The sequence below is a fragment of the Desulfosporosinus sp. HMP52 genome, assembly GCF_000765145.1.
GTDB lineage: Bacteria > Bacillota > Desulfitobacteriia > Desulfitobacteriales > Desulfitobacteriaceae > Desulfosporosinus.
In genome coordinates this window covers 1-57,671 of sequence record NZ_JMGA01000012.1, presented here as the reverse complement: position 1 = coordinate 57,671, position 57,671 = coordinate 1, and the positions used below count along the sequence as shown (strand labels likewise).

Genomic DNA, 57,671 nt, shown 5'->3' with positions numbered 1-57,671 from the left:
TAATTTCGGATAGGACCTGGGGAATACTCGGGTTTATTCGGTTTAAAGGGCGGGCTTCTTTTGCTAAATGACTATGAATCAGTTCCATAGGATCTTCAGTGTTAAAGGGAGGTTCCCCACTAAGCATGAAATAGAAGACTGCTCCCAAGGAATACAAATCCGTCCTGGTGTCGACCTGACGATTAAATCTACCCGTCTGTTCCGGGGATATGTAATTCAGATCCGGAGGAGGCGAGCCCTCTAGACTTTGGTCTTTTAGCTCAACTCTTTCTCGGTCTGAACTGACCATAATGCTGCCAGGGTGGAGGTATTTGTAAACAATCTTCTGATCATGGAGGAGGGCAAGGGAGTCAACAATCTTAAGTCCGATCCTCAGAACACTCTGGATGTCCAAAGAGGTTTTTACTAATAGTTGCTTTAATTCCTCAAACTCTAATAGTGTTGTATCCAAAGCTCTCCCCCTTTCTTCTCCACTTAAATTCTTTAATCCATATTGAGCGCCTTTCAAAAAGAATTAGAAATTCTTCCAGGAACTTTATTGATAGTAATTCGTTATTTGCCTTAAATTTCCTGTCAAATCATTGAGAAATATTGCAAAAACTATAATTAATAGTTTTTTCTTGAATAATACGGAAAAACGAGGTGCTCTTAACCCCTTGTCGGGTAAGAGCACCTCGTTTTAATCTGTATTAATTTCTATGTTGCATGTTCCTCGCAATGAATGTCTATTCTAGCGATTGTTATGACCTTTTCTTTTTCTTATGATCGTCAGATCCATGATAGTAATAGTAGTAATAGTATTCGCTGGTTTTCATGTCTGCTTTATTGATTACTGCTCCAAGAATCTTAGCCCCTACTTTATCTAATTGATCCTTGGCCCGCTGGGCATATTCCTTGTTCACTTCACCGGAAGCCAGTACCAAGATGACTCCATCGACTTCCTGAGCCAGAACAGCGGCATCGGTCACGGCAATGATGGGTGGGGTATCGATGAGCACCATATCAAATTGTTCACTGACTTCCTCGATCAGACGCTTCATCCGCTGTGAGCCCACTAGCTCAGCAGGATTCGGGGGAATGGGGCCTCCGGTGAGAACTTTGACACCGGGCACTTCAGTTTCCTTAATAAAGTCTTTATTCTGCTCATCTTGTACCAGAAAGGTTGAAAGACCCTCGAAATTCCCTAATTCAAATAATTTGTGCTGGGTAGGATTGCGCAAATCTGCGTCTATCACCAGAACAGTTTTGCCTGACTGGGCTATACTTACTGCCAGGTTAGCAACTGTGGTGGATTTCCCTTCCCGAGGGCCTGAACTTGTGATCATGATTTTTTTAGTCTTAGTGTCCACACCGGTAAACTGTACGTTCGTCCGGAGCGTCCGGTAGGCTTCTGAGATGGGCGATTTTGTTTGTTCGTGGGTTATTAGTGAAAATGCCAAATAAACCTTCTCCTCTTACCCTTGTTTTCCTGCTTCATAATTTGGAATAACACCTAGTACAGGGATCCCTAAAACATTCTCAACATCGTTGGAGGTTTTTATCGTATTGTCTAAGTACTCCACCATAAAGACCAGACCTACTGAGGCCATTAAGCCGACTACAAAAGCTATTAAGATGTTTAACATTTTATTCGGTTTGACTGGCTTATCCGGGATTACTGCGGTATCTACGATGCTCACACTATCCACTTTCTTGATTGCAATGACTGATTTAGAAAACTCTGAAGCCATTGAATTAGCGATGGCTGTGGCCAATTCGGGGTTGTTATTCGTCACTTTAATTTCCAGGATTTCCGTGGTCTTTACTGGGGTAATGGTAATTAGTTTATCAAGTTCGCCGACGGTCATCGGCAAGTCTAAGTCTTCTATAACACTTTGTTCAACGGTACGACTCTGAGCGATGGCCGCATAGGTTTTAGCCAGTTGCTGATTTGCTAGGAGGACACTATTATCCAGCATTTGTACAGCAGCTTGTCCTTCTTCGGAAGCTTTCTTTCCTACGATTAAGGTAGTGGAAGCTTGATACACAGGCTTTATGACAAAATAACTAATGATCCCGCTAGTGAGAGCTGCGATAAGTGGCAGAACCACAACAATGATCCAACGTTTCTGGAGCATTTCCCAATACTGCCGTAATTCTATTTCTTCTTCCATTCGTACCTCCAAATCAGAACAGTTAACTAATTGACATTATACTATTCTAGATAATTTCCATTTTTCCTTCAACTAAATAAAAATCCTTGGAAATCCTTTAATAATTTTGGAAATAAATTTATAAATTTGCTTTTGCAGGAAGGAAAATCCCTAGTTGAATGTCGAAGCTTGTTAAGTCTATAGGAAAAGAGCCAGTAGATTTTAGGGGGAAATGGTTTCAATGTTACGTATTGCTAAATTGGAATTATATATCATCTTAGCTGCCCTGATCATAGCATCCTTCATCATCGGCTTATTCTGGGCCTTGAATCACGGAGAAAAGCCTGCCATTGACTTTAAACAGCCTCCTCCGGTGACGGCAGCTGACAAAGCAGATACTGCGCCAATCTCAGCAGCACCCTCAGACTCTGCCTCTGAGAAGTCTGCTCCCGATCCGGTTGTCGAGGAAACCATTGTCACCCAACAAGGGTTAGCTCAACTTACTGAGCTAACCAACGTCAAAGCCCTCGTCTGGGGAGATACTGTGGCTGCAAGTCAAGGCGCTTCCAATAAGGATGACCTGGGCTGGCATGCTTTAGTTGCCAAAGAGCTTAAAGCTAAATACCCGGGAAGTTTTCAGTGGGTCTTTAAAACGATGGATCAGGCCACAGTCAATGATGTACTGACTTATGTTCAGGAAGTGACTCCTGATACTGATCTGATTATTTTGTGCTTAGGCAGAAATGATTGGACTGTGCTTACTACGAACGATTTTAGGCAAAAGTGCGAGCAACTGCTTGGCGAACTTAAAGCCCTAAATCCCAGAGCGGACATCTTCTTAGTCATTGAACCGCCTGTAAAAAACATTGAGAACAACAATAAGTCTTTCCCCTATCGGCAAGTTCTGATTGAGCTGGGGAAAAAGCACCAGCTTCCGGTTATTGACCTATGGTCAGCCTTTATCCAAGATCCGGCTCCTCTGGGGGAGTTATTGGCGGATGGGGTTAATCCCAATGATAAGGGATATAGGATTTTTGCCGATCAGGTGATGAAAGGGTTTGAGGGGGTTTTAAATTAAATAATTGCATAATCAGGGCTGTAACAATCTCAATTTTTGTTACAGCCCTTTAACTTACCGAATTATTATGCAATCATTTTGCCGTTACTCATCTTTAACGTTAATTGAAAGTGCACTGACTCTAAAATTATGATACAAAGCTTATCTCCCACGGATTACCAGCTTGGTCCTTAAAGTAGATTGACTTATCGGAAAGCTGACCTAGAGTTGCATCTGACCAAGTAGTACCTCCACCTATGAGTTGTACAATTTGCCCCTTGATATCTTCTCTTCCCTGCACAGTTAATGGATTTTTCCAATCTGAGCTTCTGGTGGCCCTTACCCATGTTGGAAGAGTACCCGCTGTTGATAGGAGAAAATTATGAACTCCCATTGTACTTAATTTAGTATTTCCACTTTTGATGTCGGCCGTAATCAATTTTAAATTATAGTTGATTTCTATATCAGCCCATTCATTATCTGTAGGAATAGTAGTCGAGGAACTTAATGTCAGTGTTAGGCTGACGTCGCTTGTATTATATCCAGATTTTAGTTTTCCATAAAATGTTACAGAAGGTCCAAATAACTTTCTCATAGTTTTTAGGCTAATATTCCCATCACCGTCAATAAGGTCTGAAATAGTAATCGTATTGTTTAATGAGAATTCTTTATCCGAAAAGGTTACTTTACCAGTCACTAGGGACTCAAGACGGGTTAGCACTAGTGTACTACCCGATGGACTAGCTGAAACATTAATGCCCCCGATCATCACACTATCATCTATTGTGGTTAGACTAACTGTTACGTCTGTATCATTAACATTGCTACTTGCAATTGTGTCAGCTCCATTAACTATTGAAAAACTAGTAATTTTTATAGCATCAGTTGTTCCACCCGGGTTTCCCCCCGAACTTCCACCCGTATTTCCACCGGTAGATGGTGTTCCGGGAGGTGCACTAGGAGTGTTCGTCGTATCCTTACCATTAACCTGCCCACCGCCGCTAACCACTGTCCCTGTTGAACCGGAGTTTAAGTTGCCAATGCTCGAACCCTTTGGAATAGTAATCTCAGTTTTGACTTCAGTTTTCATAGATTCAACAACGGTTTTTTCTGCTAAGGCCAGTTTCCCTTGGGATTGTACTTCTACCGCTTTAAAGCTTCCTTCTAAAGTAACCTTTTGTTCTGTGGTTTCTGTGTTAACAACAACCGATGGAACAACCGCATCTTTTGCAGCCTTTAAGGTAACCTGACTCTCTACTACTACAGGCTCAGTGAAAGTTCCTCTTAGCTCAACAACAGGATCTTGTCCCGGGGTACTTGTTATCGTTACTACCCCCATCTTAGCGCCATTAGCATCAAGGATGGCGAAGCTGCGAACCACTGTATCCCCAATGTTTGTAGTTCCTGAGGCCTCAACACGCACATCACTGTCGCTGTCAACGGTAAGAACTCCGGCGGTAGTATTCTTGATATGAATACTGTCTGACGCTCCGGAAAGGACAACAATGTTGGCAGCAGTTACGCCGTCAATCGTTGCGGTTCCTTTATCACCCGGATCCACGAAGACTGTTCCTTTGACGGTGAGGTTCTTGAGGGTAATATTATCTCCCTTCACATAAACGCTGTAATTGGCCTTGGCATTTTGTAAAGTGATGTTATCTCCTATGAGTCTAACGTTATCCGTTAATTCTACAGGTGCAGCAGCATCTTTTGAACCGACGGCTTCTTTATCCGTAGAGTATGAAACAGCGGAAGTCAGAGCATTCATTCCTGTAGTAGGTACTACAGCCTCTCCCCCTACAGCCACCATATCATCTGTGGACAAGTTCAACTTCACAAATTCCTTAGTAGCATTGTCAGGTTGCTGATTAACCAGGACAACCGGGGATCCCGTTGATGCAGCCAGGGGCACAACGGCTAAGGCATCCACTAAGGTTTCCCCATTAGCCACATAAACCTTGTTGTTTTTGTAGGACTTGGTAAAGCCTTTGAGGATTTGTACATTGGTATCATACTTGGAAATACCGGAATATCGCTTTACGTTACCTTTCAATTGCCCTTTGACTGTGTCTGACACTACAGCGGTTCCGCCCACTACATAGGATTCCTTAACATTAAGGCTGTCCAGATAGGTTTTAACCGAGGCGGGAAGCTGGCCCTGGGTGGTGGTCAAAATTGGCATTTCCTGAGCGGCAGCAATAGGGGCAACGGATAAGGCATCCGCCGGAGTTAGCCAACCGGCAGCAACTACAACCTTCGAGACGTTGACTCCTTGTTTAGCCATTTCCTTAGCTATGTTCACTGAGGTTTCATATTGATCATACCCACCGAGCTGAACCGGGGTGATGCCCAGGGCACTGATTTCATTAAGTACGGATTGTTTGATCACCGCTGTACCGCTGGTGATATAGACCTTTTTAGGTTTCAAACGGAGTAACTCAGCCTTTGCTGAAGGATTTAAAGTTTGTCCGTTGTCTGTCAACAAGATGGGCGCCTTCAATTTAGCTGCCAAAGGCCCTGCAGCAAGAGCATCAACCAAGGAATAGCTCATCCCGGCTGAGAGAACGACACTATCACTGGTTCCTGTCCATCCCTTCTGGGCCATCAAGGCGGCGGTTGCATATTGGTCATACCCGCCTATTCTAGTCATAGCACTGGGCATTGCAGCATTTGCAATAGCAGGTGCTATGGTTGCGGACAAAGCAACAGCCACTGCCATGCAGCTATTTAGCACTTTTTGTTTGGTTTTTCTCATTAAAAATTTACCTCCTCTTATTCTTCTAACACTTTTACGACGACGATATATGGGTGGTGCGGAACCGTTCATATATAATGATAATCAACCAATTAAGGTAAAATGTCCCTCACCTGTAAAAAGTTATCCCATTTACTTCGCTATTTCCATGGATAATCCTGCAAGGAATATCTAGATATTTCTATATTTTTGTCTTTTATCTAATATTTTTGTTAAAACAAAAAAAGAAAGAACAATTTTACGTAATCGTTCTTTCCCCGTTGTTACTATTAAATTTACAAATTGGATTATTGTCTAGCTCATATTGATCAGAAAGACTATTCCGGTAATAATCCCCGCTAGTGCTACAGCCATAAGTATGATATACAAATTTTGCTTCTTGCGACTAAGCTTATGCCAAGGTAAGCCCATCTGCTGACTGCCTCCTTCTGTAAAACGACTCACAAAGATACCTTATTACAGAATACGACAATAATCAAGATAAAATTTGGTAAATTTTAAATAAATATTGCTATAACTCTCCTCGCACTCTACCGCTCCCATCACAGTTGGGGCATGGGGAAGTATAACGTACTACCAAAGTCTGTCCAACTTTTTTACGCGTCATTTCCACCAGCCCAAGTTGAGTCAGCCCTAAAACCTGAGATTTTGTTTTATCCCGAGCACAAGCAGTTTCCAGAGCCTCAATCACCCGTTTCTGAGCCTCTTCTGTGGTCATATCGATAAAGTCGATAATAATAATCCCACCTAAATTCCTTAGCCTCAGCTGACGGGCAATTTCCCAAGCAGCCTCCAGGTTCGTATGAACCACGGTTTCTTCTAAGGATCGCTGACCTACATATTTTCCCGTGTTGACATCAATGACAATCAAGGCCTCTGTCTGCTGAATAACCAGATACCCTCCACTCTTCAGCCAAACCTTAGACCGCAGAGCTTTGCGAATCTCGTCATCCACACCATAGTTAGCAAAGAGGTCTTTTCCCGGAACCACAAAAACCTGCTTAGCAGCGGGATGCTCAATCTCACCTAAAGCTTTGCGCAAAATTTGCCCCACTTCATCCTGATCAACAGTGATTTTCTCAACATCCTGATCAATCCAGTCCCGGATCAGACGAGAAATCAGGTCAACATCTTTGTGCACCAGCCCCGGCACTGAAACATGGGGGATCTTTGGCAATAAAGCTTGCCAATAAGCAACCAGTTGAGTAATGTCCTCCTCAATCTCGTCACCATCGATCCCTTCCGCCAAAGTCCGGACAATCACCCCCATACCAACCGGCTTGGCCGCCGCAGCCAAGTCTTTTAAGCGAGTACGTTCATTATTATCCGAGATCTTCCGAGACACCCCAATATAACTGACCTGAGGCAATAGCACCACATATCTCCCCGGCAAGGAGATGTTAACACTAATCCTGGCACCTTTAGTCCCCACCGGTTCCTTGGTAACCTGGACTAACAGCTCCTGGCGAGGTTTAAGAACATTCTCAATCCGCTCCTGAATAATCGGTGCCTTTTCCTCCTCATCAAAGCGAGGAGGTATAGCATCTCCCACATACAGAAAAGCATTCTTATCTAAGCCAATATCCACAAAAGCGGCCTGCATACCGGGGAGAACATTCTCAACTCTCCCCCGATAAATATTCCCGACCATGTGGGTCGAACCGCCCTCATCCTCAAACACTTCCATCAAGTCACCCTGCTCAAAGACGGCAGCTCTAATCTTTTGCAATTGATTTGAGCCGGATCCGGCACTTTGGCTCTGAAGAACGATTTCCTTCCGGCGGGGCTCCGCAGCTCGGTTTTTCATTATGTTAACACCTCCTCGTTGAACTTGCATTACAACGCTCACCTCATGACGTCGTGGGCCAAACTAGGGCTCAAGGGGTTTATGGAAGAGGCGGGGCGAAACACATGTGTTTCGGCCAAAGCGGCGTCCTTGCCGCATGGCCGGCAGTGTACGTCCTGTACACTGCCCCGCTTATGCAAGCACCCCTTTCGCCAAGTTTGGCTAGCCACTCCGTCAAAGAGGATCGCTTTTGTAAAGCTGCGTTCTAGGCCGGGTCACGAATTATGTATTCCTTATAAGTACCCTCTTACGCCGCTTTATCCTGCGGCACCGATTCAGATGGTGCCATGCACGAAGCATGTCCCACTAAGCGGCCCGAGACCGTATCCTACTCCCATCCGGTCTCCTAGCCAGCGGCGCAACTCCCTTTCGGAGCCCTGCCCGCACACTACCCAAGAGACCTCAGAGGGAGGGTCACGAACACCGACGAGAGGCCTATGCGAGAGTCGTAGCCAAACTTGGCTTTAAATCCGCTTTCATAAAGCAGGGCGGGAAACAGGTCACCTCCCGCCGTCCTTGGCTCCGGTGACACTTGGCCATCCATGGCCGGCGGACGTTTCCCGCCGGCCATGCGGCAGGGACGCCGCTTTGGCCGGGAACCCTGCCCGCATGCATCAGGATTTAAAGCCCTAGTTTGGCACGACGAACGCATGGCCGAACAAGGTGTCGCGACACTCCCTCCCAGAAGCCAGGGCCTTCAAAGCCTACTAAGCCATCTCGATCGGCGAGCTCTTCCCGCCCTCGTAGCTCACATGCACCCCTGTCCGGATAACCTGCAGCTCATCCAACTCAATGGGCAGATTCTCAAGTTCCCTCAGACTGGCCAGCACTTCCTCCGGCCGCACACTTCCCGAGTTCCCCATCTCGACTTCCAGATCAAAGAGAACCTCATCCCCTTGAATCTTTCCTTCCAAATGTTTAACCCAAGGACGAATATCCTTATCCGTCGGCCCTTTTTTCGAGTACCGAGAATAAGTCACATGCTCCCGTCCCAGCCAAGCACCCACCGCTTCCTGCAAGCGTTCCTCTTGAATAGGCAACGCCATAGGAACTCGTATGCGATAACTGGCAGCATTCAGCACAGCCATTAAGGACTTAGCTCCCGGGTCCATGGCCCGCCCTTGGAGGAGTCGTATACCGGGAGGTAATTGCTCCTGAACCCGAGCTAACACTTCCCCTAAATCCATGTCTTGGCGAAGCTCTACATCCACATACTCCCGCTCCCCTTCAGTCCCTACCGCTAAGGCAAAACCAAAGGAGATCTTGGGACGAGGATTAAAACCTTCGGAATAACTCATATGGATTCCAGATCGTCGGATGGCCCGCTCAAAGACTCTTGTCAAATCTAAGTGGGCAATATATCTGGCATCCTCAATTTTCGTATAGGCGATTCTTAGCCGCATGGCGCTCACCCTTTCAACTCAATCTGAACTCCTCTGCTCGGACAAACTCCGCATCCCGTACAATCATTATGCCGGCAATCAATGGTCTTAGCTTCTTGGAGTGCCCGGTGGTGTTCTTCAATTAAAAACTGTTTTGATACGCCGCTCCCTATATGCTCCCAGGGTAAGACGTCATCATAATCTATCGCTCGATTGGCGTAAAAATGGGGGTCAATTCCTAACTCTTTAAAGCCCTCCATCCAGACGTCCTCTTTAAATTGGTCAGACCAACCATCGAATCGACAGCCATGTTTCACCGCCCATTCCAGGAGTTGGGCTAACTTGCGGTCTCCTTTGGCAAAGACAGCTTCCAGATAACTGGTGCTCATATCGTGATAGTTATATTTCAAGCGTCGATCTCTCAGCTTTTCTCTCAGGTATCTCTGCTTTAGTTCTACAGAAGAACCTGCTTCCTGGGGTTCCCACTGAAAAGGAGTATGACTCTTGGGAACAAAGACGCTGGTGGAGATCGTCACTGTGATATTTCTTCGCCCCAGCTTGGTTCCCAGATTGGCGACTTTTTTGGCCAGATCCACAATTCCATCGATGTCTTCCTGAGTTTCTGTCGGCAATCCCACCATAAAGTAGAGCTTAATCGTCGACCAGCCTTTTTTAAAGGCGGCTTCTGCTGCTTCCAAGAGGTTTTGCTCCTCGACGCCTTTATTGATGACATCCCGCAAGCGTTGTGAACCTGCTTCCGGAGCAAAGGTCATCCCAGATTTCCGGGCTTTCTGGACAGTTTCAGCCAGATCTACATCAAAGGAATCAACTCTGAGTGAAGGGAGAGACACCCCTACACCCTCTTCTCCGTGTTTTTCTAAAATGCCGTGAATGACAGGCTGAATACAGGAGTAATCCCCGGTGGAAAGTGAGGTGAGAGCGATCTGATCGTAGCCGGTGGCCCGAACTAACTCCTCAGTCTGCCTGAGCAGAGTCTCTGGTGAACGTTCCCGCACAGGTCTATAGATCATACCTGCTTGGCAGAACCGGCAGCCTCTGGAGCAGCCCCGCATAACCTCCAGCATCATTCGGTCGTGAACAATTTCCAGATAGGGGACCACTGGATTGGTCGGATAATAAGCCTGATCTAAATCCGGTACAATGGCCTTTTCCACAAGTGCCGGGAATCCTTCTTCGGCCTCGATCTTTTCAATGCGACCATCTTCTTTATAGGTTATATGGTAAAATTCCGGAACATAGACCCCTTGGACTTGAGCAACTTTCTTTAAAAACTCTTTGCGGGAAACGGGGTTTTTCTTCTGCTCACCCACTAAGCGCAGAACTTCAGGCAGTTGTTCTTCACTTTCTCCAATCAAAAAGAAGTCAATGAATCCGACGAGGGGTTCAGGATTATAGGCGCAGGGGCCTCCGGCAATGACCCAAGGATCTTCCGGTCCCCGATCCTCTATTCTCATGGGGATTCCTGCCAGATCCAGCATATTAAGAATGTTAGTGAAGCTCATTTCGTACTGGAGGGTGAATCCTACCACATCAAACTCTTTGACAGGCTTAAAGGATTCCAAGGCATAAAGAGGAATTTCTCTGTCTCTCAGTTCCTTCTCCATATCCACCCAAGGGGTAAAAACTCTTTCGCACAGAAACTCCGGGAAGGAATTAACCAGATGGTAGAGGATTCTGGTTCCCAAATGGGACATACCCACCTCATAAACATCCGGAAAGGCAAAAACCATCTGAACATCAGTCTTCGACCAATCTTTTTTCATGACATTCCATTCTGATCCGATATATCGGCTAGGCTTTAATACTTTAGGTAAAAAGCGTTCGACCTGCCGGCGTATATCCGCCGCAGTATTATTACTCATGGTGTCAGTGAGGCCTCCTTGTAGTATATTGTGAACTTAAATTATATCATATATAACCGTAATTCCCTAAAAATCCAAGGTATTAAGGAATCGATGTGGATCAATTAGTTTTTTAAATTCCATGCTCTTGGCCGATCACAACTACTAGTTGATATTAGAAGGCTTTTACTATGCTATCTAATTTTACTTGATAAACTCCCTAATATTGTATATACCTTGTATATACCGTCAAGAGAAAGAGGGTGGAACTATGAAGGCCCGAAAATTGGGAAACAGCATCGGTATACGGATTCCGGCTTCAATGGCTAATTCAATAGAAATTAGCGATGGGACTCCAAATGATGTGGAACTTGATGGAGAAAAGATCATAGTCACCCCAAAAAAATACGATTTAAAAGAGTTACTCGCCCAAATTCCTGATGATGAATATGAGCCGGAAGAAATTGATTGGGGTGAGCCGGTGAGAGGAGAAAAATGGTGAATCAATACGCGCCGGAACGTGGTGATGAAGTATAAACTGGAAGCAATCATAAAGTAAGTTGTAAGTAAAGCCCCTAATATTCTAACGCTAATTGATGAAGTTCAAACAACTCGGGAACAATGTCTAATAAAAGGCCCCACGTTCTTTGTTAGAAAGTGGGGGCAGAGTTGGTGACAAATCAAAAGCACACCACTACTTTAAGTTTAATTCCAGTCGATGTCCGAATGATTAATAGTTGATTGTTTTTTTCAAAGCTTCCCTACCGGATAATGTATACCTTCTCGCAGCATCCCTTCGACAATATCTGTTTCCGTAAGAATTTTCTCCACTCCCGCCTTTTCGTTGCTAAGGTTGACCATGGCATAACGATCAGGGGTAAATTCTTCGACGATTCTCACCAAGGGTGTATCCCTCTGCACTGTAAGCCAGTGACTGCGCATTAGGCCCCTTTTCAATAATTCCTCTTTCTTGCGAGTTAATTGTCTGAGAAAGGTAATATGAGCTGAGGAGATTTCCTTACTCCCGGCAAACCAAAAGAAGCCTCCCAATATTAGGAGAGAAAGGGGCCCCTCTGAAAATTTCCCCTGAACCCCTAACACAATTCCATAGAGTGCAAAAGAAACCCCTAACCATCTGCCCGCCTCGGCCAAAAACTTTGTGGTACGTACGTACCCGAAGCTTTCCACGAATAGTGCCCTAATCACCCGTCCCCCATCTAAAGGCAATACAGGAATTAAGTTAAATGCTGCCAGCCAGAGATTATAACGGATAAACTCTTCGGAGAGCTCCCCCCACCATAGCCCGTTCCAGCGTAAGGCCTGAGCCCCAAAGAGGAGAACCAGGTTGAAAGCCGGACCGGCCAGAGCCATCAGACTTTCTTCCACCTTCCGCCCTTCAAACAGTCCATCACAATAAGCGGCTCCTCCAAAGGGAAATAACTCAAGCCCTTCAACTTTAAAGCCATAGGCCTTAGCAACCAAGAGATGAGCCAATTCATGCCCTACGACCAGGGCAAAGATGAGAAGAGCCTGGGCTAATAAACCCAGGACTCCATATAGCACTAATACTACCAAAAATGTGGGGTGGATTCGGACGCTCACTCCGGATATCTTAAATAGCTGCATTTATTGGCTCTCCCCCTTCGAACTTACAGATTCTGCAAAGCCTGACCTGAGTCCCCCAAATTCTGTTTACACCCCCAGCTGAAGGAGCACTTTCTGCTAAGCGGATGCGTCAGTGAAGCCGCGTTTAGACGAGTGCCGACGGTTCGCGTCCCCGTAGCGCGCCGCATGTTCACATGCGACGGAACACGATGTTCCTAGTGCCGCATGCGCCAAGGATGGCATAGCATGCGGCCAGAAGTACCCGGAGGTTCGGACGCGCTCGCGAACTGTCCAACGAGCTAGCGGCGGAACTCGCAGACGCGTGCAACGAAGACACTGTCTTCGCACGGGTTTAACACAGCTAAAAATGTGCTCCGCTACTAATTCTTTGCCTCAGGTGGTATCAGGTAAGGGATCGGATTAAGGGGTTGATTATTCTTCCGCAATTCAAAGTGAAGCCAGGGCTTCTTAAGTGGTGCAGAAAGTCCTACAGCTCCTACCACCTGACCCTTCTCCAGGCGCTGGCCTTTTTGAACCTGGATTTCGCCCAGATTGCCGAGAACTGTCGTCCATCCGTCGCCAAAATCGATTTTAACCAATTTGCCTAACTGGGGATCTTCCCCCACTATGGTAACAACCCCGGCGGCAGGAGTAACTACCGGAATTCCTAAGGCACTTCCCACATCCAGACCTTGGTGGACTGATCCGTCACTGGCCTTATCTCCAAAACCGGCCATGACCGGGCCGGAAATAGGCGGCAAGAACTTTCCTTTCATCTTCAGATCGACAGCAACGCTTTCACCAGAAACCCCTCCCAGAGATAAGGCTTCCTTTGCCATATTATTAAGTGCTGTGTAATAATTGCCTGAATCCATACCCCCCCGATAAATGGAATGGACTATTCGGGAGACTTGATCTGAACTGTTAGCGCTGAAGAAAACCATCAAGAACAGCAGGGCGGATAAAAGAGTTCGCTTCTGGGTGCTATTCCAATGGTTAAAGAAGTTACCCAAGCCTTTCTTTCCATTACTGCGATGCCGAGTATATTGATTATTACGCGGAATGGATTTGCCTCTTCCCTGCTCTTTACCGACTTCTTGAATTGCCCGTTCCCATTCCCAATCATCCCAACGTTCAAAAGGATTCATCCGTCAACCCCCTTATCGATATTCGATATTCGTGGTACGTGGTTCGAACTGTGGATTTGTTTCTTCAATCAAAGAAATATAATTTTATATGAGTTATCCTTATCCTCGAGATATCATAGCTGGGTTTGACCCCAGCATCGACCTTTTAAATACTGAGCGAACTATGTTCGCTTCAAGTTTTCGAACTACGAACTACGAATATCGAACCACGATTACAGCTCGTACATCCTTTATTAATCTATGAAACAGGCAAAAAAAATAGAACCGCTTAGCAGTTCTATTCTATGATGGGTTTATTAATGTAATGCCAGTACACGAGTAAGGAAGCCCTCTCGCTAAAACATTAGCCTGCGGTGCCTTAAATTAACACTTAGTAACAGACCAATGGCCGCCATATTCGACCACATAGCACTTCCTCCGGCGCTGATTAGGGGTAGAGGGATTCCTGTGACCGGCATAATTCCGGAAGTCATCCCCACATTGACCAAGATATGAAAGGTGAACATGGAGACGATTCCTGTTGAAATCAGCATTCCATACATATCCCTGGCCCTTAAGGCTATATAAACACCGCGCAAAAGGAAGATGAGAAAGAGGAACAGTAAGGTGATGGTTCCGATGAAACCAAACTCTTCTCCTACTACGGAAAAAACAAAGTCTGTGTGGTGCTCAGGCAAAAAATTCAACTGTCCTTGAGTACCTGCCCGATAGCCTTTTCCCCATAAGCCCCCTGATCCTATGGCCCAAAGGGATTGCAGAATATGCCATCCATCCCCTGTCTGATCAGCTGCCGGATCCATGAAGATAATCAGACGATTCAGCTGGTAATCCTGCAGGGGCAGGGGCATTCCCTGGGCCCATTGGAGCCATCCGGGTAAGTCTTGGGAAAAGTGAAGCCAAAGGGCTATCCCTACTATGACCGCCCCGCCAAGTAATAATCCTCCAAATTTATAAGGGTTAGCCCCTGCCACGAACATCATGCCAATAAAGATTGCCACAAACACTAGGGTTGTCCCTAAATCCGGCTGTTTAAAGATCAAAAGCATAGGCACCAGAATAAACAAGAAAGGCATAATAAAGTCCTTGACATCATTCAGTCTTCCTTTGCGTTTGACAAGAAAGTCTGCGAGAGTAAGGATCATAAAGATTTTGGCAAACTCCGAGGGTTGAATTCCGATGGAGGGGGTGAAATAAATCCAGCGGGTAGCACCTTTAGCTGTATCTCCAAAAAAGATGACCGCTAAAAGCAGCAGTAAATTAAAGCCATAAATCCACCAACGAAAATGCTGCCATTTGGTATAGTCAATTACTGCGAGAACCACTGCTATCACGATACCTGTCAATATCCAGACGGCTTGGGTTTCCACATAGTGAAAAGGATTGGATTTCATGACATTAATTGAAGCCGTACTCAAAATAATGAGACTAGCTGCTAATAGTAAAAAGGTAAAAAGCAAGAATAACAAGTCTAGATTTCTTAACGAACGTCTATCCACGTAATAAATCCCCTTAGGCAGGTTATTTTTCGACACAATTGCTTTAATCATTATATCACACTATTTTGGGGGTCCCAAAGCCTTTTCGCCGGCGGTGATGAGATTAGGTAAATTAATCATGTGACGATGAGGCAGACAAAAGATACCCCCGCTTTTTTCAAAGTGAGGGTATCTTTTGGTATCCGATTTAACTATTTAGTTCTTGACCCTTAGCAGAATAATCTCGCTTCATTTTTACGACAGGAATGTTAGCAACTAAAGCTACTTCACGATCGTCTTGACAGAGATTAAATTCCAGGGCAGCTTCGTCAATCTCCATGTAGTTAGAGATCACTTTAACAAGATCTTCTCTTAATTTGTTGAGCATGGCAGGCGAAATGCTGGCGCGGTCGTGCACTAAGACAAGCCGTAGTCGTTCTTTTGCCACCGACTTGCTCGAGGCACTTTCCCTGCCTAGCATCCGGCTGATAAATTCTAACAAGGACAATTCCTCCTCTCAGTACAGAACGGTCAACTTAAGCCAATAAGTTTCTTTAATCTATCCATGAGTCCTTTAGGTACTTCGAGGTTCATCAGAGGAACCTCTTCCCCTTGGATTCTCTTTGTAATCCGTCGGTAAGCTTCTCCTGCTTGAGAGCCCAGATCCATGACTGCGGGTTCACCACGGTTCGTGGAAACTACGATGCTCTCATCTTCAGGAACCACCCCGATAAGCTCGATAGCTAGAATATCTAAAATATCTGAAATATCCATCATGTCACCGCGTTTCACCATAGCCGGGCGAAGACGGTTAATGATTAATTTTGGATTTCTTAGTTCCGACGCTTCCAGTAAGCCAATAATCCGGTCCGCGTCCCGGACTGCACTGACTTCAGGTGTGCAAACGACAACTGCTCGGTCTGCGCCGGCTATGGCGTTACGGAATCCTTGCTCGATTCCTGCGGGACAATCTATAATTGCATAATCAAATTCTGCTTTAAGCTCCTGGCAGAGGGTTCTCATTTGCTCAGGATTGACGGCTGTTTTGTCTTTTGTTTGGGCAGCCGGCAGCAAAAAGAGATTTGTAAAACGCTTATCTTTGATAAGTGCTTGTTTCAAACGGCAATTTCCACTTGTCACATCCACCAGATCGTAAACAATTCTATTCTCTAAGCCCAGCACCACATCAAGGTTACGCAAACCTATATCTGTATCAACAAGAACGACTTTATGGCCATTATTCGCTAAACCGGTGCCAATATTAGCCGATGTTGTCGTCTTGCCTACGCCCCCTTTTCCAGAAGTTACTACGATTACCTCACCCATAGTTAGACCTGCCTTTCACTATAGACTTATTCTTTTATTAACGGGCCTTGCTGCGCCAACCACTCAGTCCGGCTGCTTCTACCACTAATTGGTCATCCTTGATCTTGGCAATCTCCGGCCCTCGGATTTCTGTTCCATCATCCGGAGCTCTGGTGACCAAATCCGCGATTCGCAATTGAGTAGGGGCCAGATGATAGGCGCTTACCGTGGCCTCTCGATTTCCTGTCGCTCCGGCATGAGCAACTCCTTTAAGAGAGCCCAGAACGACAATATTACCAGTCGCAATTATTTCCGCTCCTGGGTTAACATCACCCATCACTACAACATGCCCCTCATACTGCACACTCTTTCCCGAGCGCATTGAGCGTTCTACAAAGAGACAATGTCCTTCAACCATTCCTTCTTCCAGACGTGCCTCTCGTTCCGCAGATACCGAGGGCCTAGGCTTAGGGAGGTAGACTTCATCCTCGGTCAGCCAGCCTGCAAGTTCTAACCCAGATTGCTTCAAAGCGGCGGCTAAACCAGCGATTTCCTCCTCTGAGAACTCTCTTTTCCCGGCGTAACATCGGAGGGTTGCACCTTGGAGGAATTGATCTGAGTTCTTCATAAGACTACTAAGTTCTTCGATCAGCAATTCAAAGTCCGCAGCCGGATCCAGGTACAAGACCAAGCCGTCGCGGGTTCCTTTAAGTGCCACATGATCTGTCCGTGTCAACGTGCACAATCCTCCATTGCTTGTCATAATTAATTGCTCTCTTTAAATTCTACAAGCCTGTCCAATTTCCCTTTATCGAAAAGAAAAAAACGAGGATAAATTTCCTCGTTTTTCAGCCTCCATTCGTGCTCTTCCAACCAAAATACTTCATAAAAGCCGCCTTGGCGACCAAACCTGCAGTTTCTCCTCCATGTCCTCCAAATTCAACCACTCCGGCAAAGGCGACCTGGGGATGGTCATAGGGAGCAAAGGCCACAAAGACCCCGTTGTAGATTTCACCTGATATTGTATTTTTGGATCCGATCTGAGCGGTTCCTGTTTTTGCGCCCCCAGTGTATTCCGGCACATCTGCAAAAAGCCAGTTAGCCGTTCCTTCTCCTTGGGTTACTTCACGCATTCCCAGCTTGACCTGCTCTAAAACTTCTGGAGATACGGAGACATTATTAATAACTTTTGGTTCAAACTGTTTAACAGTCTCACCAGTGAGGGGATCCAAGAGTTTCTCAACCACAAAGGGCTGGTAATGTTTACCTCCATTGACCATAGTAGCCATATAATTAGCCAACTGCAAAGGAGTATAGGCACTATATCCCTGCCCGATGGAGTTGTTGTAACTGTCATAGGGCCGCCAATCGACAGATTCGGCAGTTCTTAGTTTGTATAACTCATTAACCTCATGGATTTTAGCGTCTTTTTCTTTCTGAATTTGCTTACGGGTTGTCTCGTCAACAGCCTGCTCCAGTCGGGGAGCATACTCACTGTCAATTTTAGCCAGGGATTCATCCCGAGATTTAGCCGCATTCTCATGAATATTTGTAAAATAGCTTTTCTTCCATTCCGCTGAAGGGGAAATTCCTTTGGCTTCTCCCGGCAAATCAATGCCGCTTTCGATACCTAAGCCAAATTCCCGAGCGATTCGACCGATAGTTTCCGGGTTTTCGTCAAAAACCCGTCGACCCATGATTTCAAAATAAATATTTGAGGATTTAGCCAAGGCACGGTACAAGTTCACCTGACCAAAGTAATTCCCGCCCCATTCGGCGATCCCTTGTTGTTGAGCACCCAAACCCCCTAAGGAGGAAAGTTTATCATCAATACGTTCATTCGGGGTGGTTAGGTTCATCTGCAAAGCAGCCATGGCTGTTACCATTTTAAAAGTAGATCCCGGCGGATATAAACCCGTCAAAGCCCGATTTAGTGAAGCTGCCTGAGAAGCATGTTTGGGGTCTTGGGGCCAATATTTTTCCGCTGTCTCTTCAGAGATTAAGCCAATCAATTCATTAGGGTTCATTCCCGGACGAGAAGTCATGGCTAAGATCTTGCCGGTGTTGACATCCATGACAACTGCTGCCCCGGCATGAGCGGCGGGATTTTCTTTTTGAATATTACTGATGACTTGATCTAAGGTATCATCAACAGTCTTTTGCAAATCAGCGTCGATGGTCAGTTGCACAGTTTTTCCGGCTTCGGCTGGATGGAGTATCTGTTTAGAAACAGGGCGAGCATTGTTATCAACTTCTACCTGTTGTATCCCTTCCTTGCCCCGCAGCCAAAAATCATAGGACTTTTCTACCCCCATCTTGCCAACCATATCTCCTTGGGCATATACAAATCCTGCAGCTTGGGCATCGGAGTTTTTATTAAATTGGGTTATTTCCGGATCGGAGATTTCTCGGACATAGCCTAAGAGCTGGCCTAGTAAGGTAGCTTTCGGGTAATCCCGAACAGGAATGGCATCCACGCTTACGCCTGGAAGTTCCTCCTGGTGTTCCGCGATGACGGCTTGAAGTTCGGGAGCCACCTCATCAAGGATGATAACCGGGCGATAACGTTCCCATTGGTGATTCTGAATATTAGCCAGAATATCTTCAGTGATGGACTCGACGCTTTGATTGGCATTGGGCCAATAGGGTTTAATATACTCTGCCAATTTTCTGACCACATCGATCCAATTACTGCTCTTAGCTTGTTGTAAATCCATCCAATCCAAGTGAAGAACGAACTGGGGAACACTGGTTACCAGAAGGGTTCCGTTTCTATCCACAATATCTCCCCGGGTAGGAGGGACCTTAACCAGCTTCATAACATTGCCTTTGGCCATAGCTGTATAATAGGAACCTTGGGCAATTTGCAGCCGCCAGAGGTTAATGCCGAGAATTAAGAAAACAAGAATAACCACTGCGCCTAGACTCCAGAGACGATACATGTAGGGTTTGCGTTCTTTGTCATCCATTCGTTTGGTCTCCTTTCTCGATTTCGGGAGAAGGTTGGGGGGAGTTTTCTGGGGTCCTTATCTGGGGAGGGGTCGCGTCACACTTGCTCTGCCATGCGGTCGTCGTGCCAAACTAGGGCTTTAATCCGTTATGCAAGCAGGCAGGGTTCCCGGCCAAAGCGGCGTCCTTGCCGCATGGCCGGCGGGAAACGTCCGCCGGCCATGACGATAAGCGATCGAGCTTATCGCCACACTGCAACTCAATAAGCATACTCCTGCAGTGTGGATTGGCCAAGTGTCACCGGAGCCCGAAGACACTGTCTTCGCACGAATTATCTTTCTTGCAGGACGGCGGGAGGTGACCTGTTTCCCGCCCCGCTTGATGCAAGCGGATTAAAGCCGAGTTTGGCTACGACTCCCGCATAGGCGTCACGTCGTGTGATCGCGACCCTCTCTGGGGTTTGGGGGACGAAGAGGAACGTAGGGACGGGGATATCAAAGCACTTCCTTAACGGAAGATGCAGAAAGCCCGGAGGTTTTGCTTTTTAGCCTTAGCGACAAGGGAATAGCACGATAGTGTCCAGTGACGGTAGTGTCCAGTGGACACTATCGCCGAAGGCGCATACTCCATAGAGTACTCACCGCCTGAGGATGAGTATCGCCGAAGCCGCGATCCCCAAAAGATACATACCGGCGTAGGAGTGTGCGACTGGGCTAAAAAACTGACGCCTAACGTTCGTATCTCGGGCGATACCTCAGCCAGCCCCGTACAAAGGATTGATGAATCCAAGGGTAAGTTAAGGGGACTAAGAGGGCGTTATATAAGGAGACTCCTATGACCAGGCGGCCCAGGTCCGCCAGAGACCAATGGAGTCCGGCACCTAAGCTTAAAAAGGCCACTAAGAGTTGCCCCACTGCGGTGACGATAAACACCATAAAGGTGGTCAAAGGAAAGTTTTCTCTATACCAACGTTCGGCCAGCCAATAGCTTAAAAAGGCGACCACTGTGAGGGTCAGAGTATACATTCCGATGTAACGGCCTAAATATAGGTCTTCTAACAAGCCCGCAGCCACACCCCAGATTAAACCTGAGCGAAGTCTATGATGCATGGCTATATAGATGGTTAAAAGCATGAGTAAATCCGGCTTAATCCCTGACCAAGACCAAAAGTGAAAGAGTGTGCCCGGTAGAATCAGGCTTAATAAGAACATTACCGCGATCAAAATATAACGCACTATTATTCACCAACCATTTTTACGATATAAACCTCTTCAAGAGAGTCAAAATTGACCAGTGGTTGAATATAGGCTGTCTTCAATAAGCCTGAAGGATCTAATTGGATTTCCTTAACCTGCCCCACGGGAACGTCTTTAGGGTAAACCCCTCCCAGCCCGGATGTTAGTACTAAGTCTCCAATGTTAACACTATCATCTCTGCGGAAAAGCATTTGCAGATTGCCTTCCGAAGTCAGGCGAGAGCCTCGTGTATAGTTCCCTTGTACGATTCCAAAGGTACCGGTACCGGTGCTGCCTCCTACCTTGGCGCTGACTTGCCCTTCCCCGTCGAGGATCAATAAGACTTCCGAGGTGGTTGGGGTAACGGACACGATCTTCCCCACAATCCCCAGATCCCCAATAACCGGGCAATTAATGGCCACCCCATCTTGAGTGCCACGATTTAAGGTTAAAGTACGATACCAAGTTGTCGGATTACGGTTAATAACACTGGCTCCGACCTTTTCAAATTTATCCAGGGTCGGACTGCGAAATTGACCTTGGTCCAGCTCGTTATAACGCATTCCGGCCAAGATTTCTGTTTTCAGCTTAAGGTTATCTCCGGTCAACTGGTCAACTTTCTTAAGGAGTTCCTCATTTTCTTTGGCCACTTCCTCAAAGTCCCAGATTGCCCTGGTATTATCTCTTATTGCATTCCCTATTTGAAGAATAGGGTATTCTAAGGGACTTAACACCCGCTGCATAATTCCCCCAACAGGATTAGGGAAGTTGCTCCCCAGCCCTGTAAAGCGAATCGCTATTAATACCCCCAACAAGAGAAAGAAAACGAGAACCGCAATTCCCGTTACATTTACTCTTTTCCTCACCATAATTCCTCCCCGCTCTTTTTAGCTCTTTTGCGAGGCGGCGATTCTACGAAGGATTTCTGCATGTTCTAAGACATTACCTGTGCCAATAGCGACACAGGACAAAGGATCCTCCGCTATGTGGACAGCAATACCCGTTTCTTCTGAGATTAGTCGATCGAGATTACGTAATAATGACCCACCGCCTGCCATCATTATGCCCCGATCCATTATGTCGGATGATAATTCTGGTGGAGTCTTTTCTAAACAGGATTTTACTGCATCTACGATTGCCATGACAGGCTCCTGCAGAGCTTCCTGGATTTCTTCCGAGGTTACTTCAATGGTTTTCGGAAGTCCTGTCAGCAAATCCCGTCCCCGGACAGTGTACATTCCTTTTTCCGCTTTATATGCATAACCGATTTCAAATTTAAGGGTCTCAGCAGTCCGATAACCCACCATTAAATTATAGCGTCGTTTTATGTGGGCAATGATGGCATCATCCATCTCATCCCCCGCTACGCGAATTGAACGACTGGTTACAATTCCCCCTAAGGAAATTACGGCAACTTCTGTTGTCCCCCCGCCAATATCCACAATCATATTTCCTGTGGGTTCACTGACCGGGAGTCCTGCGCCAATCGCCGCTGCCATAGGCTCTTCTAAGATAATGGGATCTTTGGCACCCGCAGCCATAGCCGCTTCTTTGACAGCCCGTTCTTCCACGGGAGTAACTCCCGAGGGTACGCAGATAACCACCCGGGGGCGAATAAAGGGATGCTCCGTCCCTAAAGCTCTGCTGATAAAATACTTGAGCATTTTCTGAGTTACGTTAAAATCCGAGATAACTCCATCTTTTAAGGGGCGAATTGCCACGATGTTGCTGGGTGTCCGGCCAATCATTTCCTTCGCACTGTCTCCCACCGCCATGGGGGTCTTCGTGGTTATGTCCATAGCCACTACTGAGGGTTCCCGTACGACAATCCCTCTTCCCTTGGCATGAACCACTGTATTCGCGGTTCCTAAATCTATACCTAAATCCTTGCTAAAAAAATTAAACATGGTGTTATCTCCCTCCAAATTTGTGGTTCGATATTTGTTACGCGTGGTTAGTAAATCGTTGTTCGTAGTTTGCAGATTGTATTGAACAAAGGCCGCAATAACTTTTAGCTAAGTAGCAAAGTAACTAAGCCAACAGGTTTCAATTCATTTTTCAATTCGCAGAATGAGATTCAGCGATCCTACCGCGAAGATCAGCGAACCACGAGCCACACTATAGTATTCCACGTTCTTTTAAGCTAATATAGCGATTATCCCCTATAATCACGTGATCTAACACTTCAATTCCAAGTATCTTTCCCCCATCTGCCAAGCGTCGGGTTACTTCAATATCTTCTTGACTAGGGGTCGGATCTCCACTGGGATGATTGTGCAATAAAATAATGGCGTTAGAGTTGCGCCGTATTGCCTCTTTGAAACATTCCCTCGGATGCACCAGGGATGAATTAAGCGATCCTATTGAAACCGGGCTGATCCCCAACACATGATTTTTGGTTGAGAGGGATACTACCCGAAAATGTTCACGATCAAGGTACCTCATTTCTTCCATAACAATATGAGCGACATCTTGAGGAGAGTTGACCACCGGTCTGGACAGTGGATCCACTGAAACAGAACGACGCCCTAATTCCAGGGCCGCCTTTACTTCTGCGGATTTCGCCCGTCCTAAGCCATGAATTTGAGCTAACTCATGAACCGTGAGTTTTCGCAAACCCGAAAGTCCACCAACACTGGCCAAGATTCGTTCTGCTAAGGTTAAAACATTTTCACCCTTAACACCTGTCCGTAAGAGAATAGCCAGAACTTCATGATTTGATAAGGCCTCAGGCCCTAACTGACAAAGTCGTTCACGGGGTAAAAGCTCCACCGGTAAGTCCTTCAAACGCCGATAATCCATCATCCACCTCGCGTGAGGTGATGTTTGTCTGCTCAATCCCCCACGTCTTAAGTTGTTCCGAGAGATATTCCATGGGTAAGCCAATGACGTTTGTCAGGGAACCTTCTATGGAAGTTACAAACTTCCCGGCTTCTCCCTGAATTCCATAAGAGCCTGCCTTGTCCATCGGTTCTCCACCGGCTATGTATGCTTTTATTTCATCCACACCAAGCGGGCGAAAATTTACGACAGTTTCAATCACATCAGAAACAAGTTTTCCGGCTCCGGAGATTAAGGCTACGCCGGTTAGAACAGCATGAGTACGACCACTCAATCTTAAGAGCATTTCCTCTGCTTCCAGGGAAGAGCCGGGTTTACCTAAAATACAGGAATCGAGAACTACCATTGTATCTGCGCCCAGTATCACATCCTGCTTGTCCCCTCCAAGCTCCAGCCAATTGGTTAAACCCGCTTTAGCCTTGCGTTCAGCTAGGAGCTTAGCCCCTATAAACGGAGAAATCCCCTCTTCCAGATCTTCTGAGACAGAAGCCTGAACCGTTTCAAAAACGTATCCTCCCTGGCGAAGCAATAAAGATCTTCGTGGAGATGAAGAAGCAAGTACGAGCATGCATGTTACACCTTCCTTGATAGGATATACCCTCCCATAGCCCCTAAGAGTGTTGCAATGGTAATACTTATGCGACAGCCAAAGGAAAGCGAGAGAAAAAAGAAATCTACGTAGGTGTGTGAAGGTATGTCAATGACAGCAGGCCGTAAAAACGGAGCAAAAAGCCCGTATTTATCCAGGCCAAACCCAACCAAAGTTCCCAGGGCCGCCCCAATCATGATCAGCAAAAGGGCTCTACCAGTCCCTGAGGAATTTCGTCCAACTGCCATTATTTTCTTCCCCCTCCGTTACGTAGCAAGTCTGCATAATTAATCTAGTTTATCTTCTCATAGCCTCATATAAGTGTAGCATCTTAACAAGTACTAAGCAAGTTCGACACGGTTCTTCATTTGGTTTTAGTTTCGTAATTTGGCGGTTGCTTCTGAGGCAAAGGAGGGCGGTTCTTTTAAGTCAGGGAAACGGTTCTTGGGGCTGGATTTCGGGCTTTCGTGAAAGTAAGGAGCCAATTGCCCGTTCACACTCCTTGCGTTTCCTCGCTCTTTGGATGCTGAAGGAATTGCGCCAACTTCTGGGCAGCGCAAGATGTGAACCCGGGCTCAATTAGCCCTTCAGCATCGCCATTCGCTTTACCGCAAACTTCACTAAAGTGTTCTCTTGGCAATTGGCTCCTTAATTTCTGGTCTGTGGGGGCTGAGGATGGACATTAGGGCGTGGCGGAGTAGGTCAGGGGGGCATTTACTGGGGCGGTTAGTTTTAAGCCAAGGAAGGGCGGTTCTTCTCAGCCAGAGAGGGGTTCTTGGGGCTTGATTATGGGGTATTTGTTTCATTTTTGTCCCTAATTTCAAAAATCTTTGCGAATCCCCATTTATACGGATGATATATGATATAAGAAAGGGCTAAGCCTAACATGCTGTACCTTGATCTTATCGAAAGATCCGTGAAAAAATAAAAATACAGGCCCTCCAAATATATGGTAGCTGATGTAACTAACTTAGCAATCAATTTGGCCTTAAGATAAGATGGCTTACTATTAATGCTATAGGAAAATGAAAACCTTGGTATTAGTTTTTGAACTACTGCAGCTAATAAAAAGATAGTCGCTATCATAAATATAGTTTTTATAGTATTCAAATTGTCAAACCTAATACTTTCCTCTAAATACATTATATCCCACCTCTTCCGACCTATCTTATCATCAATAAACAATTATTAAAACAACGACTAAGAAGAGGAATATGCAATTATAGACCTTTTCGATCCCTTTCGCGTGTCTTAATTTGAAGTTGTTTAAGACAGTGGATGATTCTTTCGTTGATATTTAGGGGTTAGTGAAAGCAAGGAGAGTGAAACATGGTATTACCCAAAATATCAAAAACCCTTATTTTTATTATAATAGGTATCTTCTTAAGTATTAGTTTTTTCTTCTTAGGAACCCCTTGGGGATATCTAGAATATAAAATCAAATTCCAAGAGTACCTGAAGGATAAGTATAAGAAAGAGTTTGCTATTCAGAAGATATCTTATACTTTTATACATGGAGGACTTTATGATGCAGAGTCTAATGACATAAATAAACCCGACATAAGTTTTTATGTCGGGCAAAATTACAGAACGAAAGATATTGAAGATGCTCGGGATCTCCTCTGCTAATGTCGAAGTCACTGATGAAAATGCATTGAACGAAATTGAAAAGGCATATTGCTTATTAAAGAGCCTTAAAGATCAAAAGGTAGCACTTAGTAATTTTAGTGTGCATTATAAAAATAAGACTATGACTCTAAACTCTCAGGACATAGATTCAATCCATGAGGTTAATAATCTAAAAAATCATTTGGTTGATTATAGATAAGTTACGTAAGTTACATAAGTTTCAAAATCCTTGGCATCAATAGTTGGCGGATGACGGAACAGGATATGACTAGTTCATGGGGCGCACGACGAGCGCAGAGCCGAGTCAGTGTACCTGACGCACCCCCACCGTTTCCCCGAAGGGGGAACGAACGATTCACTCTTACCTCAAAAGCATTCTCAATCCAGAAGAAGACGCGACCCAAATCCCCGACCAGAGTCCGCGATCCCCAACCCCCGTATCACCCAAGCTTCAGAGGGTCGCGATCACACGCAACGACGCCTTTGCGCGAGTCGTAGCCAAACTCGGCTTTAATCCGCTTTCATCAAGCAGGGCGGGAAACAGGACGTTCCCGCCGGCCATGCGGCACTCCCCCCGTTTCCCCAAAGGGGAAACGTACGATTCACCCTTACCACAAACGCACTCTAAAGCCAGGAAGGCCGCGACCCAAATCCCCGACCAAAGTCCGCGATCCCAAATCCCCGTCTCCCCCCAGGCTTCAGAGGGTCGCGATCACACGCAGCGACGCCTTTGCGCGAGTCGTAGCCAAACTCGGCTTTAATCCGCTTTCATCAAGCAGGGCGGGAAACAGGACGTTTCCCGCCGGCCATGCGACAGGGACGTCGCTTTGGCCGGGGACCCTGCTCTCATCCATAACGGATTAAAGCCCTAGTTTGGCACGACGACCGCATGGCAGAGCAAGTGTGACGCGACCCCTCCCCTTTACTTCAACAACTCCACCCCGGCAATTCCCGGCCTGGTCATCTCATAGGGGTTTAAGATCAGATCAAGTTCCTCTTTCGTCAAAATACCTTTTTCCAGAACAAGCTCTGCAACCGGCCGTCCGTAAAGAATGGCTTCTTTGGCGATGGTCGAAGCAACTTCATAGCCGACATGAGGATTAATTGCCGTCACTAAGCCCACACTGTTTTCCACCATCACTCGGCAGCGTTCTTCATTGGCTGTAATTCCTGAGATGCAGCGATCACGGAAGACCCTGATCACATTACGCAGAATGTCTAAGGATTGGAGGAGATTGAAGACGACGACAGGTTCCATAACATTAAGTTCAAGTTGCCCGGCACCACAGGCCAAGCCGATGGTGAAGTCATTCCCTTGAACCTGAAAGGCGACTTGATTAACTACTTCAGCAATTACCGGGTTAACCTTCCCCGGCATGATGGATGAGCCAGGCTGCATGGGCGGAAGATTTAGCTCATTAAACCCGGTTCGAGGGCCGGAGGCCATGAGGCGCAGGTCATTGGCAATTTTAGAAAGGTTGACAGCCAAAGTCCTTAGAGAACCTGAAACTTCCATGAATGCATCAGTATTTTGAGTAGCATCCACCAGATCTTCGGCAAGCCGCAAAGGTAAACCCGTCCATTCTTGCATCAGTTCTGTCACCTTTTCAATATATCGAAGATCCGCATTTAAGCCGGTGCCAACAGCAGTGGCTCCCATGTTTATAACTTCCAAAGATTTAATGGCAGCTTTAATTCGCTCAAGGTCTCTGCCCAACATATGAGAATACGCCCCAAACTCTTGGCCTAAACGAATAGGAACTGCATCTTGGAGATGGGTTCTTCCCATCTTAATGACGCCATCAAATTCTTGAGCCTTATCTTCAAACGTCTGACGCAATTCGTCCAAGACAGTAAGCAGATCATGAGCTACATTCAAACAAGCGATGCGGATTGTGGTGGGAAAAACATCATTCGTACTTTGGGCCATATTCGCATGAGTGTTAGGGTGGACTCTAAAATACTCACCCTTTTGACCGCCAATAATTTCAATAGCGCGATTCGCAATGACTTCATTAGCATTCATATTAAAAGACGTACCCGCTCCCCCCTGAATCACATCTACCACAAACTGATCTTGTAGCCTGCCCCCCACCAATTCCTTGGATGCTGCGATTATAGCATTGCCAATTGTAGGATTTAAAGCACCAATATGCATATTTGCTTCCGCCGCCGCACCTTTAACCATACCGATAGCCCGAATTAATTCTCGATGAGGGTGATACCCGGTAATAGGAAAGTTCTCCTTAGCTCGGAGTGTTTGAATACCATAATACACGTCATCCGGGACATCATGAACTCCAATCAAATCCTTTTCTTGCCGCATATCTCATATCTCCTATCTCATTCACATGAATAGCGCCAACCTACAATAGGTCCCATCACCATTTTACTCGCTTTTACTGTGAAATTCACTAAAGTATTCACTAATTAATACCCCTAAGCTCTGGTCTGTGGGGGCAATGTTAGTCTGAATGTCTGGCTTGCATACTCAGCACAGTTTCCCCAAAGAGAGAATGAATGATTCATTCTTTGGTCCCAAATCACAGCTGTCGCAATCACACCCAGCAACGCCTTGACGCAAGTCTTAGCTATCCCGCCACAGGTACAAAAAAGAGGCAGCAACTAGTGCTACCCCCTAAATCTTATTAACCACAACTTTTTCATCAGTTTTTATAGTCTTTTGAGACGATTCTTTTGGAGCGAATATCAATGTTATCAGCATGCCTGCTATTATCATAATACTACCCGACAGCTCTTTGATTCCCATAGGATCATGTAACAATAAATAGCCAAATATCCCTGCAAAGGCCGGCTCTATAATCAAAATTAGAGATGCGCTTGTGGCATTTATCTTGCTCTGAGCCCAATTTTGTACAACCGTATTGATGGCTGTTCCAAAAAGAATAGCAAATAGAAGTAATAGAATAAGATTAGCATCAAATACTTCCAGCGAAATAGTCGGCTCCAGTATTAAGGAAAAAATAAGCGATAAAACTGCAGTAACTCCAATCTGTATAACCGTTAATACAACAGGATCGTGGTCTCTAGCAAAACGACTTATTAAGATGATACTAAAAGAGAAGGATACCGTACTTAAAAATATCATTGCATCGCCGAACCCAATGCCAAAGCTACCATTTAAACTTAATATTCCAAGCCCTATTGTCGCTATCATAACCCCAAATAGTTCATTAACACGAGGCATAGATCTTTTTATAATACACTCAATAAGTGGCACTAGAACAACAAAAAGACCTGTAAGAAATCCTGCCTTAGAAGCTGTTGTGTAATTTAACCCAACCGTTTGTAAAATGTAACCTATACCAAGTGCTACCCCTATCATTAATCCGGCTTTTAAAGTAGGCTTATCCAGTTTTTTGAAACGATCATGATAAACAAGACCCAGAAGAATTGTTGCACCGATAAATCTAATACTGCAATAGTATAGCGGAGTAGTAATGCCTAAAATTAGCTTTCCTGATACAAAGTTAGCACCCCATAAAATCGTAACTAATATCATTGCGATTTCAGCTTTTCTATTTATCTCTGTCACCCCCCGTTTTAAGTATGAGCTCTTTCTTATCTAACTTTAGTAGTATAGAGAACCATTTGCCTTCTGTACAGTGTTTTCGGATTATACCGGGTATAGGTAAAAATGAAGCCAGTATTTGCTAATCCGGTAATAACCATGTCGCCTCCACCGTTTCCCCAAAGGGGAACGAACGATTCACTCTTACCTCAAAAGCATTCTTAAACCAGAAAGAGACCGCGACCCAAATCCCCGACCTAAGTCCGAGATCCAAATCCCCGTCTCCCCCTAGGCTTCAGAGGGTCGCGATCACACGCAGCGACGCCTTTGCGCGAGTCGTAGCCAAACTCGGCTTTAATCCGCTTTCATCAAGCAGGGCGGGAAACAGAGCCTTTCCCGCCGGCCATGCCGCACTCTCCCCGTTTCCCCAAAGGGGAAACGTACGATTCACTCTTACCTCAAACGCATTCTCAAACAAAAAAAGACCGCGACCCAAATCCCCGACCTAAGTCCGCGATCTAAATCCCCGTCTCCCCCTAGGCTTCAGAGGGTCGCGATCACACGCAGCGACGCCTTTGCGCGAGTCGTAGCCAAACTCGGCTTTAATCCGCTTTCATCAAGCAGGGCGGGAAACAGGACGTTTCCCGTCGGCCATGCGGCACCCATGCTACACTCCCCCCGTTTACCCAAAGGGGAAACGTACGATTCACTCTTACCTCAAACGCATTCTCAAGCAAAAAAGACCGCGACCCAAATCCCCGACCTAAGTCCGCGATCCAAATCCCCGTCTCCCCCCCAAGCTTCAGAGGGTCGCGATCACACGCAGCGACGCCTTTGCGCGAGTCGTAGCCAAACTCGGCTTTAATCCGCTTTCATCAAGCAGGGCGGGAAACAGGACGTTTCCCGCCGGCCATGCGGCACGGACGCCGCTTTGGCCGGGAACCCTGCTCTCATCCATAACGGATTAAAGCCCTAGTTTGGCACGACGAGCGCATGGCCGAGTCAGTGTGACGCGTCCCTCCCCTTCCATATCGTCCAATTTATCGCATCCAACAAGGCCTGAGCACTGGCCCTCAAAATATTCTTAGACACCCCTATGGTTCCCCAAACATCATTCCCCAAACGAGTATCAATAATAACCCGCACAATGGCCTCTGTTCCATGGGCTCCGTCTAATACTCTTACCTTATAGTTAACAAGTTCGCTTTCCTCCAATACCGGGAAAAACTTGGCTAAAGCTTGACGTAATGCTGTATCCAGAGCATTTACCGGACCGTTGCCTTCTGAAGCGATTTGCACCGTTTCCTCTCCGACTTTAACTTTGACCACGGCGACAGAATCCAGTTCTCCTCGCAAGGGGTCACTCCAGACATGGTAATCCAATACCTCAAACATTGGAGTTGTCAGTTTTCCCAAGCTACGCAGAAGGAGTAAATCCAGGCTGCCTTCCGCAGCTTCAAACTGAAATCCGCTGTGCTCCAATTCTTTGATTTCATTCATGGCAATCTCAACCCGAGGATCATCTTTGCGCATGTCAGGCTCGAACCGGCATAACCGTTCCAGGATATTAGCTTTCCCTGCTTGGTCTGAAATTAATATACGACGTTCATTGCCGACATCAGCGGGATCCATGTGTTCAAAGGTGCGCTGGTTTTTAAGAATTGCATCCACATGCATTCCGGCTTTATGAGCAAAGGCACTTCTTCCCACAAAGGGTTGCTTTTCATCAAAAGGTGCGTTGGTTAATTCTGCAACATAGCGTGAAAAGGGGGTGATCTTTAGGAGCGCGGAATCTGATACCACATTATATTTTCCTGTGAGCTGGAGCAAGGGAATTAATGTACTTAAATTGGCATTCCCGCAGCGCTCTCCAAATCCATTCCAGGTTCCCTGAATTTGGGTGACTCCGGATTCCACCGCAATCAGGGAGTTGGCAACAGCAAGGCCCCGATCATTATGGACATGAATCCCCAACTCCTGAGGGGAAAGTTCCTGCTTGACTGCTCTTACCCCCGCCGCAATTTCTTCCGGAAGGCTGCCTCCATTGGTGTCACATAAAACAATAGTCTTGGCCCCGCCTTCCAGGGCAGCAGCAATACACTTCAAAGCATACTCAGGGTTTTCCTTAAACCCATCAAAAAAGTGTTCCGCGTCAAAGAAGACTTCTCTTCCTTGTTGCAGTAAAAAGGAAACTGACTCGCGAATGATGCGAAGGTTCTCTTCCAGGGTTGTCCTCAAGACATCTCGCACATGCAAATCCCAGGATTTGCCGAAGATTGCGATAGTTTTAGCTCCCGAGGCCAGCAATTTCAGCAAAATATCGCTCTTATCCGGGGGCTCCGAAACCTTACATGTACTACCAAAGGCTACGATATTGACCAGCGGGGATTGGAGCTTGGTGCACTGTTGAAAAAATTCTTCATCCCGAGGGTTTGCCCCGGGCCAACCGGCTTCCACATATAAATTCCCCATATCCTCAATTCGATTCACATAACTCAGCTTATCTTGAGTCGAGAAATGGATACCTTCCCCCTGGGCCCCATCTCTCAAAGTTGTATCATAAATAGTGATTTTTTTCTTTCCTTGGTCTTGATTCATTGTTCTCCTCCTCGTTTAAATAACTTGGTAGAAAATAATACTCAAAAGCCCCATAACGAGTTCCTAAGAACTTGCCACGGGGCTTTTTTCCCACACGGTGTAGCTGGTGCTTTTCCAACCTGTATCGCTCGGTCCAGTCCCCTGCGGCGGAACCCTAGATACACTTCTTATTGTGCTATTATACGACAGATGTACATTGATATACAACAGTATCTCGAATTAATAACACCTTTGCCCGCAAACATTGAAGGTTAGTACTTCAAGGTTTACCGCTAAGTCCACATTACGCAGCTCAATCTCCGGAGGAACATTCAAGACAATAGGAGCAAAGTTCAGAATGGCTGATACTCCGGATTTAATTAATTTATCCACGGTTTCCTGCGCAACTGATGCAGGCACGGCAACAATTCCAATCTGAGTATTATTTTGTTTTACAACTGTTTCTAATTGTTCAATAGGAAGTACTTCTACGCCTTCGATTTTGGTTCCAATTTTTTTAGGATCTGCGTCGAAAATACTTGTGATGACAAAGCCACGATCTCTAAACCCTTTATATGTACTCAACGCCAAGCCTAAGTTTCCAACCCCTACTAAGGTTACGCTCCATTCGACACCTAATCCAAGAATTCTCATAATATGTTGGCGAAGATCTTTGACATTATAACCAACGCCTCTGGTACCAAACTCACCAAAGTAGGCTAAGTCTTTCCGTACTTGAGCAGGACTAACGCCGACTCCATCAGCAATTTCCCCTGAGGAAGTGGTTATAATTCCTTTGCGATCGACATCCGTGAGGTGACGTGAGTAAACAGAAAGTCGAATAATTGTTGCTTCTGGAATTTTTAGCGTTTTCAATAATTTCCCCCATTTCTTTGCTGGATTTTGCCTTAAGGTATGTTAATTATAGCACTATCCAAAAAAAACGCAATTTTAATCTTAGGTCTTTTCTCCCATAAAGTTAAATAAATGGATGACTATACTCCTATTATTTACCAGAAAACTTATAAATAACCCTCTGAGACTCAAAAAATAAGGATATACCAAGAGCTTTTTGCTCTTCAGGGGTATTTTTGGCACGTAATTGGCCATAAAGCTGGTGAAGACGATCAAGATCTGGCAATGGGTGTTCCCCGGCTTGAGCTGCCCAGAGCTGTTCTTCCTTTGCTAACACCTCTTGATCGAACCCGGTTTCTAAAATAGTATTGACATTCCTTAAGAGTTCTGCAGTCAGCTGTCCCCCGGTTCCGGCCACCCGAAAGGATCGTTCGGGGAGAGAGATTGGTTTAGGAATCGACGAAAAACCTTTTTCTTCCAAAGCTTGCCTTAACCCCTTTAGCTCATCAGCCGTACGTCCCAAACCGATAGCAACCATCCAGGGATTAGCACTTATGACTTCTGCTTTAAAACCCATGACGATAAGCTGATCTCTGAGGAGTTGAGCATTGTGTTCGTTTTGAAACAGCCCTAACTGACAGGTCCAAAATCCCACTTTAGGCAGAACCAAAACAGTGTCCGGGTTGTTTTTATCTAAAGACTGGGCTTGTCTCTGGACAGTAGCTTCATGATTGGATTGACTCAGAAGTTCCAAATAGATCTTTCCAATTCCCCAGGTTAATAAGGCTAAAGCCATAATGCCTAAAATCAAGACTACAAGTACTTTAAATTGATCGATAATTTTCATTTTCCATTCCCCCTCCGTGCTGCCTAGGACAACTTCTCTACCGGAAGATATGTTGCAGCAGGTGGAAATAGACCTTAGAATGGCATAGAAAAGATCTCGGCACTAAGGCTAAGATCTTTTTTAACAATCGATTATAAGTATCTGAGAATAATTGAATAACCATAATAAGAGCTTCGAAAATACTAGAGGAGTTTAGAAAGTATGGTGTAAAGAAGTGCTGCCAGGAGTGATGTGGTCGGAATAGTTACCAGCCAAGCCACAAGCATTTGTTGGGCTACGCCCCAGCGTACGGCTGAAACTCGCTTGGCACTTCCAACTCCCATGATTGATCCCGAAACCACATGAGTAGTGGAGACCGGAAGATGCAGACCCGGGAAAGCCGTTGCTGTCCAGATAACAAGCGAAGAAGTCAAATCCGCTGCAAACCCATTAATAGGTTCCAGCTTAAATATTTTTCCTCCCATGGTCCGGATGATTTTCCATCCACCGGCAGCAGTTCCGGCGGCCATTGCAAAAGCACAAGCAAATTTTACCCACAGGGGAGGAGCCAAGACTTCTTGGGATTGCAGTCCTGCCGCAATAAGAGCCATGGTGATAATCCCCATGGATTTCTGAGCATCATTGGAACCATGGTTAAAGGCTAACAATCCTGCAGAAACAATCTGCATCTTTTTAAAGCCGTGATTTAACTTCGATGGTGAGAAATTACCAAAAATATAGGCGAGTATTTTCATGATAATAAAGCCGAGTCCCATTCCAATGATCGGAGAACAAATTAAGGCAGCTAGTATCTTGCCGATACCGTGCCACTGCAAAACACTAAACCCAACTTTAGCTACAGCAGCACCTGCCATACCACCAATCAGGGCATGAGATGAGCTGCTGGGAATTCCGAAATACCAAGTAAGCAGATTCCAGGCAATTGCACTAAGCAAAGCAGCAATCACAACTTCTTGAGTCACAAACTTGGGAGACACAATGTCCTTAGCAATAGTCTGGGCAACTCCCGTACTATAGAGAGCTCCGATAAGATTAAGAATTGCGGCCAGCATTACAGCCCGTTTTGGAGACAATGCTCTGGTTGAAACACTGGTGGCAATGGCATTGGCAGTATCATGAAAACCATTAATGTAGTCAAAGGCTAAGGCTAGGAACACTACGATAACTAACATAACCCCAAGACTAGTCATATTTCAAGACCACACTTTTGAGAAGATCCGCAATGGATTCGCAGTGATCCAGAGTCGCTTCAATATGTTCCAGGATTTCTTTCCATTTAATAATCTCAATGGGGTCTTTTTCATACTCGAATAATCTAGCTACCTCTTCACGATAAAGCTTGTCCCCGGCACTTTCCAAGTGATAAATTTCTTCAGCTGCAGCTAGGATATTGGACTTTTTGGAATGTAAATTGCCTAAATAGGAAAAGGCTTGTTGAATCTGTTCTGCAGCCAGCTCAACTAAGTGAACAAGTTCTTGAGCCCCCAGTGACGGCTTACCTGTGCGATAAAGGAGCATGCGTTCTACGGTACCTTCAGCAAAATCCACAATATCATCTAGGACTTGGGCCAGTTCATAGATGTCTTCACGATCTAAGGGTGTGATAAATGTACAGTTGAGACGCTCTAAAATTTGGGTTGTAACGTTGTCTGCTTCGTTTTCAAAGCGATGCATTTGAGCAGCATCTTCTGAAGAAACACACTCTTGCTGCATAATCCCATAAAGTCTCTTAAGAGATTTAGTAATGATTTCTGTACTTTGGGAAAAGAGTTCAAAGAACTTATCTTCTTTTGGTGACAACTTAAACATAATTAACCCCCAGCATAAGAATAGTCAAAACACAGGAAACCTAAGCAACCTCAAAGTTCGAATCCATTACTGTTCAACCTAACCAGTGCTTGTCTGCATACAGTATTCATATCCCACGGAGTATTATATCAAATAAAAAAATATTTGTGTTAAGTTTATGTTAAATTTTTAACATTGTTTTAATAATTGTATTAATTTACCTCAATAAACAAGAAAATCCACCCTGGGTATAAGGCCATTAAAATAGCAACAATAATTACTTCTGATGAGTCATTTCCTAAATCTGTTTTAAATCATCAATTAATGCTTGGCGGGCATCAGCCAACATGTAAATCGAACCGGTTACACAAAGCATATCCTTTTCTTCCAGACGCCCCAAGGCAAAAACCACTGCTTCTTTAGGGTCTTCAATGCAGGTCACCGGTCTGCCGAATTGTTCCGCTAAACTCCCTAAGGCCTTCCAGTCTCCTGCCCGAGGAGAGTTAGGCCGGGTGACAATAATTTCATCCGCCATAGGAACCAGCATTTTAACAACCTTTTCCCGCTCCTTGTCCGCCAGCATCCCCAAACAAAGAACAAGACGGTTGCGGGCATAAATGGGGAGGGCCTGGGCTAAGGCTTGAGCACCATCCACATTATGGGCTCCATCCAGGAGGACTTTAGGATTTAAGGACAAGAGCTCTAAGCGCCCGATCCATTCCACTTCACGTAAACCGGCATAAACCGCTTCCCTGGGAATGCTTACCAAGTATTCGCTCTGCAATACTTCACAGACTGTCACAGCTGTCGCTGCATTACGGAGTTGATGGGAGCCCATGAGCCTTAAGCGTAACTTGGAATAAATAGAATGTAAGCCAATGAGGTCGAATTCCTGCTCTAACTCACCGCTCCATTTGCTTTCCCAGCGAACATCTTCCCCTACTACCCAGATAGGCACCCCCATGGCCTTGGCTTGATCCCGTAAAACTTGAAGCACATCCGGGTCTGCAGAGGCTGTAACCACTACCGAGTTAGGCTTGATAATCCCAGCTTTGACTTTGGCAATTGCTACCACATCCGACCCTAAATAATCCATATGATCCATGCCTACATTGGTAATAACGGAGACCAGAGGGGTAACCACATTGGTAGAATCGATTGCCCCTCCCAAGCCCACTTCTATCATGGCATAGTCTACATTTTTCTCAGCGAAATAGAGCAGGGCTAAAGCTGTACTCACTTCAAATTCTGTGGGGTGCTCAAAGCCTTCGGCAACCATGTCTTCTAAATGGGGACGCACACGACTGATCATCTGAATGACATCTTCTTTGGAAATCATCAGGCCGTTAATTACCATACGCTCCCGATAATCATGCATATGGGGGGAAGTAAAAACTCCAACTTTATACCCTGCTTCCCGCAAAATCCGGGCAATCATTACGGTGGTCGAACCTTTGCCGTTAGTACCGCCTATATGGACTACCCGCAAAGTGCTTTCCGGATTTCCGATTCGTCTCAGCAGTTCTTGGATTCTTCCCAGCCCAAAATTAATACCGAAGGTCGTTAGGTTAGCCAGATACTGTAAGTTCTCTTGATATTCCCGGTCAAGATTGTATTCAGACATTAGCAGCGCTCCCCTCCAAATAGTGACGATTAAACCATGATGGTTTATCCCTTCAGGGTTACCTTCCATTCTTTAAGCGAATGCTGTACAGCGAGCCTTCAGGTACGAAGGCCTCTGGCAAGGACAGTGAAGGGCAATGATCTCCGATCCGAAAGCGGAGTGCCGGACTCTGCCTCACCTATAATTCCGTTGACCTAACCTAACTTAAACAAAGGCGTTGTCTTTAGCCTTGCTTTAATTCTTTGATTCGTTCTTCTAAGGTAACTTTACGAACTAAAAGAGCTTCCAGACGCTCACGTTCTTTAGCAACTACCGGGGCAGGGGCTTTATTAGTGAATCCCGGGTTATTGAGTTTGGTTTCTAAGACCTGCTGTTCCTGTATGGCCAGGGAAATTTCCTTTTCTAAGCGGGCAATTTCTTTCCCTAAATCCATCATCCCTTTTAGAGGGAGATAGATTTCCACTCCACCCAAAACAGCGCTGGCGGATTGTGAGGGCTTCTCCGGCAGAGATTCAAACAGCTCAACACTGGCTCCTCCGGCTAATTTCAAAATGTCTGCCTTGCCATTTTCCAGTACGGCCCGCTGGTTCTTGTCTGCAGCCAGCATGATAATCTCAACCTTCTGCCCGGGGGCTACTTTCATTTCTGCTCGAATGTTGCGAATGGCTTTAATCGCTTCCATGAGCAGGGTCATGTTCCCTTCGGCTACGGTATCTTGATAGGCGGGAATTTCCGGCCAAGGCTGAGTCATGATACTTTTTCCTGCCACGGGGAAGTTCTGCCAAATTTCTTCCGTTAAAAATGGCATGAAGGGATGCAAGAGGCGTAGAGTTCCTTCGAGAACCTCCAGCAATACGGATTGAGCAGTGTGCCGGGCCAAGACGTCTTCTTTATTATAGAGCCGGGGTTTGGTGAGCTCGATATACCAATCGCAGAATTCATTCCAGATGAATTCATAGAGCAATCGTCCTGCTTCACCCAGGTCAAAGTTTTCCAGGGCTTTGGTGACGTTCTCTACAGTGGAGGCATAACGGGTCAAAATCCAACGGTCAGCTAAAGCCAGCTCGCCTCGGGGCCCCTCTTGATAGTCTTCTAGGTTTAAGAGCACATAGCGTGAGGCATTCCAAATTTTATTAGAGAAGTTTCTGGTGGCTTCCAGCCGTTCAGGATGAAAACGCAGGTCATTCCCCGGTGTGTTCCCGGTGATTAGCATAAAGCGCAGAGTATCTGCTCCATACTGTTCGATAACCTCAATGGGATCTACGCCATTGCCTAAGGATTTACTCATCTTACGTCCCTGAGCATCCAAAACCAGTCCATGAATCATGACTTTAGGGAATGGTACTTCCTTCATGAATTCCATAGCCATAAAGATCATCCGGGCCACCCAAAAGAAGATGATATCTCGTCCCGTAACCAGCACGGAGGTAGGATAGAATTTCTCCAGCTCCGGTGTTTTTTCCGGCCAACCCAAAGTGGAGAAAGGCCAAAGCCCGGAGGAAAACCAGGTATCTAAAACGTCGGGATCTTGTCTTAGATTCTCAGATCCACAGGTCGGACAACCGGAGGGATCCTCTTTCGCACAGATCTCCGCTCCACACTTTTCGCAATACCAAACCGGAATCCGGTGTCCCCACCATAACTGCCGAGAAATACACCAATCCCGGATGTTCTCCATCCAGCCCAGATAAATTTTATCAAAGCGCTCGGGTACAAATTCTAAGCGGCCGTCCCTAACAACCTCAATTGCCGGTTTAGCCAAAGGCTCCATTTTAACAAACCATTGTTTACTGACCAGAGGTTCGATGATCGTAGTACAGCGATAGCACTCTCCTACGGCATGGGCATGGGGATCGATCTTAACCAAAACCCCAGAATCCTTGAGGTCGGCGACCACCGCTTTACGGGCTTCAAAACGATCCATCCCTTGATACTTGCCGGCAAATTCGTTCATCTTAGCATCTTTATCCATGACAATTATCTGAGGCAGATTATGGCGAAGTCCCATTTCAAAGTCATTGGGATCATGGGCAGGGGTAATTTTCACCGCCCCGGTTCCGAACTCCTGATCCACATAGTCGTCGGCGATAATCGGGATCTCCCGATCCATAAGAGGTAAGATCAAAGTCTTGCCGATTAAATGCCGATACCGCTCATCCTCGGGATGCACTGCCACAGCTGTATCCCCTAGCATAGTCTCCGGCCGAGTGGTGGCCACCACCAGGGCCTCATCACTATCTTTTACCGGGTAGCGTAAATGATACAAATTCCCATCTCGATCGTTATGTTCAACTTCAATATCCGAAATCGTCGTATGACATTTTGGACACCAATTAACAATGTAATTCCCTCTATAAATCAGGCCCTTGCTATAGAGATCCACAAAAGCTTCTCGAACCGCCTTTGAGCACCCTTCATCCATGGTGAACCGCTCACGTTCCCAGTCACAAGAAGATCCTAATCTCCGGAGCTGCTGGGTTATCCGCCCCCCATACTGGGCCTTCCAATCCCAAACCCGCTCTAAGAACTTCTCTCGTCCCAACTCATGCCGGCTTGTTCCTTCCTTCGCTAACTGCCCCTCAACCTTGGCCTGAGTCGCAATTCCGGCATGATCCGTTCCCGGAACCCAAAGAGTATTAAACCCCTGCATCCGCTTAAAACGAGTCAAAATATCCTGAATCGTACTATCCATGGCATGCCCCAAATGCAGGGCCCCGGTAACATTCGGAGGAGGCATCACAATACTAAACATGGGCTTCTCCATGTTCACCTCTTCATGAAAAAAGCCATTCTCCTCCCAATACTGATACCATTTACTTTCAACCGAGCTGGAATCATAAGCCGTAGCCATTTCTACCTTAGCAGCTTTATTATTCTCATCCATATATACACGAACTCCTTTCGTTCTTATATCAATTTTCTGGTTTGCACTGTTATGTAAGCTTTTCCTTACTTTCAGTCTCTACTATAGTCTAACCTAGGATAATGTTGAACAACCGTGAAAAGGAACTCAAGCTAAGCTTAAGTCCTCATCCTGATTGAGGATAACATCATACATGCAAAACCCGCAGAAAACTTCTTACATGCGCCTTTGCGTCAAAGACGCAAACAGCCCCCCGACAACTACGTCTCCCGTCCCCCGTCGACCCCTAAGCCTAGAGGAAGTTTCTTAGCTTAGGGAACACTTTAGTGGAATCGCGTCAATGAGCGCAGGCGATAAGGCGTGAAGAAACGCAACTTGCCCCACTTCAAATACTATCCTAACTAAACTAAACCTGCAAAAAACTCTTTCATGCGCCTTTGCGTCAAAGACGCAAACAGCCCCCACGACAACAACGTCTCCCATCCCCCGTCGACCCCTAAGCCTAGAGGAAGTTTCTTAGCTTAGGGAGCACTTTAGTGGAATCGCGTCAATGAGCGCAGGCGATAAGGCGTGAAGAAACGCAACGGTTCACATGCAGAAAGCCCAGAGGTTTTGCGTTTTAGCCTTAGCGACAAGGGAATAGCTATGAATCACGTAAGTCTCAGTGACGATAGTGTCCGGTGGACACTATCGCCGAAGGCGCATGCTCCATAGAGTACTCACCGCCTGAGGATGACTTACGCCGGAGGCGCAGCACCATTGACGAATACTTTCGCGCCGAAGGATGTCGCGACCACGATAGTGTCCGGTGGACACTATCGCCGGAGGCGCGTACCAAAAACGAACACTCATCGCCGTAGGATGCTAACAAACTTTCCTCCACCAAAAAAAGCCCTTCCCCCATCAAAGGACGAAAAGCTTCCGTGGTACCACCTTTATTCTGAGAATAAATCTCAGCTCTTGGCATCGCTAACGGGTTTTTCCGTCAGAAAGTACTTTATTCCCCTCTGCCCCTCCTGTGCGACCTTAGTGTATTCCCGAAAAGACCTTCCAGCTCCGGTCTTTCTCTCTGTACGGCAATTGTCACTATTCCTCACATTCTCTGGGTTTATCTTCATATTTACTATTAATCTATTATACTCAGCATCATAAATATTGTCAAAATCAGTCCCTATTTTCTAATCTTCCCAAGAATACGCCAGTTTAACACCGGTTACCTTGGCGGTCCATTCATCTAAAGCAACGAGATCATTAGGACCAAGCTCAGACAAAGAGGTCTTCCCCAGAGCTCGTACTCCCTCTTCCATTTCCAGGGTCATTGATTTCAGGACATTAGCCACACTTTTGCTGGCCAAAGGGATATCTAAACGTTGCTTATAGGGAGAATCGTACCAAATTAACTGAGTTAACGGTTCCCAGGGAAGAACTTTTTGAATTTGGTTGTGAACTAATCCAAAAAGCGGGACAGTTCCTAAATAGATTGCGTCCGCTCCTAAGGCAATGGCTTTCAGGCATTCCCCGGGAGTTGCGTATCCACCCGAAACCACTAAGCTTACGTCCTTGCGGGCTCCTTGTTCTCGCAAAAAGCGTTCTGCCCGAACTAAAGCCAGCAGACTTGGAATTCCTAAATCATCACAAATCATGGGAGACCCTCCCGAGGCTCCCCCTTGGGAACCGTCAAGGACAATCACATCAAAATCTGCTTCCAAACATACCGCCAAATCCCGCTCCAAGGCCCCGGTAGCCATAATCTTAATGGCAATAGGTTTTCCCGCTGCTTCTTTACGCAAATCCCCAACATACTTCGACCAGTCCCAGGGGGTTGAGATCCCGGGAATAACGGCAGAAGTAATCACTGATTCTACCGGGGATATACCCATTAATTTTTGAGCTTTTCCTTTCACAGCACTGGGTTCTTTAGCATAATAGCCCATCCTAGCCCCCTGTCCCATCTGAACTTCCAACATATCTGCAGCGGAAATTGCCTGGGGGTTGCGCCCCCAGGTACTGCGGCTTATTTGCCAAATGAATTTTCCCGCTTCGTCACGTTCCTCCTGTAAAAAAGGGCCTTCACCGGAATTTGCAGCGGTACCCACTTGCTTGGCAGCCCTGGCTAAGGCAAGTTTAGCTTGTTCACTAAGACCTAAACCAAAGCTCATCCCAGAGATCATCAGTGGTATTTCAATCTGCAAAGGCTTCTCAGCTTTAGCTCCCAAGGTTACCTTCATGTCCACGGGAATCGTTCCCTCTTTTGGCAGGCGCGCCATCTGAGCGGCGACAAACATTAGGGTATCGTAATGAGGTAACGGTTTTGGCGATCCCAGGGGCCTTTGAATAATCTTGCCTTCTTCGGCTCGCAAACTGATTTCCAAGATGTTTTGAACTGTTGTACGTCGAACAGCACTCCAGAGTTCCATTAGATTCTCCGGATATTTGTCTCTTAGCAGCCTTTCTAAGGTCAAGCCAAAAAATCGTTGCACAATCGTTCTAAAGCAACGTTTTCCAACGAAATAAAAAAGGCCAAGAAATATCCCTAAAGCAATCAGAGTTCCTGTGACTGAAAGTACAACAATGAGCAGAGCGGTCTGTAACAACAAAGGTCAATCCTCCATTATTAAATCTCACAATCTAAACTTAGCTATAACAAGTTTAGTCTGTACGGGTCAGTTAATAATATTCCCGAAAGTGGGTCTGAGAATTGTAATGTTACCTCATTTTTCCCATTTATGGAATCTAGTTACCATTTGTAAGAAAAAGGATTTTCTCTTTTTTAGCGAATTATATCAAGTAATCATTTTTCAAAGGCTCTGGTAACCCAAGTAAGTCGAAATCAAAAACTTTTTGAAAAATTTGCTGCAAAAATATTTCTTTTAAAAATGAGGAGGAACAACATTTAATGAGAAAGACCAAAAAAGCCTTAGCAACTTTAGCCATCGCAGGTATGACCCTAAGCATGCTTCCCTTCAATGCACTTGCTTCCGGTATGCCCCAACGTTTAGCAGGAATAACCGCAGCAGATACAGCGGTTAAAATTGCTGAACAAACCGGCTGGACAGGCTCAGCTATTTTAGCCTCATCCGCCTCTTATGGGATGGTTGATGCGCTGACTTCTGGCCCTCTCGCCTCCTTCCTGGAAGCTCCGATTCTTCTCCAAGAAGCCGGATCTGAACTTAATGAAGCTACTAAAGCTGAACTGGAAAAACTTGAAGTTAAAACTGTCTATGTCACTAGCGGAACTGCAGTAATCAGTCAAGCTGTCTTAGATCAACTTGAGGAAATGGATATAACTGTTGTTCCCCTGGGTGGCAATGATCGCTTCGAAACTTCAGTTAATATTGCTAGTAAAATGGTTGAACTGGGAGCCTCGATCAATAAGGTTGCCGTTGCTTACGGCTGGTCGAATCAGGATGCCCTTTCTATCGCTTCCATCGCTGCGGCTCAAACTCAGCCAATTCTCTTAACGGAAGTTAATTCAATTCCTGAAAGCGTTGAAGATTTTCTCTCTGAAAATGAGAGCATTATTGCAACAGATGTTATTGGTGGAACTGCTGTAATCAGTGAAGATGTTAAAACTAAGCTGCCTGACGCCACCCGTCATTCCGGAGTCACTGCCTATGACACTAATGTGGAAGTGCTCAAAGCTTTTGACGATGTTTTGGAATATGATAAGGTTTTCTTAGCTAACGGTGAAACTGCCATTGATGCTTTAGCTGGCGCTCCCTTGGCTGCTCAATTTAAGGCCGGTATTGTTCTGACTGACGGGGATGCTAATGAAGGCACGGAATATATCATTGATAAAATGTCTGATGCCAGCATAGTAACTGCCCTAGGCGGTACTGCGGTTATTGCGGACAGTGTTCTGAGTGACATTGCTGATGCTCGTGAGGCAGCAGCGGCCAGAGCTGCAGTCATTAACAAAGTTGACAGCATTGTTCAAGACGCGGATGCTTCCGGCATAACTAAACAGGATTTAATTGATGCTGGTGTGATTGCCGCTGATGTTCTGGAAGATAATCTGGCAGATTATCAAGCTGCAATTTCAGCAGCAGCAGACTCAGCCCTTGACAGCACCGAAAAAATTCAAGAAATGGTTGCTGCCATCAACGCTGCTAAAGAGGCTGCAGAGGCTAAAGCCGCGGCCATCGCAAAAATTGAGGGTGTTGCCCAAGATGCATCCGCTGCCGCGATCAGCCTGCAAGACCTGATTGATGCCGGCGTCACCTCTGAAGATGCTATCGAAGATAACTTAGAGGCTTATCAGGCTGCTATCTCCGCAGCCGCAGACGCTGAGCTGGACAGCACTGAAAAAATTCAGCAAATGGTTACTACTGTGAATGCTGCTGAAGCCGCTAAGGTTGTAGCCGCAGCCATTTCCAAAATCGAAGATATTGAGCAAAATGAATCCGCTGCCGCGATCAGCCTGGAAGATCTGATTGCTGCCGGGGTCATCTCTGAGGATGTTATCGAAGCTAACTTAGAGGCTTATCAGACTGCTATCTCCGAAGCAGCAAACGCTGAGCTGGACAGCACTGAAAAAATTCAACTAATGGTTAGTACTGTGAATGCAGCTCAAGTCGTTGAAGAGACAGAAGAAGTAGTTCCAACTGAAACAGTAACCGAAACTGCTACCGAAACACAAGGATAATTTTATAAAAAGAAATCCAAAACTAGAAGGGGGTATCGCATACTACTTTTAAAGTAGCAGCGATACCCCCTTTGCCTTTTTACTCTTTATTGGTTCATCTTAAATACTTCTCCGGCACCTTCGCCTTTATGAAATAGAATCAACTTATAACTAATAACTACTGATTTGATCAAGATTTGGGCCTAACTCAATTACACGCCAACTGCGGGTTCTTTTGGATCCGCAGTTATTTTTTTAAAAATAAATGGAGGCCGATACTCTATGAACTCTGTTCGTTTTTCAACGGCCCCTTATATCTTTATCTTAGGCTTGCCCCCATTTTTTATGGAATACTATTTCAGACATTGCCTTACGAGGGCGAGGACGCCGTTCCTCGGCTGCATAGCCCAATGGAGTCATGGCTACAACCCGGACATCATCCGGGATACCCAAAGCTGCGCGAACTTTTTCTTCTGAAAAGAGTCCTTGCCAACAGGTTCCTAAACCTTGTTCCGTCGCCGCCAGAATCAGATGCTCCATGGCAAGTCCTGCATCAAGCATCATATTATCCTTGCCTTCCCAAACCTCTGATTCTTTAGGGACTGCACAAAGTACCACAATAAGCGGCGCCGACATTAAGGCTTTGCGTCCGGGATTACTTTCTCCCATACTTTCCGCCATGGCCTCCCGCCCTACTGCTTCATCGATTACGATAAAGCGCCAACACTGCATATTCTTCCAAGAGGGTGCAAGCCGGGCGCATTCCAGCACATATTCCAGTTTCTCCTTCTCAACAGGTTTCTCCAAATAAGTTCTTAGACTGCGACGGGTTTGAGCTAATTCCAAGAAATTCATTGTGTCGTCCTCCTCTTATTTTGATATACCTAACAAACTCAAGCCTATTTATTTACTTTTTCAGATTACCTAAGCCCAAATAAAAATCTAACTTTGTTGATATTCTCAGTCCATACATCAAAGTCCTTCTTTAATTATAATTTTCCAAAAACTTTATTTACTACTCAGATCCTTACTCCCACCAAGGCTTTCCTTTTTCTTCCCCTCTGTTCCGTACAACTACATCATTTGTCTCTGCCTTTGGCCCAGTGTTCTTTGTCCAATAATTAGTCCAATTATTATTCTTAGTCGTATTTGTATTTGAATTTGAAATTATATCTATAGATTCATTTATATTTCGGCTCTCACACTCTATAGCAGGTTCTCTATCCCAGGGCCACTCTACATCCGAATCAGAGGTTGTTCGGGGTGACTCCGGCAACTCGCCATCTGTACCTTCGAGCCATTTTGGCCCGGAAGTTTTAACCCTCGGAACATATTCCTCTTCTCTATCCCAGTTATTGTCGCTATCTCTATCATAGTTATTATCTCTATCGTAGCTATTATCCCTATCGTAGCTATTATCTCTATCGTAACTATACCTATTGTAGTTATTCCTACCATAATTATTATCTCCTGCATCTTTGCCATACCCACCATATGATAGAGCGTAACCCGGGTCCTCTCTCCGCTCATTCCATACACTGGCAGCCTTTCCCCTATTCCCCGCTCCAAAAGCTCCTGCCACTAGACCAATCAAAGTTCCTTCGGCTAAAACCTGAATAAAACCCATGACTCTAATTGGCAAAAACAAGGCTAAAAGGAGGGTTCCTACTGCCACATAGCCTGCTCCGGTCACTCCCCCCAAGAACCATAGTTTACTTTCTTTTGCCGTACGATAACCACCTATTAGGCAACTCGCCAGGAGCCCAATATCTATGAGTTGGGAAATACTTAATCCTTGTAGACCCATGGAACTCCAGGCTATGCCTGCAAAAAGAGTCAAAACCGTTATAAGCAAGGCTGTTGTAATTCCTCTTAAGACATATGAACCCACTTTTAATCCCCCTTTTTGGTTTTGATGCTGATTTAGTCAGTGTTTTAAATCTCCTCTACATAAATACGTTCGTCTTGTCCAATACATTCCGGAATTCAGCCAATATTACCCATTATCATGTTTCTTACCCCCCGAATATATTGTGCTAATGAATCACATAAGGGAGGAATCCTCAATGGATTATGCACGATATATCGTTAATGCCGGGGACACCATCTACAAGATTGCTAAATCCTATAATGTGGAAATGTCAGAAATCATTCAGCTTAACCATTTGAAGCATCCCGATCGAATCTATGCCGGTCAAGTTCTCCTGCTGCCCTTCCCCGAAAGCTCTGAACCACCCTCTAGGCCTGAACCGGTACAAATTCCCGAACCTACTTTTACATACGCAATGTGGTTATATGAGGCCTATGCAGGAAAGGATTCAGAATTAACGGCCATTACTACCTACCTCTATCAAGCAGTACTTCTAGATCGACCGGAATTTGACGCCTTGCTGCGACCTATTGCCTATGACGAAATGCAGCACCTTGAGAAATTGGCCCTGGCCCTACGCCATCTGGGTGTCGATCCCAAGTATGGGGCCTTGAGTAATGGTCATTGGGTGGATTGGAGATCCCGTTTTGTTAATTACACCACGGATCTATGTCAACTCCTTGACTCTAACATTGAGGATGAAGCCAGAGACCATCGCGAATATCTGGAACTGGCGGCTAAAATTCCTATTCCGGAAATTCAATGCATTTTAACCGAAATGGCGGCTGACGAAGAACGCCACTACCATTTATTCTGTCAGGCTAAGCAACAATATTGCTCGGAATTCTGTCCACCACCGCCTCCCTGCTCTCCACCTCCTCTTTATACTCCAATTGAGGAATCGGAGCCCGAACCGGTAATTTGTTTACCGGGACCTCACGACGGAGGGAGAGGTTAGCAAATATTTCTTTTCAGTTGGAATTAGATCCGTTATACTATAAATATCGTAAACCAGTGCCACACCAAGCTTTCTGTTTTAATTTCTGGGTTAATCAGAAAAGGTCGTTGCGTATCTTACGCAACGACCTTTTTCATATCTATATTTATATATACCCACATCATAGGCTGGGCTGCAGCCAATTTTTTAATATTTTTGTACTAATTACCAAGTTCTTTTTCGAATTTAGAAAGGAAGTAATCAATTTGCTTAATAAAAGTTATTGGGCAGATCTATCTCTGCTCTTAGTTACTTTCGTTTGGGGATCAACCTTTGTCATTGTTAAATGGGCCATTGTAGATCTCCCGCCTTTTCCTTTTCTGGCGGTTCGCTTTGCCATCGCCTTTGTGAGTTTATTACCATTCCTCTGGTTCCAGAAAAAACATCTGAACTGGGATACTTTACTCAGAGGGGCAGCAATCGGGACCTTCCTTTTCTCGGGCTATGCTTGGCAAACCGTGGGATTGCAATATACGACCTCATCAAACGCGGGTTTTATTACCGGCCTCTCTGTCGTATTTGTTCCGACTTTAGTAGCTATTACCACCCGGAAGCTACCCAGTCGCAGTCTCGTACTTGGGGTTCTCTTCGCTTTAATCGGCCTGGCTCTGCTTTCCCTAAGTAGTAGTTTTCAACTCAACAATGGAGATCTGATGATTCTGGTTTGTGCTATTAGCTTCGCTTTACATATTTACTTTGTTGGGCGTTATGCTCCTTCAACTAATGCTACAGTATTAGCTAGTATCCAGATCCTTACGGTAAGTGTCTTAAGCGGTATTTCCTCTTTTATTTTTCCCCAACCATCCATTAACTTTAGTTCAACGGCTTGGATAGGCTTGTTGGTAACTGCTATCCCTGCCACTTCGATTGCCTTTTTTGTGCAATCAAAAATGCAGCAATTTACCAGTTCTACTCATACAGCCCTTATTTTTTCCATGGAACCTGTCTTTGCCGCAATCTCAGCCTATTTTCTGGCCGGCGAGTTTTTAACACCCAGAGGATTTCTTGGCGCAGGCTTGGTCTTAGCAGGTATGCTGGTGGTGGAGTTTAGTGGATCGAAAAACGAACAACTGTCCAAATAAAAGTTAAGTAAAAGGCCCCGCCTATCAAGAGAGTAGTAGGAAGAATCTCTCCTCTGCGCCGCAGAGATATAAAGGGAATTACGGCTGCACCTAAGGCCAGCAGGGCACTCCACAAGGCTAAAGGATCCAGCTTCCAGGGTGTTAAGGCAATTCCGATTGCCGGAATCACGGAGCTTTGAAAGACCATTGCTCCGGTCAAATTCCCCATGGCCAGAGTATCCTTTCCTTTACGAACCCAAAGCACACTATTGAACTTCTCCGGCAGCTCCGTGGCAATAGGCGTGATAATTAAAGAAAGCACAAATACCGGAACCCCAATTGCCACCGCAATCGGTTGTACAGCATTAACAAAACGATCCGCTCCAAAAACTATGGCTACTAAAGCCAGGGTGATTTGTACCAAAATCATGCCTGTTGAGGGAAAATTAGAGTTCCTCTCCATATAAAGGGGCGCTAATTCCTCATGCTGGCAATCATCCTTGCAATCCCGGATTGTTTGGTATACATAAACACCATAAGCTGCAACCAAGCAAACTGCCGTAGCATTTTTAAGGTTTTGGGTGGGTAAAAAGGACGCTACAATGGCCAGAAAATAGACAATCAGAAAAAACTGCAGATCATGATTGACAACTTTGGGATCCAAGCGCAAAGGCAGGTTCCGACGGCGAAACACCAGGGCGGAAACACCGGTAATGAAGAAAGCTACCGTCGCCAGCATAAAGGGGGCACCCAGAATAGCTCCTATGCCAATTTCTGCTCCTTCGGGACCTACACCTCCTAAAATAGCCATAATGGGCACCATGGTTTCAGGTAAGGCAGTTCCGACAGCTGCAAAGATACTTCCCACGGCACCTGCTCCCAGCCTTAGTCTTTTTCCCAGCCACTCTATCCCATTAGTAAAGGCTTCTGCTCCAATCAAGATGATTCCCAGACTTATTATCAACATCCCTATATCTCTCAACCATTACCCTCCCTTCTTCTTACTAAAAACTCCTGAGGGTCTTCCAATAATCAGCTTTTTGCAATTCTCGCTCTATAACTATACGAGGGCGAGAATTCTTTTATGATAAAACGAGCTCAATCTTTAAGGTTGAGGCTGTTTTGTAAATGGTTTACTTTAGAGGTATAATGACTGGCAGTGAGTTCAAATTCTTGACTCTACAGGAGGGATAAGTTTGAATACTCGGTGGAAGGGCCTATTAGAAGTCGTTGAGGTTTTGGCGGTTGCTCTTATTCTATCCTTGGTGATCAGAACGTTTATTTTAGATAATAGGATTGTGCCTTCAGGCTCCATGCTACCAACTATTCAACTCCAGGATCGATTGCTTGTCGATAAACTTGTCTTTAAATTTAGTACGATAGAGCGTAAGGACATAGTAGTGTTTCATCCTACTCCCAGTTCCGGCGAAAAAGATGATCTTGTCAAAAGGGTTATTGGATTGCCCGGTGAGAAAATCGAAATAAAAAATGGGCAAGTTCTCGTCAATGAGACAGCCCTTGAGGAGAATTACCTTCTGGATAAGCCTGATTACCAATACGGGCCGGTTACTGTTCCAGCCGACTCTTATTTTGTTCTCGGGGATAATCGGCCCGCCAGCAATGATGGCCACAGGTGGGGATTTTTGCCTAAGGAAAACATAACGGGGAAGGTTTGGGTTCGGTATTGGCCGCTTAGTAGCTTTGGGAAGTTAGATAGGTAAAAAAGGGCCGATGATGGAGTTTAAGCAAAAACTAAGAGGGTGTTGCTGGCTACTTTGCAGTAGCTTTGCAACACCCTCTTGGTTTATAGGGCACTCGGGTCGCTGGGGTCACTGACTATACTTCTTAAATAAGCTAATCTATTAAAAACAACTAGAAAACCGCATTTTGCGGTTTTTTCTAGTTGATCGAGTTTGCGATCTTGAGGATTTCCGTTTCATTTATTTTACCCGTTATTTGTAGCAAAAGACCCCTTGTTTGCCAGTTTAAAGTACTTATACTATTTTTACTTAAATATAAGATAGCAGGGCTACCGTTAACGGTTAGATCCTTTACAACAGTATCATCTGTGTCATATACAGAACCACGCGAAGTTCCGCTTGCACAATTCTGCTGGCTAAAAACGATTACTATATCGTTATAACTATATTCAATAGTAACCTCATTAACATCTGTTCCCAGAGAAGTAAGTACAACCCGGCTAGTTTTAGCTTCAGGAGGGAGATAGCTAGGAATAGCTAACTTAAATGGAACCTCAGCTTGGGCTTGATTTAGAGAAACTTCTTTTTCAATATTTGAACCTAAATTCTGTATCTTTGGTATTTCTGGATCTTTGCTCTGTTTGTAAGTTTCAGTTTGGTTTTTCGTTGTTTTTCCAACGATATAGGCAAAAAACTCACCAATCTTCCCCCCTAAAGCATTTGCGTTATGTGGGTATAGGAAGTTTATTGAACCGATTGAAATGAGGATTGTTGCGGCTACAACAATTCTTTTTCTCTTTGAGAAAGGTTTTTCTGTTGTTGGGATACTTTCCGTTTCTAATATTTGTTGCTTTATCTTCTTCCACTGATCATCTATATTTGGAACCTCAATAGCGGCATCTAACTCTTTGGATACATGACTTTTTATTATTCGCTCAAGTTCTTTTTCTGATAAGGCCATTGAAGCTCCACCTCCTTATTCTGATTTATTTCTTGATTTATTAGTTTTCTAAATGCTTCCTTTGCCCTATGTAATCTTACTTTGGTATTTGATAGGTTAATGCCTAATAAGTCGGATATTTGTTGCAAGGTTAGGTCTGCATAATACTTTAGGACTAAGATCTCATTATCTTTATGCTGTAATCTATCTAAGGCATTGCTAATATCCTGTTTGAGATTAATATTATCTTCTTCACTATATGAAATTGACTCTATATGAAAATCTGTAATTGAAGTAATTTTTTTATTGTTTTTATTCTTTAACATTTTTTTTGCTTCATTTAGTGCAATAGAAGTAACCCATGAATCAAATTTATCTTTAGAGTTTAATTGATTTAATTTTTTATAAGCTATTACGAACGCCTGTTGAACCGCATCTTCGGTTATATATTTATCTTTAGTGTAGAAATATATGGTTTTGAACACTCTCTCATAATTTTGCTTTACAAGAATTTCAAAGACATCTAAGCCAATTTTAGAAAACGACAACTTATCTCCCCCTTACAAGGGTAATTCAAGGGAAAACAAATATAATCCTTTCAAAATAAAAAAAAAATTACAAATCATGTAACCTTTTACCATGTATAAAGTCTCTATAAAGTGTAGGAACAAATTTTATTAAGGAGGGTTGAGTAATATATATCTTAAAACCATCGAATAATCAATACCAAACATGGTACTCTGATAGCGCACATAATTACTTTTAAAGAATATACGTACTTTGATACTTATACAAATCAATGGCAATTTAGGCAAATTAATACACTAGGGATTCATTAGAATTGAACAAGTAGTATAATAAAAAAGAAGCGTTTTCCTATAAGATCGTTTCTTTTTATTTGTTTGGAAAATATCTTTTAATAAAGGAGGCATTCTAATGAAGAAACTTAAAATCATAGAACGGCTTTCTTTTTACATAATTATAGCATCAATATGGGTTAAACCCCAATTAGATGCTTATTGTTCGGCTAATGGCGAATCGTTCACTAATTATTGGATCAATGTAGCTAACTTTACAATGATTGCTGGATCAATTATTCTTATTGTTTGCTTACTTTATGAAATAATTAATAAAAAACATGATTAGATTGTTTTTTTGGCGTAATGGCCATAGGCTCAAGCAAAAACACTTTACCCAAGCATTTGATAAGGAAGAACCGTCCCCCTGTCTACAAAAGGGTCGTCGCGTAACTCCTAAAATAGTTACACGACGACCCTTCTGCTTGCAAGGAACTATAGTAATTTGATTAAGAAATCACTCTGATCAGGCCTTCTCCGTCCCCTCCAGATCTAAGCCGAGGATCTCCTCAATAGCCTCATTTAATTCCTTTTTCCCAACCCCTGTTTGTGCGGAAAAGGGTAGAATCAGGGAAACATCCGGAATCTCCAAAGCATTGGCAATAACCTTCAAATGCTTCGGCAACTGCCCCCTTGAGATTTTATCCACTTTAGTTGCCACAACCATTGTGGGAACCTCCATTGTACGCAGCCACTGCTGCATTTCAACATCCTCGACACTGGGGGCGTGTCGGATGTCGACAATTTGAATGACTGCCCGCAAGGGCTCCCGCTTTTTGAGGTAATTCTCCATCATTGGGCCCCATTGAGCATTTACCGTCTTGGCCACCTTGGCATAGCCATAGCCCGGCAAATCAACTAAAAACCAGGCATCGTTGACCCGATAAAAATTCAAGGTTTGGGTTTTTCCCGGGGTATTTCCAGTTCGAGCCAGATTGCGCCGGCCCAAAAAACTGTTGATCAAAGATGACTTGCCAACATTTGACCGTCCCGCCATGGCTATCTCCGGCAATCCATCCACTGGATATTGCTCATATTTTACAGCAGAAGCTACATACTCTGCTTTTTTAACGACGATCAAGGTATCCTCTTCCTTTCGGGATATATGTATTAATGTGGTTGGGCTATAAGGAGCGCGGAGGTTCTCCTCTCACGCTCCTTGGCAACAAGGTAAAGCATCCAATTTATCAATTCCGAGAATCCCACTTTTTTAAATGGACTTTCCTTATTTCTTAAAATGCCTGCTGGGCCTTTTTAACAGGTAGTTGGTCGTTCTTCTCGGATTGGTTGGGTGTCCGGTATTCCGCTTTGGCCGTATGAATGTACCGGGACATTTTCCTGGACTTTATCAGAATGGGCTAGGGGTAAAAGCGCCAGTTTCAGGACTTCCTCGATTCTGCTTACGAAGTGAAACTCAAGGATTTTTCGCACGTTTTCTGGAATTTCTTCAAGGTCTTTACGATTTTCCTCGGGAAGAACAACGACTTTAATACCCGCTCGATGGGCTGCTAAAACTTTTTCCTTGACACCACCGATTGGCAGGACGTTGCCCCGCAAGGTAATCTCACCTGTCATGGCCAGATCATGACGTACATAGCGTTTAGCGATTGCGGAAGCCATTGCTGTGGCCATGGTAATTCCGGCTGAAGGACCGTCTTTAGGTGTGGCACCTTCCGGAACGTGGATGTGCAGATCTGTTCTATCATAAAAGTCTTCTTCAATTCCCAGCTGAGTAGCATAGGTACGGACGAAGGTCCAAGCAGCTTGAGCCGATTCCTTCATCACATCCCCTAATTGTCCGGTAATGGTTAACCTGCCCTTTCCAGGTAGTGGTGTCACTTCTACGGTTAACACTACGCCACCTACCTCTGTGAAGGCCAGGCCGGTTACGGCACCGATTTCCGGAGATTTTCCCGCTACTTGGAAATGATAACGGGGTGCACCCAGGGTGGATTCTAAATCTTCAACCGTCAAAGTATGGGGTTCCCATTCCTTCTTCACCCAGCGAACAGCTATCTTCCGACAAAGGTTTGCTACCTGTCGCTCGAGACCCCGCACTCCGGATTCTCTGGTATACCCTTGAAGTAGTTTGAGTAGGACATCATCTTCCAAGGTAAATACATCTTTGCTAAGTCCATGAGCTTCCAGTTGTTTAGGCACTAAATATCGACTGGCAATATTTAGTTTCTCATCTTCTGTATACCCGCTGATGTTGATTATTTCCATTCTGTCCAGGAGTGGACGAGGAATGGTATGCAGAGTATTAGCTGTTAAAACAAACAGGGTTTGGGATAAGTCAAAGGGTACTTCAAGATAGTGATCCGTAAAGGTACTGTTTTGTTCCGGATCTAGGACTTCTAAGAGGGCTGAAGCCGGGTCACCACGAAAATCCGAGGACATTTTGTCAATCTCATCAAGCAGAAAAACAGGGTTTCGTGTTCCCGCAGTGCGTACTCCTTGAATAATTCGTCCCGGCAAAGCCCCGATATAAGTACGACGATGCCCACGAATCTCAGCTTCATCACGCAATCCACCTAGGGACATACGCACAAACTTGCGATTCAGGGATCTGGAAATTGATTTGGCCAAGGAGGTTTTCCCTACCCCGGGAGGTCCGACCAAGCAAAGAATGGGGCTTTTCATTTTTGGAGTTAATTTGCGGATAGCCAAAAACTCCAGAATTCTTTCTTTTACTTTTTCCAGACCAAAATGGTCTTGATTTAAAATCTCTTCAGAACGATTTAAATCTATTTTATCCCTAGAGGATTTTGTCCAAGGGAGAACTAAAAGCCAATCCAGGTAGGTACGTACAACAGTACCCTCTGCTGACGATGGAGGCATCTTTTCCAGTCGCTCAATTTCTTTAAGAGCTTTTTCTTCGACTTCTTTAGGGCACTTAGCTTTGGCGATCTTTTCCCGGTATTCGTCTGCCTCGGCCTGACGTTCATCCTTATCCCCAAGTTCTTTTTGGATGGCTTTTATTTGTTCTCTCAGATAGTATTCTTTCTGGGCCTTATCCATTTGCTTGCGCACTCTTTGCCCAATACGTCGTTCCAATTCTAGAAGCTCAATCTCCCGCATGATGAGTTCCGTTAGGCGCTCTAAGCGAAGTTCTACAGACATAGCTTCCAAGATGGTTTGTTTATCCGGAACTTTTAAATTCAGGTGAGAAGCCACAATATCTGCTAAACGCCCCGGTTCTTCAACTGCTAGTACTGTCCCTATGGTTTCTAAAGGAACCCGTTTCCCTAGTTTGGCATATTCCTCAAATTGATGAGTCATTCCTCGAACTAAGGTTTCTAATTCCGGAGTCATGGATCTTTTTGCTTCGGCTAACTCCTCAACACTAACTCTGAAATACTCTTCCTCTTCGAGGTATTCAATAATTCGGCCCCGCGAAATCCCTTCAACAAGAACCCGCATGGTGCCTCCCGGAAGTTTTAAAAGTTGCTTAATTTCGGCTATTGTCCCCATCTCATACAGATCATCGGGATTTGGGGAATCAATCTCGGTCTCTTTCTGGGACGTCAAGAGTATTATGCGATCATCAAGCATGGCTTTTTCAATTGCCGCCATAGACCGCTCCCTGCCTACGTCCAGATGAATAACCATATACGGGAAAACAAGAATCCCACGCAACGGGAGTAATGGTAATTCACGTTCATTTGTCAACGAATATCCCCCCATTTTTGAAAAAATCTTGTGAAAAAAAGACACACTACAGCTAGTGTGCCAAACTTATCTTGAACTATTCTAACATGTTTTCCCCTGTTCAGGCAAATTAGCAACAATATTTGTTACTGCTTTGTTGACCGAGGCAAAATCTAAACGGCTTAAAACCTCTTCTATGGGAGGCCGTGTCTCGACTTTCTCCAACTTGATTTCCGGGATGAAGGCACGTTCAAAAACTTCAGATAGCTCTTCAACGGCAATTATTTCTATCTCATCTTTTAGCTCCGAAAAGCGCTCTTGCCAATTTTCTTTAGGTATTAAAACTTTTTTACACCCTGCCTGCTTCGCCGCTTCAATCTTGGCGGTGACTCCACCAATTGGGTTAACTCGTCCGCGAATTGAAAGTTCCCCTGTCATGGCCAGATAATTGTCAACCTTTTGCTGACGTATCGCGGAAACAATGGCAGTTGCGATAGCAATCCCTGCCGAAGGACCATCTACCGGGCCGCCGCCGGGAAAGTTAACATGGATATCGAAGTCTTTTGGCTCTAAGGCCATTTGCCTTCTCAAGACTGTCAAGACATTCTCTACAGAACTTCTAGCCATGCTCTTGCGCCGAATTTTCTTGCCTGAGTCTCCTTGTTCTTCTTCCTCAACGATCCCCGTGACCAACAGTGCTCCCTTACCCGGATTGACAGGAAGGGCGGTAACTTCTAACTCCAGGAGTCTGCCCATATTAGGGCCATACACTGCCAGGCCATTTACCAAGCCAATACTGGGCTCCTTGGGCACCTTCTTATCCGGGCGGGGTGTATACTGCCCGGTTTCCACAACCCACTCTACAGTTTTCACGTTGATCTCAGGAAGGCCCTCAGTCAAAGCTACGCCCGCGGCGAGTTGAACCATATTGACGGTTTCCCGACCGTTGCTGGCAAATTGTTTAACCACATTAACAGCTTCCGGAGTGATGGGAATTTCCATCTTTGCTGCAGCAACCCGAGCAATTTCGGCAATTTCATCAGGCAGTAAGCCTCGAAAGTAGACCTCCATACACCTGGAGCGGATGGCCGGTGGAATTTGTTCCGGACTGCGAGTCGTTGCTCCCACAAGTCTAAAGTCGGCGGGCAAGCCGTTCTGAAATATATCGTGGATGTGTTGAGGAATATTAGAATCTTCAGTGCTATAGTAGGCACTTTCTAGAGTTACTTTCCGATCTTCCAAGACTTTTAAGAGCTTATTAATTTGAATTGGATGGAGCTCGCCAATTTCATCAATAAATAAAATTCCCCCATGTGCTTTAGTGACTGCCCCCTGCTTGGGCTGAGGAATTCCGGCCATGCCCATTGCCCCGGCCCCTTGATAGATAGGATCATGGACTGAGCCTATTAGAGGATCTGCAATTCCCCTTTCATCAAAACGAGCTGTGGCACCATCGATTTCCGTAAAATGAGCGTTGGCCTTAAATGGAGATAGAGGATTGATTTTAGCCTCTTCCAAGATCAAGCGAGCAGCGGCAGTTTTCCCAACTCCCGGCGCTCCATATATCAATACATGCTGTGGATTTGGACCGCATAGTGCAGCCCGCAGGGCTTTGATTCCCTCTTTTTGGCCTATAATTTCTTCAAAGTGTACCGGTCGTGTTTTTTCTGACAAAGGAGTGGTTAAGGCGATTTTACGCATCGTTTGAAGTTTTTCCAGCTCTTTTCGTGATTCTCGCTCTACGGAGACTTTATTTCCTTGCTGAGACTTGAGCATTCCCCAAAAATAGAGCCCAATCACAACCGCGAATACTAACTGTACTACCATAACTATTCCGCTGAGTCCATTCATGTACAAATTTCCCTCCTAGCAATCTCTCTTTTTAGTATTGCCACAAAATAGGGAAAAAACCCTATGAATGGATTTTTGCTTAAAATAGGGTCGTTGGGGTCAGGCGGCTTCGTCCACATCCGCAAACTCAGCATTCCGAGTCTCGCCTACTCGCTTGGGCGGGAGCTCCGCCAAACCTCCGGGTAATACCTGATGTGAACCTGTGGCTCGCTTCCCGCCCAAGC

47 protein-coding genes and 1 other annotated feature (1 of these 48 running past the window's edge) are annotated in these 57,671 nt (G+C 45.2%); of the genes, 8 read left to right on the top strand and 39 right to left on the bottom strand.

Annotation, left to right across the window (positions count from 1 at the left end; genetic code table 11):
• From DP73_RS04575 to DP73_RS04565, 3 genes are all read right to left on the bottom strand, one after another.
• Positions 1-451: the start of an AAA family ATPase gene (locus DP73_RS04575; RefSeq protein WP_165574383.1), read on the bottom strand. 5,315 nt of this gene lie to the left of the window's left edge; only the first 451 of its 5,766 coding nucleotides appear in the window; the start codon lies at positions 449-451; the stop codon falls past the left edge of the window.
• A gap of 289 nt (positions 452-740) precedes the next feature.
• The gene (locus tag DP73_RS04570; RefSeq protein WP_034597827.1) at positions 741-1,439 is read right to left on the bottom strand and encodes a CpsD/CapB family tyrosine-protein kinase; all 699 of its coding nucleotides are present in this window, start codon (positions 1,437-1,439) and stop codon (positions 741-743) included.
• A gap of 15 nt (positions 1,440-1,454) precedes the next feature.
• Positions 1,455-2,153, bottom strand: a complete 699-nt coding sequence (locus tag DP73_RS04565) for a Wzz/FepE/Etk N-terminal domain-containing protein (protein ID WP_034597825.1) — start codon at positions 2,151-2,153, stop codon at positions 1,455-1,457.
• A 220-nt stretch (positions 2,154-2,373) separates the two neighbouring features.
• On the opposite strand from DP73_RS04565, the gene DP73_RS04560 reads away from it, so the two are divergent.
• On the top strand, positions 2,374-3,210 hold the full coding sequence (locus tag DP73_RS04560) for an SGNH/GDSL hydrolase family protein (protein ID WP_034597824.1): 837 nt from the start codon (positions 2,374-2,376) through the stop codon (positions 3,208-3,210).
• Between the two features lie 127 nt (positions 3,211-3,337).
• Here DP73_RS04560 and DP73_RS04555 read toward each other — a convergent pair whose 3' ends face one another.
• The 4 genes from DP73_RS04555 to DP73_RS04540 all read right to left on the bottom strand — a co-directional run bounded on the left by DP73_RS04555 (position 3,338) and on the right by DP73_RS04540 (position 11,055).
• Positions 3,338-5,944: a cell wall-binding repeat-containing protein gene (locus DP73_RS04555; RefSeq protein ID WP_034597823.1), complete on the bottom strand. Its 2,607-nt coding sequence runs from the start codon at positions 5,942-5,944 to the stop codon at positions 3,338-3,340.
• Between the two features lie 511 nt (positions 5,945-6,455).
• Positions 6,456-7,751 carry an Rne/Rng family ribonuclease gene (locus DP73_RS04550; protein ID WP_034597822.1) on the bottom strand — a complete coding sequence of 432 codons (1,296 nt, stop codon included), beginning with the start codon at positions 7,749-7,751 and terminating at the stop codon, positions 6,456-6,458.
• Positions 7,752-8,497: 746 nt separating this feature from the next.
• On the bottom strand, positions 8,498-9,202 hold the full coding sequence (locus DP73_RS04545; RefSeq protein ID WP_128751379.1) for a TIGR03936 family radical SAM-associated protein: 705 nt from the start codon (positions 9,200-9,202) through the stop codon (positions 8,498-8,500).
• Complete coding sequence (locus DP73_RS04540; RefSeq protein WP_034597820.1) at positions 9,199-11,055, bottom strand: TIGR03960 family B12-binding radical SAM protein; 1,857 nt, start codon at positions 11,053-11,055, stop codon at positions 9,199-9,201. Before DP73_RS04540 ends, DP73_RS04545 begins: the two co-directional genes overlap by 4 nt.
• 250 nt (positions 11,056-11,305) lie before the next feature.
• On the opposite strand from DP73_RS04540, the gene DP73_RS04535 reads away from it, so the two are divergent.
• Positions 11,306-11,536, top strand: coding sequence for an AbrB/MazE/SpoVT family DNA-binding domain-containing protein (locus DP73_RS04535; protein WP_034597818.1), 231 nt, complete (start codon positions 11,306-11,308; stop codon positions 11,534-11,536).
• A 248-nt stretch (positions 11,537-11,784) separates the two neighbouring features.
• Here the strand turns inward: DP73_RS04535 and DP73_RS04530 are convergent, their stop codons facing one another.
• The 13 genes from DP73_RS04530 to DP73_RS04470 form a co-directional block, all read right to left on the bottom strand.
• Complete coding sequence (locus DP73_RS04530) at positions 11,785-12,660, bottom strand: M50 family metallopeptidase (protein WP_034597817.1); 876 nt, start codon at positions 12,658-12,660, stop codon at positions 11,785-11,787.
• Between the two features lie 359 nt (positions 12,661-13,019).
• Positions 13,020-13,787: a peptidoglycan DD-metalloendopeptidase family protein gene (locus DP73_RS04525; RefSeq protein WP_034597816.1), complete on the bottom strand. Its 768-nt coding sequence runs from the start codon at positions 13,785-13,787 to the stop codon at positions 13,020-13,022.
• 335 nt (positions 13,788-14,122) lie between these two features.
• Positions 14,123-15,283 (bottom strand): rod shape-determining protein RodA, encoded by a 1,161-nt coding sequence (rodA, locus tag DP73_RS04520; RefSeq protein WP_034597815.1) that lies wholly within the window; start codon positions 15,281-15,283, stop codon positions 14,123-14,125.
• A 187-nt stretch (positions 15,284-15,470) separates the two neighbouring features.
• Entirely contained in the window at positions 15,471-15,764 is a 294-nt protein-coding gene (gene minE, locus DP73_RS04515; RefSeq protein WP_034597814.1) for a cell division topological specificity factor MinE, read from the bottom strand.
• 29 nt (positions 15,765-15,793) lie between these two features.
• Positions 15,794-16,588 (bottom strand): septum site-determining protein MinD, encoded by a 795-nt coding sequence (gene minD, locus DP73_RS04510; protein WP_034597809.1) that lies wholly within the window; start codon positions 16,586-16,588, stop codon positions 15,794-15,796.
• A gap of 37 nt (positions 16,589-16,625) precedes the next feature.
• The gene (gene minC / locus DP73_RS04505) at positions 16,626-17,303 is read right to left on the bottom strand and encodes a septum site-determining protein MinC (RefSeq protein ID WP_034597808.1); all 678 of its coding nucleotides are present in this window, start codon (positions 17,301-17,303) and stop codon (positions 16,626-16,628) included.
• Positions 17,304-17,415: 112 nt separating this feature from the next.
• Positions 17,416-19,536: a penicillin-binding protein 2 gene (mrdA, locus tag DP73_RS04500; RefSeq protein ID WP_034597807.1), complete on the bottom strand. Its 2,121-nt coding sequence runs from the start codon at positions 19,534-19,536 to the stop codon at positions 17,416-17,418.
• 708 nt (positions 19,537-20,244) lie between these two features.
• On the bottom strand, positions 20,245-20,751 hold the full coding sequence (gene mreD, locus DP73_RS04495; RefSeq protein ID WP_034597804.1) for a rod shape-determining protein MreD: 507 nt from the start codon (positions 20,749-20,751) through the stop codon (positions 20,245-20,247).
• Positions 20,752-20,753: 2 nt separating this feature from the next.
• Positions 20,754-21,620, bottom strand: a complete 867-nt coding sequence (gene mreC, locus DP73_RS04490) for a rod shape-determining protein MreC (RefSeq protein ID WP_081962951.1) — start codon at positions 21,618-21,620, stop codon at positions 20,754-20,756.
• An 18-nt stretch (positions 21,621-21,638) separates the two neighbouring features.
• A complete protein-coding gene (locus DP73_RS04485; RefSeq protein WP_034597800.1) occupies positions 21,639-22,658 on the bottom strand; it encodes a rod shape-determining protein in 1,020 nt (339 codons plus the stop codon).
• Positions 22,659-22,869: 211 nt separating this feature from the next.
• Positions 22,870-23,553 (bottom strand): DNA repair protein RadC, encoded by a 684-nt coding sequence (gene radC, locus DP73_RS04480; RefSeq protein WP_034597798.1) that lies wholly within the window; start codon positions 23,551-23,553, stop codon positions 22,870-22,872.
• Positions 23,504-24,160 (bottom strand): Maf family protein, encoded by a 657-nt coding sequence (locus tag DP73_RS04475; protein WP_034597796.1) that lies wholly within the window; start codon positions 24,158-24,160, stop codon positions 23,504-23,506. The genes radC and DP73_RS04475 overlap by 50 nt, the downstream gene beginning before the upstream one ends.
• 5 nt (positions 24,161-24,165) lie before the next feature.
• The gene (locus tag DP73_RS04470; protein ID WP_014904931.1) at positions 24,166-24,429 is read right to left on the bottom strand and encodes a DUF4321 domain-containing protein; all 264 of its coding nucleotides are present in this window, start codon (positions 24,427-24,429) and stop codon (positions 24,166-24,168) included.
• Positions 24,430-25,510: 1,081 nt separating this feature from the next.
• On the opposite strand from DP73_RS04470, the gene DP73_RS04460 reads away from it, so the two are divergent.
• Positions 25,511-25,810, top strand: a complete 300-nt coding sequence (locus DP73_RS04460; protein WP_034597794.1) for a hypothetical protein — start codon at positions 25,511-25,513, stop codon at positions 25,808-25,810.
• A 922-nt stretch (positions 25,811-26,732) separates the two neighbouring features.
• On the opposite strand, the gene aspA is transcribed toward DP73_RS04460, so the two are convergent.
• The 11 genes from aspA to DP73_RS04400 form a co-directional block, all read right to left on the bottom strand.
• A complete protein-coding gene (aspA, locus tag DP73_RS04455; protein WP_034597793.1) occupies positions 26,733-28,136 on the bottom strand; it encodes an aspartate ammonia-lyase in 1,404 nt (467 codons plus the stop codon).
• Positions 28,137-28,249: 113 nt separating this feature from the next.
• On the bottom strand, positions 28,250-28,435 hold the full coding sequence (locus DP73_RS04450; RefSeq protein ID WP_034597792.1) for a hypothetical protein: 186 nt from the start codon (positions 28,433-28,435) through the stop codon (positions 28,250-28,252).
• A gap of 13 nt (positions 28,436-28,448) precedes the next feature.
• Positions 28,449-29,366, bottom strand: coding sequence for a DMT family transporter (locus tag DP73_RS04445; RefSeq protein WP_128751378.1), 918 nt, complete (start codon positions 29,364-29,366; stop codon positions 28,449-28,451).
• Positions 29,367-30,344: 978 nt separating this feature from the next.
• Positions 30,345-31,940: a citramalate synthase gene (cimA, locus tag DP73_RS04435; protein WP_034597790.1), complete on the bottom strand. Its 1,596-nt coding sequence runs from the start codon at positions 31,938-31,940 to the stop codon at positions 30,345-30,347.
• Positions 31,941-32,159: 219 nt separating this feature from the next.
• A complete protein-coding gene (locus DP73_RS04430) occupies positions 32,160-32,795 on the bottom strand; it encodes a redox-sensing transcriptional repressor Rex (protein ID WP_034597788.1) in 636 nt (211 codons plus the stop codon).
• Between the two features lie 130 nt (positions 32,796-32,925).
• Positions 32,926-33,621 carry an SPOR domain-containing protein gene (locus DP73_RS04425; RefSeq protein ID WP_034597786.1) on the bottom strand — a complete coding sequence of 232 codons (696 nt, stop codon included), beginning with the start codon at positions 33,619-33,621 and terminating at the stop codon, positions 32,926-32,928.
• A 182-nt stretch (positions 33,622-33,803) separates the two neighbouring features.
• Positions 33,804-34,811 carry an inorganic phosphate transporter gene (locus DP73_RS04420; protein WP_034597783.1) on the bottom strand — a complete coding sequence of 336 codons (1,008 nt, stop codon included), beginning with the start codon at positions 34,809-34,811 and terminating at the stop codon, positions 33,804-33,806.
• Complete coding sequence (locus DP73_RS04415; RefSeq protein WP_034597782.1) at positions 34,804-35,430, bottom strand: DUF47 family protein; 627 nt, start codon at positions 35,428-35,430, stop codon at positions 34,804-34,806. Before DP73_RS04415 ends, DP73_RS04420 begins: the two co-directional genes overlap by 8 nt.
• Before the next feature lie 277 nt (positions 35,431-35,707).
• Positions 35,708-37,033 carry a folylpolyglutamate synthase/dihydrofolate synthase family protein gene (locus DP73_RS04410; protein ID WP_052090395.1) on the bottom strand — a complete coding sequence of 442 codons (1,326 nt, stop codon included), beginning with the start codon at positions 37,031-37,033 and terminating at the stop codon, positions 35,708-35,710.
• Between the two features lie 223 nt (positions 37,034-37,256).
• Complete coding sequence (locus tag DP73_RS04405) at positions 37,257-39,917, bottom strand: valine--tRNA ligase (protein WP_034597780.1); 2,661 nt, start codon at positions 39,915-39,917, stop codon at positions 37,257-37,259.
• A gap of 882 nt (positions 39,918-40,799) precedes the next feature.
• Positions 40,800-41,008, bottom strand: a binding site (T-box leader).
• A 66-nt stretch (positions 41,009-41,074) separates the two neighbouring features.
• Complete coding sequence (locus DP73_RS04400; protein WP_242865700.1) at positions 41,075-42,475, bottom strand: FMN-binding glutamate synthase family protein; 1,401 nt, start codon at positions 42,473-42,475, stop codon at positions 41,075-41,077.
• A 317-nt stretch (positions 42,476-42,792) separates the two neighbouring features.
• Here DP73_RS04400 and DP73_RS04395 point away from each other — a divergent pair, with 317 nt between their 5' ends.
• Positions 42,793-44,541, top strand: coding sequence for a cell wall-binding repeat-containing protein (locus DP73_RS04395; protein WP_034597777.1), 1,749 nt, complete (start codon positions 42,793-42,795; stop codon positions 44,539-44,541).
• A gap of 303 nt (positions 44,542-44,844) precedes the next feature.
• Here the strand turns inward: DP73_RS04395 and DP73_RS04390 are convergent, their stop codons facing one another.
• Positions 44,845-45,375: a nitroreductase family protein gene (locus tag DP73_RS04390; RefSeq protein ID WP_034597776.1), complete on the bottom strand. Its 531-nt coding sequence runs from the start codon at positions 45,373-45,375 to the stop codon at positions 44,845-44,847.
• A gap of 172 nt (positions 45,376-45,547) precedes the next feature.
• Positions 45,548-46,411, bottom strand: coding sequence for a TIGR04086 family membrane protein (locus DP73_RS04385; RefSeq protein WP_034597775.1), 864 nt, complete (start codon positions 46,409-46,411; stop codon positions 45,548-45,550).
• Positions 46,412-46,586: 175 nt separating this feature from the next.
• On the opposite strand from DP73_RS04385, the gene DP73_RS04380 reads away from it, so the two are divergent.
• Together DP73_RS04380 and DP73_RS04375 are read left to right on the top strand one after the other, a co-directional pair.
• Entirely contained in the window at positions 46,587-47,348 is a 762-nt protein-coding gene (locus DP73_RS04380; protein WP_034597774.1) for a LysM peptidoglycan-binding domain-containing protein, read from the top strand.
• Positions 47,349-47,593: 245 nt separating this feature from the next.
• On the top strand, positions 47,594-48,469 hold the full coding sequence (locus DP73_RS04375) for a DMT family transporter (RefSeq protein WP_034597771.1): 876 nt from the start codon (positions 47,594-47,596) through the stop codon (positions 48,467-48,469).
• Here the strand turns inward: DP73_RS04375 and DP73_RS04370 are convergent.
• Positions 48,435-49,430: a sodium:calcium antiporter gene (locus DP73_RS04370; protein WP_034597770.1), complete on the bottom strand. Its 996-nt coding sequence runs from the start codon at positions 49,428-49,430 to the stop codon at positions 48,435-48,437. The genes DP73_RS04375 and DP73_RS04370 overlap by 35 nt on opposite strands.
• 214 nt (positions 49,431-49,644) lie before the next feature.
• Between DP73_RS04370 and lepB the strand changes: the two genes are divergently transcribed.
• Positions 49,645-50,169 (top strand): signal peptidase I, encoded by a 525-nt coding sequence (gene lepB, locus DP73_RS04365; protein WP_034597768.1) that lies wholly within the window; start codon positions 49,645-49,647, stop codon positions 50,167-50,169.
• A 178-nt stretch (positions 50,170-50,347) separates the two neighbouring features.
• On the opposite strand, the gene DP73_RS04360 is transcribed toward lepB, so the two are convergent.
• Both DP73_RS04360 and DP73_RS04355 read right to left on the bottom strand, forming a co-directional pair.
• On the bottom strand, positions 50,348-51,109 hold the full coding sequence (locus DP73_RS04360) for a DUF4367 domain-containing protein (RefSeq protein WP_034597766.1): 762 nt from the start codon (positions 51,107-51,109) through the stop codon (positions 50,348-50,350).
• Positions 51,076-51,636 (bottom strand): sigma-70 family RNA polymerase sigma factor, encoded by a 561-nt coding sequence (locus tag DP73_RS04355; protein ID WP_034597765.1) that lies wholly within the window; start codon positions 51,634-51,636, stop codon positions 51,076-51,078. Before DP73_RS04355 ends, DP73_RS04360 begins: the two co-directional genes overlap by 34 nt.
• A 388-nt stretch (positions 51,637-52,024) precedes the next feature.
• Between DP73_RS04355 and DP73_RS04350 the strand changes: the two genes are divergently transcribed.
• Positions 52,025-52,234 (top strand): hypothetical protein, encoded by a 210-nt coding sequence (locus DP73_RS04350; protein WP_034597764.1) that lies wholly within the window; start codon positions 52,025-52,027, stop codon positions 52,232-52,234.
• A gap of 177 nt (positions 52,235-52,411) precedes the next feature.
• On the opposite strand, the gene yihA is transcribed toward DP73_RS04350, so the two are convergent.
• The 3 genes from yihA to lonB all read right to left on the bottom strand — a co-directional run bounded on the left by yihA (position 52,412) and on the right by lonB (position 57,447).
• The gene (yihA, locus tag DP73_RS04345; RefSeq protein WP_034597762.1) at positions 52,412-53,026 is read right to left on the bottom strand and encodes a ribosome biogenesis GTP-binding protein YihA/YsxC; all 615 of its coding nucleotides are present in this window, start codon (positions 53,024-53,026) and stop codon (positions 52,412-52,414) included.
• Between the two features lie 173 nt (positions 53,027-53,199).
• A complete protein-coding gene (gene lon / locus DP73_RS04340; protein WP_034597761.1) occupies positions 53,200-55,617 on the bottom strand; it encodes an endopeptidase La in 2,418 nt (805 codons plus the stop codon).
• A gap of 81 nt (positions 55,618-55,698) precedes the next feature.
• The gene (lonB, locus tag DP73_RS04335; protein ID WP_034597760.1) at positions 55,699-57,447 is read right to left on the bottom strand and encodes an ATP-dependent protease LonB; all 1,749 of its coding nucleotides are present in this window, start codon (positions 57,445-57,447) and stop codon (positions 55,699-55,701) included.
• Between the last annotated feature and the right edge of the window lie 224 nt (positions 57,448-57,671).

Bases quoted from the DNA above. Each gene is read 5' to 3' on its own strand.
- mrdA (WP_034597807.1), bottom strand. From the start codon at position 19,536: ATGGATGACAAAGAACGCAAACCCTACATGTATCGTCTCTGGAGTCTA.
- DP73_RS04395 (WP_034597777.1), top strand. From the start codon at position 42,793: ATGAGAAAGACCAAAAAAGCCTTAGCAACTTTAGCCATCGCAGGTATG.
- radC (WP_034597798.1), bottom strand. From the start codon at position 23,553: ATGGATTATCGGCGTTTGAAGGACTTACCGGTGGAGCTTTTACCCCGT.
- DP73_RS04405 (WP_034597780.1), bottom strand. From the start codon at position 39,917: ATGGATGAGAATAATAAAGCTGCTAAGGTAGAAATGGCTACGGCTTAT.
- DP73_RS04550 (WP_034597822.1), bottom strand. From the start codon at position 7,751: ATGAAAAACCGAGCTGCGGAGCCCCGCCGGAAGGAAATCGTTCTTCAG.
- DP73_RS04360 (WP_034597766.1), bottom strand. From the start codon at position 51,109: ATGGCCTTATCAGAAAAAGAACTTGAGCGAATAATAAAAAGTCATGTA.
- DP73_RS04560 (WP_034597824.1), top strand. From the start codon at position 2,374: ATGTTACGTATTGCTAAATTGGAATTATATATCATCTTAGCTGCCCTG.
- DP73_RS04565 (WP_034597825.1), bottom strand. From the start codon at position 2,153: ATGGAAGAAGAAATAGAATTACGGCAGTATTGGGAAATGCTCCAGAAA.
- DP73_RS04470 (WP_014904931.1), bottom strand. From the start codon at position 24,429: ATGGCAGTTGGACGAAATTCCTCAGGGACTGGTAGAGCCCTTTTGCTG.
- DP73_RS04460 (WP_034597794.1), top strand. From the start codon at position 25,511: ATGGTATTACCCAAAATATCAAAAACCCTTATTTTTATTATAATAGGT.
- DP73_RS04420 (WP_034597783.1), bottom strand. From the start codon at position 34,811: ATGACTAGTCTTGGGGTTATGTTAGTTATCGTAGTGTTCCTAGCCTTA.
- DP73_RS04475 (WP_034597796.1), bottom strand. From the start codon at position 24,160: ATGCTCGTACTTGCTTCTTCATCTCCACGAAGATCTTTATTGCTTCGC.
- aspA (WP_034597793.1), bottom strand. From the start codon at position 28,136: ATGCGGCAAGAAAAGGATTTGATTGGAGTTCATGATGTCCCGGATGAC.
- lonB (WP_034597760.1), bottom strand. From the start codon at position 57,447: ATGAATGGACTCAGCGGAATAGTTATGGTAGTACAGTTAGTATTCGCG.
- DP73_RS04535 (WP_034597818.1), top strand. From the start codon at position 11,306: ATGAAGGCCCGAAAATTGGGAAACAGCATCGGTATACGGATTCCGGCT.
- DP73_RS04425 (WP_034597786.1), bottom strand. From the start codon at position 33,621: ATGAAAATTATCGATCAATTTAAAGTACTTGTAGTCTTGATTTTAGGC.
- cimA (WP_034597790.1), bottom strand. From the start codon at position 31,940: ATGAATCAAGACCAAGGAAAGAAAAAAATCACTATTTATGATACAACT.
- minD (WP_034597809.1), bottom strand. From the start codon at position 16,588: ATGGGTGAGGTAATCGTAGTAACTTCTGGAAAAGGGGGCGTAGGCAAG.
- DP73_RS04410 (WP_052090395.1), bottom strand. From the start codon at position 37,033: ATGTCTGAATACAATCTTGACCGGGAATATCAAGAGAACTTACAGTAT.
- DP73_RS04530 (WP_034597817.1), bottom strand. From the start codon at position 12,660: ATGCAGCTATTTAAGATATCCGGAGTGAGCGTCCGAATCCACCCCACA.
- DP73_RS04390 (WP_034597776.1), bottom strand. From the start codon at position 45,375: ATGAATTTCTTGGAATTAGCTCAAACCCGTCGCAGTCTAAGAACTTAT.
- DP73_RS04540 (WP_034597820.1), bottom strand. From the start codon at position 11,055: ATGAGTAATAATACTGCGGCGGATATACGCCGGCAGGTCGAACGCTTT.
- DP73_RS04485 (WP_034597800.1), bottom strand. From the start codon at position 22,658: ATGTTTAATTTTTTTAGCAAGGATTTAGGTATAGATTTAGGAACCGCG.
- DP73_RS04415 (WP_034597782.1), bottom strand. From the start codon at position 35,430: ATGTTTAAGTTGTCACCAAAAGAAGATAAGTTCTTTGAACTCTTTTCC.
- DP73_RS04525 (WP_034597816.1), bottom strand. From the start codon at position 13,787: ATGAATCCTTTTGAACGTTGGGATGATTGGGAATGGGAACGGGCAATT.
- DP73_RS04555 (WP_034597823.1), bottom strand. From the start codon at position 5,944: ATGAGAAAAACCAAACAAAAAGTGCTAAATAGCTGCATGGCAGTGGCT.
- DP73_RS04380 (WP_034597774.1), top strand. From the start codon at position 46,587: ATGGATTATGCACGATATATCGTTAATGCCGGGGACACCATCTACAAG.
- DP73_RS04350 (WP_034597764.1), top strand. From the start codon at position 52,025: ATGAAGAAACTTAAAATCATAGAACGGCTTTCTTTTTACATAATTATA.
- mreC (WP_081962951.1), bottom strand. From the start codon at position 21,620: ATGGTGAGGAAAAGAGTAAATGTAACGGGAATTGCGGTTCTCGTTTTC.